General features: G+C 54.2%; 60 protein-coding genes and 1 other RNA gene (2 of these 61 running past the window's edge). 27 read left to right on the top strand and 34 right to left on the bottom strand.

Annotated features, from left to right (window positions below):
* The 4 genes from ACR0CW_RS07680 to ACR0CW_RS07665 form a co-directional block, all read left to right on the top strand.
* Positions 1-415, top strand: partial view of an ABC transporter ATP-binding protein gene (locus ACR0CW_RS07680; RefSeq protein ID WP_480787343.1) — the 3' portion only. 359 nt of this gene lie to the left of the window's left edge; 415 of the gene's 774 nt are visible here — the last part of the coding sequence; the start codon falls outside the window, past its left edge; its stop codon occupies positions 413-415.
* 5 nt (positions 416-420) lie between these two features.
* Entirely contained in the window at positions 421-2,307 is a 1,887-nt protein-coding gene (locus tag ACR0CW_RS07675; RefSeq protein WP_480787342.1) for an AMP-dependent synthetase/ligase, read from the top strand.
* A 29-nt stretch (positions 2,308-2,336) separates the two neighbouring features.
* Complete coding sequence (locus ACR0CW_RS07670; protein ID WP_480787341.1) at positions 2,337-3,497, top strand: ABC transporter substrate-binding protein; 1,161 nt, start codon at positions 2,337-2,339, stop codon at positions 3,495-3,497.
* A gap of 228 nt (positions 3,498-3,725) precedes the next feature.
* Positions 3,726-4,811: an SGNH/GDSL hydrolase family protein gene (locus tag ACR0CW_RS07665; protein ID WP_480787340.1), complete on the top strand. Its 1,086-nt coding sequence runs from the start codon at positions 3,726-3,728 to the stop codon at positions 4,809-4,811.
* An 83-nt stretch (positions 4,812-4,894) separates the two neighbouring features.
* Here the strand turns inward: ACR0CW_RS07665 and rpsI are convergent, their stop codons facing one another.
* From rpsI to ACR0CW_RS07650, 3 genes are all read right to left on the bottom strand, one after another.
* Positions 4,895-5,380: a 30S ribosomal protein S9 gene (gene rpsI / locus ACR0CW_RS07660; protein WP_039535473.1), complete on the bottom strand. Its 486-nt coding sequence runs from the start codon at positions 5,378-5,380 to the stop codon at positions 4,895-4,897.
* Positions 5,381-5,386: 6 nt separating this feature from the next.
* A complete protein-coding gene (gene rplM, locus ACR0CW_RS07655; RefSeq protein WP_039536983.1) occupies positions 5,387-5,845 on the bottom strand; it encodes a 50S ribosomal protein L13 in 459 nt (152 codons plus the stop codon).
* A gap of 164 nt (positions 5,846-6,009) precedes the next feature.
* Positions 6,010-7,413 (bottom strand): aminotransferase-like domain-containing protein, encoded by a 1,404-nt coding sequence (locus ACR0CW_RS07650; protein WP_480787339.1) that lies wholly within the window; start codon positions 7,411-7,413, stop codon positions 6,010-6,012.
* 98 nt (positions 7,414-7,511) lie between these two features.
* Between ACR0CW_RS07650 and ACR0CW_RS07645 the strand changes: the two genes are divergently transcribed.
* Positions 7,512-7,739 carry a DUF1127 domain-containing protein gene (locus tag ACR0CW_RS07645; RefSeq protein WP_480787338.1) on the top strand — a complete coding sequence of 76 codons (228 nt, stop codon included), beginning with the start codon at positions 7,512-7,514 and terminating at the stop codon, positions 7,737-7,739.
* Between the two features lie 59 nt (positions 7,740-7,798).
* Here ACR0CW_RS07645 and ACR0CW_RS07640 read toward each other — a convergent pair whose 3' ends face one another.
* Complete coding sequence (locus ACR0CW_RS07640; protein ID WP_170330444.1) at positions 7,799-8,242, bottom strand: PaaI family thioesterase; 444 nt, start codon at positions 8,240-8,242, stop codon at positions 7,799-7,801.
* 58 nt (positions 8,243-8,300) lie between these two features.
* On the opposite strand from ACR0CW_RS07640, the gene ACR0CW_RS07635 reads away from it, so the two are divergent.
* The 4 genes from ACR0CW_RS07635 (at position 8,301) to gluQRS (ending at position 12,224) form a co-directional block, all read left to right on the top strand.
* Complete coding sequence (locus ACR0CW_RS07635; protein ID WP_480787337.1) at positions 8,301-9,104, top strand: enoyl-CoA hydratase; 804 nt, start codon at positions 8,301-8,303, stop codon at positions 9,102-9,104.
* A gap of 234 nt (positions 9,105-9,338) precedes the next feature.
* Positions 9,339-10,679 carry a methylenetetrahydrofolate--tRNA-(uracil(54)-C(5))-methyltransferase (FADH(2)-oxidizing) TrmFO gene (trmFO, locus tag ACR0CW_RS07630; RefSeq protein WP_480787336.1) on the top strand — a complete coding sequence of 447 codons (1,341 nt, stop codon included), beginning with the start codon at positions 9,339-9,341 and terminating at the stop codon, positions 10,677-10,679.
* A 37-nt stretch (positions 10,680-10,716) separates the two neighbouring features.
* Complete coding sequence (locus ACR0CW_RS07625) at positions 10,717-11,331, top strand: class I SAM-dependent DNA methyltransferase (RefSeq protein WP_480787335.1); 615 nt, start codon at positions 10,717-10,719, stop codon at positions 11,329-11,331.
* Positions 11,328-12,224 carry a tRNA glutamyl-Q(34) synthetase GluQRS gene (gluQRS, locus tag ACR0CW_RS07620; protein WP_480787334.1) on the top strand — a complete coding sequence of 299 codons (897 nt, stop codon included), beginning with the start codon at positions 11,328-11,330 and terminating at the stop codon, positions 12,222-12,224. The genes ACR0CW_RS07625 and gluQRS overlap by 4 nt, the downstream gene beginning before the upstream one ends.
* 19 nt (positions 12,225-12,243) lie before the next feature.
* Here the strand turns inward: gluQRS and hisI are convergent, their stop codons facing one another.
* A complete protein-coding gene (gene hisI, locus ACR0CW_RS07615; protein ID WP_480787333.1) occupies positions 12,244-12,633 on the bottom strand; it encodes a phosphoribosyl-AMP cyclohydrolase in 390 nt (129 codons plus the stop codon).
* Between the two features lie 48 nt (positions 12,634-12,681).
* Here hisI and ACR0CW_RS07610 point away from each other — a divergent pair, with 48 nt between their 5' ends.
* Together ACR0CW_RS07610 and ACR0CW_RS07605 are read left to right on the top strand one after the other, a co-directional pair.
* Complete coding sequence (locus ACR0CW_RS07610; RefSeq protein WP_480740865.1) at positions 12,682-13,134, top strand: iron-sulfur cluster assembly scaffold protein; 453 nt, start codon at positions 12,682-12,684, stop codon at positions 13,132-13,134.
* Positions 13,135-13,192: 58 nt separating this feature from the next.
* Positions 13,193-13,831: a MarC family protein gene (locus tag ACR0CW_RS07605; protein ID WP_170330458.1), complete on the top strand. Its 639-nt coding sequence runs from the start codon at positions 13,193-13,195 to the stop codon at positions 13,829-13,831.
* Between the two features lie 184 nt (positions 13,832-14,015).
* Here the strand turns inward: ACR0CW_RS07605 and ACR0CW_RS07600 are convergent, their stop codons facing one another.
* The 5 genes from ACR0CW_RS07600 to sciP form a co-directional block, all read right to left on the bottom strand.
* On the bottom strand, positions 14,016-14,138 hold the full coding sequence (locus ACR0CW_RS07600; protein ID WP_480787332.1) for a hypothetical protein: 123 nt from the start codon (positions 14,136-14,138) through the stop codon (positions 14,016-14,018).
* Positions 14,139-14,250: 112 nt separating this feature from the next.
* Positions 14,251-16,341 (bottom strand): ATP-dependent DNA helicase RecG, encoded by a 2,091-nt coding sequence (recG, locus tag ACR0CW_RS07595; protein ID WP_480787331.1) that lies wholly within the window; start codon positions 16,339-16,341, stop codon positions 14,251-14,253.
* On the bottom strand, positions 16,338-18,590 hold the full coding sequence (ligA, locus tag ACR0CW_RS07590; RefSeq protein WP_480787330.1) for an NAD-dependent DNA ligase LigA: 2,253 nt from the start codon (positions 18,588-18,590) through the stop codon (positions 16,338-16,340). The genes recG and ligA overlap by 4 nt, the downstream gene beginning before the upstream one ends.
* 127 nt (positions 18,591-18,717) lie before the next feature.
* Positions 18,718-19,434, bottom strand: a complete 717-nt coding sequence (gene ctrA, locus ACR0CW_RS07585) for a response regulator transcription factor CtrA (RefSeq protein ID WP_155139115.1) — start codon at positions 19,432-19,434, stop codon at positions 18,718-18,720.
* Positions 19,435-19,519: 85 nt separating this feature from the next.
* Entirely contained in the window at positions 19,520-19,813 is a 294-nt protein-coding gene (gene sciP / locus ACR0CW_RS07580) for a CtrA inhibitor SciP (RefSeq protein WP_155139117.1), read from the bottom strand.
* Positions 19,814-19,943: 130 nt separating this feature from the next.
* On the opposite strand from sciP, the gene mnmA reads away from it, so the two are divergent.
* On the top strand, positions 19,944-21,089 hold the full coding sequence (gene mnmA, locus ACR0CW_RS07575; protein WP_155139119.1) for a tRNA 2-thiouridine(34) synthase MnmA: 1,146 nt from the start codon (positions 19,944-19,946) through the stop codon (positions 21,087-21,089).
* Here mnmA and ACR0CW_RS07570 read toward each other — a convergent pair.
* The 18 genes from ACR0CW_RS07570 to ACR0CW_RS07485 all read right to left on the bottom strand — a co-directional run bounded on the left by ACR0CW_RS07570 (position 21,086) and on the right by ACR0CW_RS07485 (position 37,235).
* Positions 21,086-21,667, bottom strand: coding sequence for a hypothetical protein (locus ACR0CW_RS07570; protein ID WP_480787329.1), 582 nt, complete (start codon positions 21,665-21,667; stop codon positions 21,086-21,088). The genes mnmA and ACR0CW_RS07570 overlap by 4 nt on opposite strands.
* Complete coding sequence (lpxB, locus tag ACR0CW_RS07565) at positions 21,667-22,824, bottom strand: lipid-A-disaccharide synthase (protein WP_480787328.1); 1,158 nt, start codon at positions 22,822-22,824, stop codon at positions 21,667-21,669. Before lpxB ends, ACR0CW_RS07570 begins: the two co-directional genes overlap by 1 nt.
* A complete protein-coding gene (locus ACR0CW_RS07560) occupies positions 22,824-23,618 on the bottom strand; it encodes an LpxI family protein (RefSeq protein ID WP_480787327.1) in 795 nt (264 codons plus the stop codon). The genes lpxB and ACR0CW_RS07560 overlap by 1 nt, the downstream gene beginning before the upstream one ends.
* A 4-nt stretch (positions 23,619-23,622) precedes the next feature.
* Positions 23,623-24,405, bottom strand: coding sequence for an acyl-ACP--UDP-N-acetylglucosamine O-acyltransferase (lpxA, locus tag ACR0CW_RS07555; RefSeq protein WP_155139127.1), 783 nt, complete (start codon positions 24,403-24,405; stop codon positions 23,623-23,625).
* Positions 24,402-24,875 carry a 3-hydroxyacyl-ACP dehydratase FabZ gene (gene fabZ / locus ACR0CW_RS07550; RefSeq protein ID WP_155139129.1) on the bottom strand — a complete coding sequence of 158 codons (474 nt, stop codon included), beginning with the start codon at positions 24,873-24,875 and terminating at the stop codon, positions 24,402-24,404. Before fabZ ends, lpxA begins: the two co-directional genes overlap by 4 nt.
* Positions 24,876-24,947: 72 nt before the next feature.
* Positions 24,948-25,532, bottom strand: coding sequence for an OmpH/Skp family outer membrane protein (locus ACR0CW_RS07545; protein WP_480787326.1), 585 nt, complete (start codon positions 25,530-25,532; stop codon positions 24,948-24,950).
* 5 nt (positions 25,533-25,537) lie between these two features.
* A complete protein-coding gene (gene bamA / locus ACR0CW_RS07540; protein WP_170330471.1) occupies positions 25,538-27,898 on the bottom strand; it encodes an outer membrane protein assembly factor BamA in 2,361 nt (786 codons plus the stop codon).
* Positions 27,899-28,027: 129 nt separating this feature from the next.
* A complete protein-coding gene (locus tag ACR0CW_RS07535) occupies positions 28,028-28,174 on the bottom strand; it encodes a hypothetical protein (protein ID WP_170330473.1) in 147 nt (48 codons plus the stop codon).
* Between the two features lie 91 nt (positions 28,175-28,265).
* The gene (gene rseP, locus ACR0CW_RS07530) at positions 28,266-29,618 is read right to left on the bottom strand and encodes an RIP metalloprotease RseP (RefSeq protein WP_155139136.1); all 1,353 of its coding nucleotides are present in this window, start codon (positions 29,616-29,618) and stop codon (positions 28,266-28,268) included.
* Between the two features lie 5 nt (positions 29,619-29,623).
* The gene (dxr, locus tag ACR0CW_RS07525) at positions 29,624-30,796 is read right to left on the bottom strand and encodes a 1-deoxy-D-xylulose-5-phosphate reductoisomerase (RefSeq protein ID WP_480787325.1); all 1,173 of its coding nucleotides are present in this window, start codon (positions 30,794-30,796) and stop codon (positions 29,624-29,626) included.
* Positions 30,796-31,578 carry a phosphatidate cytidylyltransferase gene (locus ACR0CW_RS07520; RefSeq protein ID WP_480787324.1) on the bottom strand — a complete coding sequence of 261 codons (783 nt, stop codon included), beginning with the start codon at positions 31,576-31,578 and terminating at the stop codon, positions 30,796-30,798. Before ACR0CW_RS07520 ends, dxr begins: the two co-directional genes overlap by 1 nt.
* Complete coding sequence (locus ACR0CW_RS07515) at positions 31,575-32,306, bottom strand: isoprenyl transferase (RefSeq protein ID WP_170330481.1); 732 nt, start codon at positions 32,304-32,306, stop codon at positions 31,575-31,577. Before ACR0CW_RS07515 ends, ACR0CW_RS07520 begins: the two co-directional genes overlap by 4 nt.
* Before the next feature lie 9 nt (positions 32,307-32,315).
* Positions 32,316-32,879 (bottom strand): ribosome recycling factor, encoded by a 564-nt coding sequence (frr, locus tag ACR0CW_RS07510; RefSeq protein ID WP_155146946.1) that lies wholly within the window; start codon positions 32,877-32,879, stop codon positions 32,316-32,318.
* Between the two features lie 185 nt (positions 32,880-33,064).
* Positions 33,065-34,060, bottom strand: coding sequence for an acryloyl-CoA reductase (gene acuI / locus ACR0CW_RS07505; protein WP_155146948.1), 996 nt, complete (start codon positions 34,058-34,060; stop codon positions 33,065-33,067).
* Between the two features lie 54 nt (positions 34,061-34,114).
* Positions 34,115-35,209 carry a dimethylsulfoniopropionate demethylase gene (locus tag ACR0CW_RS07500; RefSeq protein ID WP_480787323.1) on the bottom strand — a complete coding sequence of 365 codons (1,095 nt, stop codon included), beginning with the start codon at positions 35,207-35,209 and terminating at the stop codon, positions 34,115-34,117.
* 1 nt (position 35,210) lies between these two features.
* Complete coding sequence (locus ACR0CW_RS07495) at positions 35,211-35,717, bottom strand: DinB family protein (protein ID WP_480787322.1); 507 nt, start codon at positions 35,715-35,717, stop codon at positions 35,211-35,213.
* Entirely contained in the window at positions 35,717-36,421 is a 705-nt protein-coding gene (locus tag ACR0CW_RS07490; RefSeq protein WP_155146951.1) for a DUF1326 domain-containing protein, read from the bottom strand. The genes ACR0CW_RS07495 and ACR0CW_RS07490 overlap by 1 nt, the downstream gene beginning before the upstream one ends.
* 4 nt (positions 36,422-36,425) lie before the next feature.
* Positions 36,426-37,235 (bottom strand): DUF2182 domain-containing protein, encoded by an 810-nt coding sequence (locus tag ACR0CW_RS07485; protein ID WP_480787321.1) that lies wholly within the window; start codon positions 37,233-37,235, stop codon positions 36,426-36,428.
* A 67-nt stretch (positions 37,236-37,302) separates the two neighbouring features.
* Between ACR0CW_RS07485 and ACR0CW_RS07480 the strand changes: the two genes are divergently transcribed.
* The 9 genes from ACR0CW_RS07480 to ACR0CW_RS07440 all read left to right on the top strand — a co-directional run bounded on the left by ACR0CW_RS07480 (position 37,303) and on the right by ACR0CW_RS07440 (position 44,320).
* The gene (locus ACR0CW_RS07480) at positions 37,303-38,034 is read left to right on the top strand and encodes a FadR/GntR family transcriptional regulator (RefSeq protein WP_480787320.1); all 732 of its coding nucleotides are present in this window, start codon (positions 37,303-37,305) and stop codon (positions 38,032-38,034) included.
* Between the two features lie 128 nt (positions 38,035-38,162).
* Entirely contained in the window at positions 38,163-39,563 is a 1,401-nt protein-coding gene (locus ACR0CW_RS07475) for a selenium-binding protein SBP56-related protein (protein ID WP_480787319.1), read from the top strand.
* 13 nt (positions 39,564-39,576) lie between these two features.
* Entirely contained in the window at positions 39,577-40,227 is a 651-nt protein-coding gene (locus ACR0CW_RS07470; RefSeq protein WP_170330495.1) for a hypothetical protein, read from the top strand.
* Positions 40,228-40,293: 66 nt separating this feature from the next.
* On the top strand, positions 40,294-40,656 hold the full coding sequence (locus ACR0CW_RS07465; RefSeq protein WP_155146960.1) for a DUF4345 family protein: 363 nt from the start codon (positions 40,294-40,296) through the stop codon (positions 40,654-40,656).
* Positions 40,657-40,692: 36 nt separating this feature from the next.
* Positions 40,693-41,039: a transfer-messenger RNA gene (ssrA, locus tag ACR0CW_RS07460) on the top strand.
* Positions 41,040-41,141: 102 nt separating this feature from the next.
* Complete coding sequence (locus tag ACR0CW_RS07455) at positions 41,142-41,573, top strand: ester cyclase (RefSeq protein ID WP_480787318.1); 432 nt, start codon at positions 41,142-41,144, stop codon at positions 41,571-41,573.
* A 131-nt stretch (positions 41,574-41,704) separates the two neighbouring features.
* Positions 41,705-42,520, top strand: a complete 816-nt coding sequence (locus tag ACR0CW_RS07450) for a chromate resistance protein ChrB domain-containing protein (protein ID WP_480787317.1) — start codon at positions 41,705-41,707, stop codon at positions 42,518-42,520.
* A complete protein-coding gene (chrA, locus tag ACR0CW_RS07445; RefSeq protein WP_480787316.1) occupies positions 42,517-43,770 on the top strand; it encodes a chromate efflux transporter in 1,254 nt (417 codons plus the stop codon). Before ACR0CW_RS07450 ends, chrA begins: the two co-directional genes overlap by 4 nt.
* Positions 43,771-43,846: 76 nt before the next feature.
* Positions 43,847-44,320: an SspB family protein gene (locus ACR0CW_RS07440; RefSeq protein ID WP_480787315.1), complete on the top strand. Its 474-nt coding sequence runs from the start codon at positions 43,847-43,849 to the stop codon at positions 44,318-44,320.
* Between the two features lie 42 nt (positions 44,321-44,362).
* Here ACR0CW_RS07440 and ACR0CW_RS07435 read toward each other — a convergent pair whose 3' ends face one another.
* Positions 44,363-44,926, bottom strand: a complete 564-nt coding sequence (locus ACR0CW_RS07435; RefSeq protein WP_480787314.1) for a hypothetical protein — start codon at positions 44,924-44,926, stop codon at positions 44,363-44,365.
* A 206-nt stretch (positions 44,927-45,132) separates the two neighbouring features.
* Here ACR0CW_RS07435 and fumC point away from each other — a divergent pair, with 206 nt between their 5' ends.
* The 5 genes from fumC to ACR0CW_RS07410 are packed head-to-tail and all read left to right on the top strand — an operon-like array spanning position 45,133 to position 48,096.
* Complete coding sequence (fumC, locus tag ACR0CW_RS07430; protein ID WP_480787313.1) at positions 45,133-46,524, top strand: class II fumarate hydratase; 1,392 nt, start codon at positions 45,133-45,135, stop codon at positions 46,522-46,524.
* Positions 46,521-47,045, top strand: coding sequence for a gamma subclass chorismate mutase AroQ (aroQ, locus tag ACR0CW_RS07425; RefSeq protein WP_480740650.1), 525 nt, complete (start codon positions 46,521-46,523; stop codon positions 47,043-47,045). Before fumC ends, aroQ begins: the two co-directional genes overlap by 4 nt.
* Entirely contained in the window at positions 47,042-47,218 is a 177-nt protein-coding gene (locus ACR0CW_RS07420; RefSeq protein ID WP_480740647.1) for a DUF4169 family protein, read from the top strand. Before aroQ ends, ACR0CW_RS07420 begins: the two co-directional genes overlap by 4 nt.
* Positions 47,215-47,436, top strand: a complete 222-nt coding sequence (locus ACR0CW_RS07415; protein ID WP_480740645.1) for a ribbon-helix-helix domain-containing protein — start codon at positions 47,215-47,217, stop codon at positions 47,434-47,436. The genes ACR0CW_RS07420 and ACR0CW_RS07415 overlap by 4 nt, the downstream gene beginning before the upstream one ends.
* A 57-nt stretch (positions 47,437-47,493) precedes the next feature.
* On the top strand, positions 47,494-48,096 hold the full coding sequence (locus ACR0CW_RS07410) for a DNA-3-methyladenine glycosylase I (protein ID WP_480787312.1): 603 nt from the start codon (positions 47,494-47,496) through the stop codon (positions 48,094-48,096).
* A gap of 25 nt (positions 48,097-48,121) precedes the next feature.
* On the opposite strand, the gene ACR0CW_RS07405 is transcribed toward ACR0CW_RS07410, so the two are convergent.
* The 4 genes from ACR0CW_RS07405 to ACR0CW_RS07390 form a co-directional block, all read right to left on the bottom strand.
* Positions 48,122-49,003 (bottom strand): fructose bisphosphate aldolase, encoded by an 882-nt coding sequence (locus ACR0CW_RS07405; protein ID WP_480787311.1) that lies wholly within the window; start codon positions 49,001-49,003, stop codon positions 48,122-48,124.
* Between the two features lie 74 nt (positions 49,004-49,077).
* Complete coding sequence (locus tag ACR0CW_RS07400; protein WP_480787310.1) at positions 49,078-50,427, bottom strand: cytochrome P450; 1,350 nt, start codon at positions 50,425-50,427, stop codon at positions 49,078-49,080.
* The gene (locus ACR0CW_RS07395; RefSeq protein WP_480787309.1) at positions 50,424-51,638 is read right to left on the bottom strand and encodes a hypothetical protein; all 1,215 of its coding nucleotides are present in this window, start codon (positions 51,636-51,638) and stop codon (positions 50,424-50,426) included. The genes ACR0CW_RS07400 and ACR0CW_RS07395 overlap by 4 nt, the downstream gene beginning before the upstream one ends.
* Positions 51,639-51,715: 77 nt before the next feature.
* Positions 51,716-52,468 (bottom strand): cytochrome c biogenesis CcdA family protein, encoded by a 753-nt coding sequence (locus tag ACR0CW_RS07390; protein ID WP_155146987.1) that lies wholly within the window; start codon positions 52,466-52,468, stop codon positions 51,716-51,718.
* A gap of 105 nt (positions 52,469-52,573) precedes the next feature.
* Here ACR0CW_RS07390 and ACR0CW_RS07385 point away from each other — a divergent pair, with 105 nt between their 5' ends.
* Positions 52,574-52,804 carry a sulfurtransferase TusA family protein gene (locus ACR0CW_RS07385; RefSeq protein WP_155147226.1) on the top strand — a complete coding sequence of 77 codons (231 nt, stop codon included), beginning with the start codon at positions 52,574-52,576 and terminating at the stop codon, positions 52,802-52,804.
* A gap of 58 nt (positions 52,805-52,862) precedes the next feature.
* Here ACR0CW_RS07385 and ACR0CW_RS07380 read toward each other — a convergent pair whose 3' ends face one another.
* On the bottom strand, positions 52,863-55,394 hold the 3' portion of the coding sequence (locus tag ACR0CW_RS07380) for an Rne/Rng family ribonuclease (RefSeq protein WP_480787308.1). The gene runs 366 nt beyond the window's last position; 2,532 of the gene's 2,898 nt are visible here — the last part of the coding sequence; the start codon falls outside the window, past its right edge; it ends in the stop codon at positions 52,863-52,865.

Genomic DNA, 55,394 nt, shown 5'->3' with positions numbered 1-55,394 from the left:
GGTCTTCAGCTATTTCCCCATCCTCAAAGAACGCCGCCATCAAGAGGCCGGTACGCTGTCAGGCGGACAGCAACAGATGCTGGCCATTGGTCGCGGCCTGATGGCAAACCCGCGGATCATGTTGCTGGACGAACCATCGCTTGGTTTGTCTCCCCTGCTAGTGCAGGAAATATTCGGCATTCTCAGTCGCCTGAATCATGAGCAAAACATGACGATGATGCTTGTTGAACAGAATGCAAATGCAGCGCTGGCACTGGCTCATCATGGTTATGTGATGGAAGTCGGTCGCATCGTCATGGATGGGGCTGCGGATATCTTGATGCGATCCGAAGACATCCAGAACTTTTATCTCGGTGTTCAAGAAGAAGGCTCGAGAGAAAACCGCCGCTGGAAGCGAAAAAAGACGTGGAGGTGAGCACAATGAACATGGCAGCCCTGCCCGCCCAAACCGTCATCAATGGTGTTGAATTCAATACCACGCCGGGTCAACGACCGCTGCACGTTGACGGCTGCACAACGATCAGTGGTCTGTTTCAAAAACGCTGCGCAGAACTTGGTGATCGCACCGCCCACCGTGAGAAAGACTTCGGGATTTGGAAATCCTACTCGTGGGCCGACTATTGGCATCATGCCAAGTGGATCGGGCTTGCGTTACGGAAAATGGGATTGCAGCGCGGGGAAGTCGTCTCGATCCTTTCCGAAGATCGCAAGGAATGGGCCTGGTTTGATATGGGCATTCAATGCGTCGGCGGGATCGCATCGGGTGTCTACACGACTGATTCAGCCAATCAGCTTCAGTATCTGATCAATGACAGCGACAGCCGGTTTCTGATCGTTGAAGACGAAGAGCAACTGGACAAGTTTCTTGAGATTGAAAACGAGGTCCCTGACCTTATCAAGGTGATCATTCTCGAAGATGAAGGTCTGCATGACCTTGATCATCCCCGCTGCATGATGATCGACGATCTCTATGCTCTTGGCCAGCAGGCAGAAGCCGAACAGCCCGGGCTATTTGAAGCTGAAATAGCGCTGGCGTCGCCACAGGATACTGCGCTGCTGATTTACACATCAGGTACAACTGGCAAGCCCAAAGGCGCGATGCTGAGCAATGAGAACATCATGGCCGCAATCGAAGCGGGCGCACATTGCCTGGCAACATACGCCTCTGATGAGCAGCTTTGCTTTCTTCCGCTGTGTCATATCCTTGAGCGTGATGTCTCAATCTACTTTCCGCTCGCTGCCAGATGCACAGTGAATTTCGCAGAAAGCCCTGAGACGGTCTTTACCAATCTGCAAGAGGTTTCCCCTTCAACATTCACCGCTGTGCCGAGGGTCTGGGAAAAGATCTATTCACAGGTATTGATCCTGGCGCAAGAAGCCACTCCGGCAGGTCGTGCAGCGTTTGGAATGGCGCTCAGGGCTGGTATGAAACGTGCGGAATACATTCTGGAAAACAAACCCGTTCCCGCCACCGTTTCAGCCCAATTCTGGCTCTGGGATCGGTTAGTTCTACGCAACCTCAGACGAATGCTGGGAATGGATAAACTCCGCCGCGGCGGGACTGGCGCAGCTCCGATCTCACCTGAATTGCTGAAATGGTACTGGGCGATTGGTGTGCCATTGATCGAAGGTTTCGGGATGACGGAAACCGCTGGGATCGCAACGATTAACACCACCAAAAACAATAAGATCGGCACAATTGGCCGACCTGTGGTTGGCAACGACCTGCGTATTTCTGACGAGGGTGAAATCCAGGTCAAAGGCCTGAATGTGTTTCAGGGCTATTGGCGCAACAACGCCAAGACAGCGGATACATTTACCGCAGATGGATGGTTGCGAACCGGAGATATGGGGCACGTCGACCACGATGGGTTCGTCACAATTACCGGACGACTAAAAGACATCATCATCACAGCTGGTGGTAAGAACATCACGCCTGCCGAAATCGAAAGCCGACTGAAATTCAGTCACTACATCTCAGATGCAGTCATCATAGGTGATCGTCGTAAGTACCTTACCGCATTGATTATGATCGATCAGGAAAACGTCGAAAAATTTGCTCAGGACCGAAAGGTCCCCTTCTCCAACTTTGCTTCTTTGTGTGCCGCGCAGGAGATCAAAAACCTTGTAGAGCAAGAAGTTAAGGCCGTGAACAAAGAGTTCGCCCGGGTCGAGCAGATCAAGGACTTCCGTCTGATCGATGTATTGCTGACGGCAGAAGATGACGAACTAACCGCGACCATGAAACTGAAACGCAGCTTCGTTGAAAAGAAGCACGGACATCTCATCGAGGAGATGTACAACTAGATAAGGGATGACCCAAAGGGAGGAATAACATGAAGAACGTCTTCAAAATACTGGCGACTGCGACCGCTTTGACCGCAACAGCAGGGCTAGCAATGGCAGAAAGCCAAGGCGTCACCGACGATGAAATCGTCATCGGTTCTGTCAATGATCTGAGTGGCATTTTCGCGGCGGTCGGTGTTCCGGCGATCAAGGGCGCGAATGTCGTTTTCGATCGGGTTAATGCCAATGGCGGCGTACACGGTCGTACGATCCGCTATGTGGTCGAAGACAATGGTTATCAGATGCCGCGCGCGATGCAGGGCTATAACAAGCTTCTGAATCGCGACAAGGTTTTCGCCATGCTGCAATCGCTTGGAACTCCGATGAACGTGGCCGGCTTCAAGCTGTTGGATCCAAAGGGTATTCCCAATGTCGCCCCCCTTTCCGCAGCGCGTCAGATGCTGCAGGAACCGATGGACAACAAGTTTACGTCGTTCTCCAGCTACTACGACCAGGCCCGTGTCGGGGTGAAGTATCTCGCTGCCGAATTCGGCGGCCAAAATGTATGTACAATGTATCTGCCGACAGATTTTGGAAAAGAGATTCTGGAAGGTAGTCATGCAGGTGCCGAAGAGGCCGGAATTACCTTTGCAGCAGAGACGACGCACAAACCGGACGAGACTGATTTTGTCGGCTCTCTCAGTAAGCTAAAAGAGGAAGGCTGCAATATCGTCACGATAGCCCTTGGTGTTCGTCAGGCGATCACAGTCGTCGGAACCGCCAAGAAGATGGGACTGGAAGACATGAAGTTCCTCGGAACTTCCGCCAGCTTCCTGACAGTTGTGGCGCAAGTCCCCGGGGGTGTCACGGACGGCTTCTATGCTGCCGCCTCGTGGCAGGATCTCTGGGCGCGTGCAGATGAACCCGCCCCGGCAGCGTTCATCGAAGAATACAAAGCGGCGACCGGAGAAGATCCTGTTGGTTTCTCGATGCTCGGATATGCGGCCGCTGAAATGATGGTCAAAGCCCTTGAGGCAGCAGGACCGGATCTGACGCAAGAGAGCTTTATCGCCGCAATGGAGACATTGGACTATCAGGATGATCTGGTTGGCAATTACATGACGTTCGGTCCAGACGACCATCAGGGTGCCGATTCAGTCTATGTAAGCGTCGTGGATAACGGTGCTTGGAAGATGGTTTACGAAGAGTGAGCTTTTCTGGGTGCCCTGTTTATCCTGCAGGGCGCTCATCCTCCTCCGCGGTTTTATTCGGTGGGCAAGCATCCTACGCACTTGACGAGGCGTCGCTCACGCCCCAAGAATCTCTACAGGAGCATTCAGTTCACGCTTCACCCGATGAACTCGGGCAAGTGATACCAAGTGTGTCCGTAGATATGATAAAGTCAAAGTCCTGTTGTTTTTTCCAGGTTGCGAGTTCAAATGGTTAAGTTTTTGAAGAACACCGTTTTGGTGCTAATTTTTTCCGCGGTTCTATTCGCTCTTATTGAGGTGATTGTCCGCCAGTTCTTTCCACAAACGGTCAGAACCACCTATCTGGTAGGTGAAACTCTGGGCATCAAAGACCCCGTTACAGGTCACCTGAACCGGCCAAACACCCATGCCGCAGTTACCGCCCCTGAATTCAGCGTTGAATACATCGTGGACGAACGTGGATTCAGAAATGCGTCTTTAGACAGTCGGCCGAGCTCAGAAACCCCTGCAACCAAAGTACTTTTGGTCGGGGACTCCTTTGTTTTTGGGGCGGCAAATCACTTCGACGACATATGGCCAGAGCTGCTTGCAAACCGTTTCAAACAGGAAGGCTTGGACGTCGAAGTGATCAATGCCGGCGTGCCGGGATTCGATACATCTCAACAGGTTCTGTATCTGGAGCGCCTGTTTGAGACCTATCAACCAGATATCGTCCTACTCACATTCCTGCCAAATGACTTGTTTGCTAATCGACCTATTCAGAATGTCGATGGTCAGGATCAGGCGCGTGGTGATGCCCGTGCAGTCGTCCAGACCGGCGGTAGTAAGAAGTCTTCTTTCCAGTCCGTCACTTTATTGAAGCGGATGATGATGGGGACCGACGCCGCCTATCGCCGTCTCTATCTTATGACTCCGAGAAAGGCATTCTTTGAGAATCCACCTTCGGAGAAAATGGAGACAAAAGCGGAAACAACAAAAGATATACTAATGAGAGCGAAACAATTCACCTCGCAACACGGTGCTGATTTCGTTGTGCTGTCTGTGCCGCAATTGTTTCAGGTCTTGCAAAAGGCAAGTGGTGAAGTTGTTCCAGATGTAAATCCAGATCTGCCCGATCAGATGTTCGAAGAATTTTCATCGGAGAATGAGATCGATTGGATTGCTACCCTGCCTGTGCTTGCGCAAAACTATGCGGAGAACAAGGCTGAACTCTATTACAGATTTGATGGGCATCTAAATGCAGAAGGCAATCGCGTCATCGCCGATATAGCCTATGATGCTCTGGAGCCATTGGTTTCGAACTACTCGAACTAAAGGCGAGCACTTTCCGAAACATTCAACAAAAAAAGCGGCCGCGCCATTGCGCGACCGCCAATGTAAATTTGTTTCGGAGCGAATTAACGCTTCGAGAACTGGAACGAACGACGCGCTTTGCGCTTACCGTATTTCTTACGTTCAACAACACGGCTGTCGCGTGTCAGGAAGCCAGCGGCTTTCAGTGCGCCACGCAGCGACGGATCGTACAGCTGCAGAGCTTTTGAGATGCCGTGCTTGACCGCACCGGCCTGACCGGTCAGGCCACCGCCTTTAACGGTTGCAACAACGTCGAATTCGCCTTCAACACCAGCAACCTGGAACGGTTGGCGCAGGATCAGCTGCAGAACGGGACGAGCGAAGTACTTGTCCTGGTCTTTGCCGTTTACGGTGACCTTGCCGGAACCCGGCTTGATCCAAACGCGGGCAACAGCGTCTTTACGCTTGCCGGTGGCGTACGAACGACCCAATTCGTCACGTACGGGCTCACGCACGATGACTTCTTCGGCCACGGTTTCAACGCCTGCGACGGCGCTCAGCTCTTCGAGAGTATTGATCTGATCAGCCATCGGTCATTAGCTCCGGGTGTTTTTCTTGTTCATGGACTTAACGTCCAGAACTTCGGGGGCCTGGGCTTCGTGCGGGTGCTCGGCACCGGCGTAAACGCGCAGGTTGGTCATTTGCTGACGCGCCAGACGGTTGCCCGGCAGCATGCGCTTGACCGCTTGGGTCACGACGCGCTCGGGGTGTGCACCCTCGAGGATCTGCTGCTTGGTGCGCGACTTGATGCCGCCCGGGTGGCCAGTGTGCCAGTAGAAGTTCTCTTCGCGCTTCTTGCCGGTCATCTGGATTTTGTCAGCGTTGATCACGATGACATTGTCGCCCATATCCATGTTCGGGGTGAACGACGCTTTGTGCTTGCCACGCAGGCGCATGGCGACGATCGACGCAAGACGGCCCAGAACAACGCCCTCGGCGTCGATCAGGATCCATTTCTTGTCGATGTCTGCAGGTGTTGCAGAAAAGGTTTTCATGGCAGGATAGTCCTGTTTGATGTGAAAGACCGGCCTGAATGCAGACCGGTCCGAATTCGATGGGGCGTATTTAGTGTGTGCCGCTGCGCACGTCAAGCGCATCAATATTGATATTATTAAGCATAAACAATGACTTACAAATTAGGTATTATTTTACCCCATATTCAAACGCTGATTTGCTCAGGTGGATTATCCAACAGGGCACGCAAACGAAGCATTGCATCTTCAAACTGATCTAGAGTGACGTGACCATTCATTGCGATGCGCACGGCATTTGGGGCACGACCGTCACGCAAAGCAAACTCATCCGCTGATCTAAGTTGAATGCCCTCTCTCTCTGCTGCCCGGCTAAATGCTGCTGACCTCCAGCCGGATGGTAAGTTCAGCCAGACGAAGGGTATTTCGGAATCCCAGTTCAGATCAAACCCGCCCAAAGCATTAACTGTGACTCGTACATACTCGCCCATTTTTGTACGGACATCCTGAGCTAGCTGCCTAGCCCGAGGATCACTGAGTAACAGCCGGGTCAATTCGGCTAATGGCTGTGCCAGTCCGAAATAGCCATATTCCGCTGAGCGACGCAGGTCGCCGCTTCGCTCTTTTGGCGCAATCGCGAACCCAACACGTAAAGCAGGCGTGAGTGTTTTCGAGATCGACGAGACATGCCAACCCCTTTCCGGAGCAAGCGCCCGATAACTTGGAGCCCGCGCATCACCCATACGATAACAGTCGTCTTCAATGATCTGTACGTCATGGCGCCGCGCAACTTCGATCACTTCTTTCCGACGTTCCAGCGGAGTGTGACCGCCAGTGGGATTCTGCACTTCAGGTGAGACACAGATTGCTTGAGCGGGGGTCTGGCGAAGCACATGATCCAGCGCCTCGGCACTGATGCCCCACTTGTCCATTCTGACGCCGACGACCTCTGCCCTCATTAACTCCCCTGCGCGCCGGAATCCTGCGTAAGACAGGTCTTCGACCAGTACGATGGGTTTCGGCCCCTTCAGGACTGTTTGGAAAACGACGCAGATACCGCTTTGTCCCCCATGTGTCAGAACAATGTCATCAGCGGTCACCACCCCCAAAGGCAAATCAGACAGCCAGTCGGCTACGACCTGACGAACGGGCTGATAGGCATCTCGCGTTGGGTAGTTCATGAACATGCGCGGATCGCCCTGCGAAACCTTTGCCATGCACTCTCGGATCAGTGACACCTGCCCTGCATCAGGCAATCGAGGGCTGAACAAGCTTACATTCGCATCATACTTGTCATCGCGCAGATGCAATTGGCGCGACCACACATCATCCAGGATCGGGGATTTTGGTGGCGCCACAAATGTACCACGCCCGACCTCGGCTTGTAGCAAACCCTCGTCTGTCAGAATCGTATAGGCCCGCGCGACTGTCCCGGGAGTTATCTTCAGTCGATACGCAAGTTCCCGCACCGGAGGTAGCTTAACCCCTACCTCCAGTGTTTTGTTTTCGATAGCTTTTCGTATGGTATCTGCAACCAAAGTGTACTTTGGGCCCTTTGCTTTGGGTAACGCCTCGGGCCAAATTGTATCCATTACAATTCTTCCTTTGATTTCGACACAATTCCGAATGTATCAATCATATGTACCGAGCATTTATACTTTGTGTCAATACAATTTGAAAGGACTATGACATGACACGCGCAATGCACAACCCCGCCCTCATGCTGCTGAACGACAGTCCCCGGCTGCCGATTATCGCCGCACTGGCCGTGCGGTTTGCGGCGACTGTCACACAATGGGAACGCCGGCGCCGCAGCCGCGTAAACCTTGGCCAACTGGACGACAGGCTGCTGCGTGACGTCGGACTGACACGTTATCAGGCCGATCGCGAGAAGCGCCGTTACTTTTGGCTAGCTTGATTAATCCCCAGTCCCATTTCGGGACCTCTTCCTGGGCCGGGGCTTGTCCCCGGCCATTTTTATCCGAACGCTGCTGCCGCTGATCCCGCAGGTGGAAGTGAGTAGGTCATGGTCGCCCTTGCGACTGGCTTGTCTGACCCATCCGAATACATCAGCACGTCCCCCACAGCCAGAGTTCGGCCGAGCTTCAGCAATCTACATTTCGCGATCATATCAACGCCCCCGTCAGGTTTTCTCAGGAAATCCAAAGAGCTATTGGTCGTTACGGCCAGCGACTGACGACCCATTCGGGCAAGAACCATGGCATAGACGCTTACATCAGCCAGTGAAAATGTCGAAGGACCAGATACGGTGCCACCGGGACGCAAATGGCGTTCTTGCACCACTAGCCGAATTGTAATCGTGTCATCGGTTAACTCTTCGACGACAAAGTCTTCGCGCACTTGCGGAAAAACCTGCGCAAGATATTCCGACAATTCCTGTTTGTTCATTGCCAACGACATGCTTTCCCTCATCGATTTGCCGACCTAGAGTTGGCCCGACAGCCAGCGGGAGGGCAAGATGGCAATTCTGGAACGTAACGACACAGGCGCGGTCGCTCAGCTAAAAATGAACACTCCGGAGCGCCTGAATGCCCTGAGTGACGAAATGCTTGCAGCACTTCAAAGCGAATTCGACACATTGCGGGACGACCCATCGATCCGAGCAGTAATCCTTTCGGGTGAGGGCAAGGCCTTTTGTGCCGGTCATGATCTCAAGCAAATGACTGCGGGACGCCAGAGTGAAGACGGTGGGCTTGCTTATTTTCAGGACCTTTTCAGCCGCTGCGCAAAAATGATGATGTCCATACAGTCCCTGCCCCAGCCTGTGATTGCTCAGGTTCATGGCATCGCCACAGCCGCTGGATGCCAATTGGTTGCGACCTGTGATCTGGCGGTGGCTGCCGAAGGTACGCGATTTGGCGTAAATGGCGTAAACATCGGATTGTTTTGCTCAACGCCAATGGTCGCGCTGAGCCGCAACATTCCACGTAAACAAGCATTTGAGATGCTGACGACAGGCGATTTTATCTCAGCCAAGCGTGCAGCCGAATTGGGCCTGATCAATCGCGTCGTGCCCGAAATGCTGCTGGAACATGAAACGGTCTCGTTGGCAGAACAGCTCGCGACGAAATTAGGGTCGGCCGTCAAGGTCGGAAAACAAGCGTTTTATCAGCAACTTCAGATGCCAATAGACCAGGCTTATGCCTATACCGGAGACGTAATGGCCGAGAATATGCTGCATCGGGATACCGAAGAAGGAATTTCTGCATTTATTGAGAAACGATCACCAAATTGGTCTCAATTGCGAAAAGATGATACATAATTTTATCAAGTGTTCGCATTTTTGCACTTTTCAAAAGGGCGACACTGTGGCAATGCTGAGACAGGGCTGAGGCTCTGAAACACTTTTGGGTCGCCGTGGGCGGAAGGTCCCTCCAGGCTGGTCTCTCTCACCGGCACAGACATCCCCGCAGCGGCGACCCCAAGATTTCATGACAAATATGGTTCTTGCACTGCATCATTGCGCATGCCTGCACTCTGCCCTATGTGGCAGCTTATGACACAGAAATTGCATATCGTGGGCGGCGGCATGGCCGGGTCCGAGGCTGCTTGGCAAGCCGCAGAAATGGGCGTGGATGTCGTCATCCATGAAATGCGGCCTAAGGTTGAAACATTCGCACACCAAACAGGAAACTTGGCCGAGATGGTGTGCTCGAACTCCTTCCGTTCAGATGATGACGAGCAAAACGCTGTCGGGCTGCTGCATTGGGAGATGCGTGCAGCCAATGGTCTGATCATGACTACCGCAGATGCGCATCGTCTGCCTGCTGGCGGCGCATTGGCGGTTGACCGCGATCCATTTGCTGAGACAGTGACAGCCAAATTGCATGATCACCCCCGGGTCAGCGTCACGAATGAGGAAGTCGATGCGCTTCCCGGTGAAGGTCACTGGATTTTTGCCACCGGTCCGCTGACCTCCCCCTCTTTGGGCGAGGCCATCCGCACCGAAACCGGCGCCGAGTCACTGGCATTCTTCGATGCGATTGCACCCATTGTGTATGCCGAGAGCATCGACATGAGCCAGGCGTGGATGCAATCGCGGTACGACAAGGGTGAAACCGAAGAAGAGCGAACGGCTTATCTGAATTGCCCCATGGACCGTGATCAGTACGAAGCGTTCATAGATGCATTGCTTGCGGCAGACAAAACCGAGTTTCATGAAGGCGAAACTGCTGGTTACTTTGATGGCTGCCTGCCAATCGAAGTCATGGCAGAGCGAGGCAGGGAAACCCTTCGGCACGGCCCGATGAAGCCTGTAGGTCTGACCAATCCGCATCTGCCCGATGTCAAACCGTATGCGGTTGTTCAATTGCGGCGCGATAATGCCCTGGGCACCTTGTTCAATATTGTCGGCTTCCAGACCAAGATGAAATACGGGGCGCAGACCGAAGTGTTCCGCATGATTCCGGGGCTGGAAAACGCAAGCTTTGCCCGGTTAGGTGGTATCCACCGCAATACGTTCATCAACTCACCGACCTTGCTGGACTCAGAAATGCGTCTGAAATCCAAGCCAAACATTCGCTTTGCCGGTCAGATTACTGGTGTTGAGGGATATGTGGAAAGTGCTGCGATGGGGCTTTTGGCTGGCCGGATGGCTGCAGCGGAGATACTGGGGCGCACCCTGCCTTCGGTTCCGCAGGACAGCGCAATGGGCGCTTTGATCCATCACATAACCGGTGGGGCCGAAGCGAAGACCTTTCAGCCTATGAACGTGAACTTCGGACTGTTCCAACCTGTTGATGGCCTGAAAGGTGGGCGTCGCGGCCGCAAGGATCGCTATAAGGCATATACAGATCGCGCCAAAGCCGCATGGACCGACTGGCTGGCGCATTGCTGACTGGACGAGGCCAGCGGCAAACGCCTAACATAGCTGTATGAGCGAGAAGTTTCTGAAAGACACCTATAACCTGAACACGCCTCAGGAAACCTGCGAACACTATCAGAAATGGGCAGGTTCCTACGACGACGAGGTTGGCGAACATGGCTATGCCACGCCGGGCCGCGTCGCCGAAGCATTATGGTTAAAAATGCCTGAGGCGCAGACGCCAATCCTAGATTATGGCTGTGGAACCGGGCTTTCGGGTGTTGCGCTGAACGCTGCAGGTTTCCAGATCATCGACGGTGTCGATCCTACGTCTCAAATGCTTAAAGGTGCTGCGGCCAAGGGTGTCTATCGAAACCTTTCCACTTTTGAGATCACGGATCCTGACCCGCTTGAGCAGGATGCATACAAGGCGATAACCGCAATCGGAGTGATTGGGGTCGGAGCCGCACCGCCAGAGACATTCGATCTGTTGATGAATGCATTGCCCAAAGGCGGCCTTTTGGCTTTTTCTTTCAACGATCATGCCCTTGCTGATCGCGCTTACTCTGGTCGCCTGAACGACTGGCTGGATATGGGTTCCGCCCGGCTGTTGTTTCGGGAATATGGCCCCCACCTACCCGGGCTTGACCTTAAGTCTGACGTATATGTTGTTGAGAAGACTTGACCTTTATCACTCGCTTTGCGCCATCACCAACCGGGCCACTGCATCTGGGACATGCCTATTCGGCAATATTGGCCCACGATATCGCAACCGCTCAGGGTGGCGAATTTTTGCTGCGGATAGAAGATATTGACCAGTCTCGCTCGCGCACGCACTGGAAAGAACAGATTTATGATGACCTCAATTGGTTAGGTCTCATTTGGCCTGAACCGGTTATGCGTCAGTCAGAGCGATTGGATGTATATGAAAGGGCCCTTGATCAGCTTTGGGAACAAGGTCTGCTCTACCCCTGTACATGTAATCGGAAAGACATTGCAGCCGCCGCAAGCGCACCGCAAGAAGGTGCCCCGCTTCATGGACCTGACGGGATCATCTATCCGGGAACTTGCCGACAAGACTGGGCGACCACTGATCTGCCCGAACGGCCAAAAGAGGTTCCCTTAAGGCTCAACATGGCTGAGGCAACGCGCCAGGCAGCGAACTTGTTCCGATCCCGCGCGACGTTCACCGAACTTGGCCTAGGCCCGAGTGGCGAAACCGGATTGATCGAATTCACTCCCGACGAGTTGGAAAAGACCATCGGTGATGTGGTTCTTTCGCGGCGTGGGATGGGAACGTCCTACCATCTTTCAGTCGTTTTGGATGATGCTGAGCAAGGTATCACGCGGGTTATTCGCGGGCAGGATCTGTTCGAGGCGACCCGGATTCATGTGTTGTTACAAACCCTTCTGGGCCTGCCTACACCAGAATACTATCATCATAACCTGATCCGTGATGATGCAGGCAAACGACTTGCGAAACGCGACGATGCGCGTGCCATTTCGAAGTATCGTCAGGAAGGCGCGACGCCACAGGACATCCGACGTTTGGTCGGACTAGACGCCGCCCTAGTGTAATTTGGGCGACGTCTTCTGGTCATTCCATCGGCGACATCAGCTCAACTTCTTCACCATCTCGTACTGCAGTGTAAAAACAACTGCGCCGATTGGTGTGACAAGCCGGGCCTGTCTGGTTGACTACGACCAGCAGGCAATCCCGGTCACAATCGACGCGGAAATCCACCAGTTCCTGAACATGGCCCGAGCTTTCGCCCTTGATCCAGAATGCCTGTCGAGACCTCGACCAATACGTGACCCGTCCCGTTTCCAACGTCTGGGCGATGGATTCGGCATTCATCCATGCCATCATCAGCACCTCGCCCGTATGATCATCCTGAGCAATCGCAGGGACCAAACCGGCCTCGTTGAATTTCAGGGTCGATGGGTCAAACAAGACGGTGTGTGACATGGTAAAAACCTTTTGCATCCCGGGTCATGGCCACTATGTATGAGGAACAGCAAACGAGGGAAAGCCATGTCGGGCGAAACCGATCTGATCAAGCTCTATTCCGGTCGAATTCTGGCCCTTGCTGCGGACATTCCGCATCTCGACCGGCTTGAAAACCCCGATGCCAGCGTCAAGAAGCGCTCGCCCCTTTGCGGGTCGACCGTAACCGTTGATGTCAAACTGAATGACGGTCAAATCTCTGAATTTGGCCAGGATGTCAAAGCCTGCGCTCTGGGACAGGCCTCAGCTGCGGTCGTCGGTGCAGCCATTCTTGGCGCAACCCGCGCTCAGGTCGAAGCTGCACGGGATCAGCTCTCTGATATGCTTAAGAAGGATGGCCCGGCACCGGATGCGCCGTTCGACGGTCTCGAAGTTCTAATGCCAGCTCGTGATTATAAAAACCGCCATGCGTCAATCCTGTTGGCTCTGGACGCTACGGCAGAAGCTATGGCTCAGGCCGAGCAAGCTAATTGCGCGTAAACATGGTATTTGCGGTTAAACGCGTCTAGTCTCACGACAATTTTAGGGGAGAGATGCGTTGAACAATTTACTGGAACACTTTGTAACGCTTTGGGTAGTTATCGATCCCATCGGTACAATCCCTGTCTTCATCGCAGTAACTGCAGGTCTTGGAACGGCTGCGCGCCGTCGCACAGCACTGATGGCCGCGCTGATCAGCGCAGGTATCCTGCTCTTCTTCCTTGTTTTTGGACAGCTTCTGATCGAAGCGCTGGATATCGGGTTGAACTCATTCCAGGTCGCAGGCGGTATCATCCTATTCCTTTTCGCCCTGACAATGATTTTCGGTGAAAGCAAACAGGATATCGAACAACGACAAGCCGAAGAAGATAAAGAAGACACGATACATCAGCACAATCCGGCCATCTTTCCGCTGGCGGTTCCATCTCTGGCCTCACCCGGTGCTATGCTGGCGATCGTCATTTTGACCGACAATCATCGCTACAGCGCTGCGGATCAGGGGATCACCGCTCTGGTAATGTTGTCGGTTCTTGCCATTGCCTTTGTGCTCATGTTGCTTGCAGAACCCATCATTCGACTGATTGGCCATTCCGGTGCGGCCATCATCAGCCGCGTCATGGGCATGATCCTTGCTTCGGTCGCGGTAAACTCGGTTCTCTCTGCAATGCTCGAAATATTGAAAACCGGTCAGCTATAAAAAAACCGCCGCACCTTCCGGGCGGAAAGGGCGGCGGCAAGACATGCGTTTCTCGTGTGGGGTCCGGATAGCCACGCGGGGCCGAGGCTGGCCCCTTCAAGGGAATTGGGACAGGCAGGTCACCCTTGATCGCTATGGGGATGACAGCGCGGTTTGATCGGCACGAGATCGCAGGCAGAAAGGCTCAGAACCCTACCGGCAGGTAAAGGGCAACGACCAGCATAACCACCAATGACATCACACCCGCAGCATCTTGCAGAATGGTAGCCTGCGAACGGCTGAAAGCGGTCTTGATCTGGGTCAGCATGGTCTCACCTCCGGTCAGAGCTTTAATCCTTTGTTGACCTTTTGTTCTCATATTTTTGCGAGTCGGTAAAGAACTTTTTGAGAACATTTGTGAACTTACCGGAACATTCCGCTTAACCCACTGAAATCAAACGAATTGCCTGATCCTGTTTCATGAGCCACAAAAGAACGCGTGCCGCCTGCCCGCGCTCTGAGGTTAGTTTTGGGTCCGCATTCAGCAATGCGCGCGCATCAGATTGCGCCACCGCCATCAGACCCGCCTGCCGCTCAAGATCAGCTATCCGAAATTTCGGCAGTCCTGATTGCGCGGTTCCAATGAGGTCTCCCGCGCCTCGCATCTGCAAATCTGTCTCAGCTATCCGGAAACCATCTTCGGTTTCGCGCAGCACTTCCAACCTCTTGCGCCCACCTTCGCTGAGCGGTGGCTGATACATCAGCAAACAGGTTGAAGCATCTTCGCCCCGCCCTACGCGACCACGCAACTGGTGCAATTGTGCCAGCCCAAAGATCTCGGCGCGTTCGATCACCATGATCGTGGCATTGGGAACATTTACCCCGACTTCAATCACAGTCGTCGCGACAAGAACCTTGGTTTGGCCCGACTGGAACGCGGCCATGGCCGCGTCCTTATCCGTTGGTGGCATCTGGCCGTGGACCAGGCCCACCGTTTCGTCGCCCAGCAAAGCACGCAGTCGTTTGAACCTCTCTTCCGCAGCTGTCAGATCGGAAACCTCGGACTCATCGACGAGAGGGCAAACCCAGTAGCATTGCTTGCCCTCATCGATTGCGCGACGCAAGTGCGACACGACTTCATCCATGCGCTGCGTGCTTACAATGGCCGTTTTGATCGGCTTCCGCCCGGGCGGTTTTTCGTCCAATACAGAAACGTCCATGTCTCCGTATTGCGCAAGGGCGAGACTACGAGGAATCGGGGTCGCAGTCATAACCAGCACATCTGCACCCTGCCCTTTCTCGGACAGTTCCATCCGTTGGCGTACGCCGAAACGGTGCTGTTCATCTACGATAGCAAGGCGCAGATCGCGAAACTCAACGTCGCTTTGGAACACCGCATGCGTGCCGACAAGGATTTGAATATCGCCCTTTTTCAAAGCCGCCAGTTTTGCCCGCCGCTCGGCACCTTTGTCGCGTCCCGTCAAAATTTCCAGAACCACGCCGGCTTCTTCGGCCAAAGGCCGCAGTCCTTCAAGGTGTTGGCGTGCCAAGATTTCTGTTGGGGCCATCATGACACCCTGTGCACCCGCCTCGACGGCAATCAACAATGACATGAAAGCAACCAGCGTCTTCCCTGCGCCCACATCTCCCTGCAGCAACCGGTTCATCCGCGCATCTGATCCCATATCAGCAGCAATCTCATCGATTGCACGGGACTGCGCATTGGTCGGTCGATACGGAAGACTGGCCAGTACCTTGGCCTGAAGCGTGCCCGTGCCCTTGCTAACTATCCCGCGCGCCTTTTTCTCACGTTGTCGGGCCAGCGCCAATGTCAGCTGGTGAGCAAGAAGCTCGTCATATGCCAGGCGTTCTCTTGCTGGCGCGAATGCAGCGACATCATCCGCCCCCTGTGGATGGTGTGCCGCCTCGATCGCCATGCTCCAGGACGGCCATTGCTTTTGTTCGACCTGTGCGGGGTCTATCCATTCAGCAAGATCCGGTGCCTTTGATAGTGCGCTTTGGGCCGCCTTGTACGCTGTCTTTTGCGTGACGCCTTGCGTCAGATGGTAGACGGGTTCGAACTCGGGAATATCATTCGCTTCCTGGGGGGCGGCGATGTGGTCAGGGTGGACCATCTGGGCCATCCCATCAAACAGTTCCAGCTTTCCAGACACAACACGGCGCGAACATTCAGGCAGGACTTTCTTCAAATAGTCCCCTCGCGCATGGAAAAAGACCAACTGGAAATCAGCTTGAGTATCCTCGACATGAATACGATAGGCGCCACCTTTGTTGCGGGGTGGCCTGTGCGCTCCGACAGTGACTTCAACAGTAAGGGTTGTTGGAAGATCGGCGCCCTGAATTGTGTCACGTCGCCTGCGGTCAATGACAGCATATGGCAGACCAAACAGCACATCACGAGGTGACTCGACTCCAATCTGAGCCAGCAATTGCGCTGTTTTAGGACCCACCCCATCCAGGGTTTCAAGCTTTGCAAACAGCGGGAAAAGTAGTTCAGGGCGACCGCTCATGCATCCCCGATCAGCTGCAGCCAGCCGTCTTCATCCAGTGTCTCGATCCCAAGATCCGCCGCTTTCTTGGCCTTAGACCCGGCTCCGGGCCCCGCAACCAGCAGGTCAGTTTTAGCACTTACCGAACCAGAAACCTTTGCCCCAAGCGCCTCGGCTCTGGCTTTCGCTTCTGCTCTCGTCATCTTTTCCAAAGTTCCGGTAAAGACGACGGTTTTGCCTGCCACAGGGCTATCCGAACTTGGGGCATCTGGTGGTGTGATCTCCAGATGTGCACGCAAATCGTCGAAAGCCTTGCGCTCATCTTTGTTCGCAAATGCATCTGACAGAGACAGACCAAGCGTTGCCCCAATTCCATCAATGCTGATCAAATCAGACCACGCCGTTGCAGCCTCGGTGGGTACATCATGCGAGGCAATGGCGGCATCACGGACATCTTTGAGCCTTGCCCGTCGCCCTTCAGCCTGCGCTGCAATACGTTCGGCCTCTTCTGCTTCATCCGCTGCGCGTTGCGCCAGCGCAGCAGGGCGCGCCAAATCTACGGCTCGCGCCATTGCATCCCAGTCTCGGTAGTAAAGCGCCAGATCCCTCGCGCCAACCTCACCCACATGACGAATGCCAAGTGCAAAGAGCAGGCGAACCAAAGGAATGGTCCGCTTTTCCTGTATTGCCGCGAACAAATTGTTGGCAGAGGTATCGCCCCACCCGTCCCGGTTTTTCAGTCGGGAAACACTTCCGGCGTCTCGGTCCTGCAGGGTAAAAATATCTGCCGGAGTTTTAATTGGCAAAACCGGATCATCGTAGAACATCTCGATTTGTTTTGCCCCAAGACCTTCGATGTCAAAGGCTTTGCGCGATACAAAGTGTTTGAGCTTTTCTACAGCCTGCGCCGGGCAGATCAAACCACCGGTGCAGCGTCGCACAGCATCACCATCCTCACGGATCGCGTCGCTATCGCATTCCGGACATTTGGTGGGAAACTCGTAAGGTACTGCGTCCTCCGGGCGCTTCGACAAGTCCACGTCTGCAAGCTTTGGGATCACATCCCCTGCCCGATAAACTTGAACCCAATCCCCGATACGAAAATCCTTACCACCACGAATTTCACCACCTTTAGCATCCCGACCGGCAATGTAATCCTCGTTATGCAGCGTCGCATTCGATACGACTACACCGCCAACCGTCACCGGATGCAGACGTGCCACGGGGCTCAGCGCGCCTGTGCGCCCGACCTGGATGTCGATTGCCTCTAATCGTGTCCATGCCAGCTCAGCAGGAAACTTATGGGCAATTGCCCATCTCGGCGTCGTCGACCGAAACCCAAGCCGCGCCTGCAACGCCAGATCATCCACTTTGTAGACCACGCCATCGATGTCATATCCCAGTGTCGAACGCTGGGCTTCGATATCGCGATAATGCTCCAACATCTGCGATGTTGTTTCGCAAAGGCGTGTTAACTCATTAGTTTGAAATCCAAAGGCTTTCAGACGCTGGATTGCACCCATCTGGGTTTCTGCTAACGGCTCCGACAACTCCCCCCAGGCATAAGCAAAGAATCTGAGAGGTCGTGCCCGGGTAATTTCGGAATCCAGTTGCCGCAAGGAACCAGCAGCTGCATTTCGTGGATTGGCAAACGTTTTGCCTCCGGCCTCGAGCTGTCGTTCATTCAGCTTGTCGAAATCTTCGTGCGACATATAAACTTCGCCCCGAACCTCCAAAATGTCGGGAGCATTTTTGATCCGTCTGGGAATGTCAGCGACGGTCAGCGAATTCGCCGTGACGTTCTCGCCCACCTCGCCGTCACCGCGAGTTGCAGCCTGAACCAATTCACCATTTTCGTAACGTAGTGAGAGTGAAAGGCCATCGATCTTCGGCTCGGCGGTAAAGGCCAGTGGTGCCTCATTTGACAGGCCCAGATATTTCCGGATCGACCGGTCAAAATCAGCCACGTCCTCATCATCGAACGCATTGCCCAGTGACATCATCCGAACGGCATGAGAGACTTTGGCAAACCCATCGGCCGTGCGTGCACCTACATGTTCGGACGGGCTGTCTTCCCGCTTGAGCTTGGGGAATCGTGCCTCAATCTCAGTATTTCGCCGCTTCAGGGAATCGTATTCGGCATCCGAAATCTCTGGGGCGTCTTTGGTGTGATAAAGATCGTTTGCCCGCAGCAACAATGTGGCAAGGCGCGCCAGTTCTTCCCGCGCCTGATCCTCAGTCAGCTCTTGTACCGAAATTGTGTTGCTCATGCCCACGTCCTGTCACGAATTCTTGGAACCAGTGATAAGACGGGGGCATGGTCAGGTCCAGTGGCGTACTGCGCCGTGAGTGTGGGAACTGCCATCCCGAACCATTAACGGCAGCCCCCTGTTCAAGTCAGGCGCCGACGGCCATTCTGGTCTCATCGACCGTATTGTTCTGAGGATCGCGCAGCACGTAACCCCGGCCCCATACCGTCTCGATATAGTTGTCGCCGCCCGTTGCATTACTGAGTTTCTTTCTCAGTTTGCAGATAAACACATCGATGATTTTCAGTTCAGGCTCGTCCATACCGCCGTAGAGGTGGTTCAGGAACATTTCCTTAGTCAAAGTGGTGCCCTTGCGAAGGCTCAGAAGCTCCAGCATCTGGTATTCCTTACCGGTCAGATGAACGGTTTTACCCTCCACCTCAACGGTTTTGGCATCCAGATTCACTGCCACCCGACCTGTCTGAATGATCGATTGAGAATGTCCCTTGGACCGGCGAATGATAGCGTGAATCCTTGCAACAAGTTCTTCGCGATGGAACGGCTTGGTCAGATAGTCATCCGCCCCGAATCCGAAGCCTTTGATTTTGCTTTCCGTGTCATCCGCTCCAGACAGGATCAGGATTGGTGTTTCGACACGAGAGATCCTGAGTTGGCGCAGAACCTCATGACCGTTCATGTCAGGCAGGTTGAGATCCAAAAGGATGAGGTCATAGTCATAGAGTTTGGCCAGATCTATGCCTTCTTCACCGAGGTCCGTCGCATAAACGTTCAGGTTGGCATGCGTCAGCATCAGCTCGATGCTTTTCGACGTGGTCGGATCATCCTCGACAAGAAGTATGCGCATAATCACTGCTCCAATTCGGGTCAAATATTCCAGTTCAAATTGAACCTGAACAAAAATGGTTAATCTGACGTTACCGTTGAATCTGTTATTCACTTTCTACCTTAGGTTGTCGATATTTTTTTATGGCCGTCACTTTCAACGCATCCACACCATGCTCTGCGACGGCGGAAACCCATGAATTAAACTCCTCTTCGCTGATACCATATCGCTTTTTGGCATCGGACAGCGTTATTAACCCATACAAAACACCGCGTACGACCACCACTTTTCGCGAGGCAACCCAGCGTCGCGTGTCTGCAGGTGGCAGATCAGCACGCGTTAAAATCGTTCCATCAGGCAGGGTTACCGACCGTGGTCCTTCAACTTTGTGCAAATACATCATCTCGACCCTTTTCTTGCTGCGACAAAGCTGAACCCAGCCTACTTAATGCTGAGTGAAACCGCCCCTTGAGAGTGTGTAGAATTTTCCTATATTCTGCCGGTCTTTCTTAACCCTGACTGGAACCGCCATGGCCCTCGATACCGAGACCCCGCTGAACTCACTTGGCTTTGCCAAACCGCCTTCGGAAACGCGGGTGGTTGTTGCCATGTCCGGTGGCGTGGACAGTTCGGTCGTTGCGGCCTACCTCGCAGATCAGGGGTATGACGTCGTGGGTGTAACTCTGCAGCTTTACGATCACGGCGCTGCATTGGCCAAAAAAGGTGCATGCTGCGCAGGGATCGATATTCACGATGCACGTCGCGTCGCCGAAGAGCGCGGGTTCCCGCACTACGTTCTGGACTATGAGAACATCTTTAAAGATGCGGTCATTGATGAATTCGCAGATAGCTATCTGGCTGGCGCGACACCGGTACCGTGTATCCGCTGCAATGAGCGTGTGAAGTTCAAGGATCTGCTGGAAACGGCAAAGGACCTAGATGCCGACTGCATGGCAACCGGCCACTACATTCAGCGCAAGATGGGAGAGAACGGGCCCGAGCTGCACAGCGCAGAGGATGCGAACAGGGATCAATCCTATTTCCTGTTCTCGACCACGCCAGAGCAGTTGGACTTCCTTCGCTTTCCGCTTGGCCACCTGCCCTCAAAGGACGCAACGCGTGAAATGGCTGCGCAGTATGGATTGGCGGTCGCAGATAAGCCTGACAGCCAGGACATCTGTTTTGTACCGAACGGCAATTATGCCAGCGTGATTGAAAAATTGCGTCCAGGTGCAGCAGAACCGGGTGAGATCGTTCACGCGGATGGTCGTGTTCTGGCGCAACATAACGGTGTCATTCACTACACGATCGGCCAGCGTCGCGGTCTTGGCATCGGCGGCCTGAGCGAGCCTTTGTATGTGGTAAAGCTCGACGTCGACAAAAAGCAGGTTGTGGTTGGTCCAAAAGAGATGCTGGCCACCCGCACGGTTCCTGTGCGTGAGATTAACTGGCTGGGCGATGCGCCATTCATGTCTCAGAAAGAATGGCACGTTTCGGTCAAGGTGCGTTCGACCCGGCCGCCACGCGAAGCAATCATTCGACCACTGTCGGACACTACTGCCGAAGTAGAGCTGTTCACGGCAGAAGAAGGCATTTCGCCCGGTCAGGCCTGTGTATTCTATGAATCAGAGGGCAGCCGCATCTTTGGCGGCGGTTGGATCTGGCGCGGTTACTAGATCGCGTCAGTCCATGAGTTGCTGAGGATATAGATCCCGGCGCAGATCATCACATAGGGCACCAGTTTCTCCAGCCGGCGGGCCAATCCGCCGGTCATGACCGGTGTTCGCGCACCGAGAAAACCCAAAAAAGCCAATCCAAAAGCTGCCAAGGACGCGCCAATCACGCCCGCCACCCGGAAACTCGGGGCGGAATCGGCGAGCAAAGGCGCAAGAACGGCGAATGTATCCATCGACAGGCTGATGAAAAGCATCATAGTCACCAGCGTTGATGCGCTGGGTGATATGTGCGGGTCGGTTTCGGAGCCGGTGCCCCTGTACTGCCGCACTACTCCAAACAGCCCGAGGGTCAGAGGAAACACGCCCAGATATCCGGCCCAGTGAGGCACGACATCATCTACGCCCAATGCAAGCAGCAATGCGGCGCTGATCACGATCATCTGTGCCAGAAGAAATCCCGTGACAGCCCGACGCGGCCCGGATACCAACATCAGGGCGAGCAAGGCCGCCAGATTGTCCAGATTGGTCAATATCTGAGCCATGAAAGCGGATGCAGCAAAGACCACGTGATCCAGCATCAGGCCCTCATTCGCTCAAGAACTGCCCGGGCTGCCCGCAGACCCGGGGCCTCCCCGCCTCTTCCCAAGCGCTCCATTGTGACTGACATGGCATCGTATTGTTCGGTCGGGTTCTCAGAAACGTGTTTCAATGCCGATGCGATCTTATCGGGTTGGCAATCATCCAGCAGACATTCCGGAACCGCACGTGTGTCTGATACGAGGTTGACCAGTGTCACGGTATCCAACTTGACCATGCGCTCGGCCATTTTTTGTGTCAGCCAGTTCAGCTTGTATGCAATCACCATTGGTGTGTTCTGTGCTGCCAATTCCAACGAAACTGTGCCCGACGCTGCAAGTGCCAGATCAGCCGCGCCGAAGGCCGCCCGTTTATGGGCCGTAGCCTGCGACGCGCTTACTTTTCGAGGGTCCAATACCAGCGGGTTTCCAGGCCAGTTTGGCACGATCGAATTGATCAGATCTGTGGCTGGCCCGACAGTTGGAACAACAACCCGAAAATCTGGTCGCTCAGCGAGGAAAATCTGCAGCGCCTCGCCGAAACACGGGGCCAGCCTTTCAATCTCGCCTTTACGAGAGCCCGGCAAGGCCAGCAAAATCGGTGCATCCCCCAAATCAAATGTCTGACGGAATGCCGAGATGTCCTGAGGGGTCGCTATTGGTTCGCTGGCGACGGGGTGACCAACAAAGTCGCATTCCATCCCAGCGCGTTCCATATAGGGCGGTTCGAACGGCAGCAGCGCTAGAACGTGATCAATGATCTTCGCCATCTTATCCGCCCGTCCGGGCCTCCATGCCCAAACACTGGGCGCCACATAGTGAACTGTGCGGATATTACTGCCAGCCTTGACGATTTTAGCCACGCGTAATGAAAAATCAGGGCTATCGATCGTGATCAGTACATCTGGTTTCGTGTCCAATACAGCCTGTGCTGTCTCGGAAATGCGCCGTTTCAGGTGAAAGAACTTCGGCAATACCTCAACCAGCCCCATGACGCTGAGTTCCGACATGGGAAACCGGCTGACCAGTCCTTGCTCCTGCATCACAGGACCGCCAACGCCGTCAAACTGAACTTCAGGGACTAGGGCTTTCAAACCCTCCATCAATGCGCCACCCAACCGATCGCCTGAAGGTTCTCCGGCGACCAGAAAAACACGCATCAGACCGCCCGCTCGCGGACGAACAGGAACAGTCCCAGCCGGTCACATTCCTCGATGACACGCTCGCGTTCGAGAACAATGACGCCGCCCTTTTCGATGACGATACCTGTCAGGCCAGCCGCTACGGCCGCTGCCACGGTGTCTGGCCCAATCGCGGGCAGATCAGCACGTCTGTCCTGATCCGGCTTTGGGCCTTTGAACAGGATCCCTCCGCCCGCATCTGGTCGCTGGGTCAAAGATTGCAGCATCCACGCAGTGCCAAAGATACCTTCAACGGCCAGTGCCTGACCTTTGAGAACCGCACAGGCCTGTCCGATGTCAGCAGCGCCCATACTACGAAGAATACCAGCGCCCCGATCGGCATCTGCAAGATCAGCGTCCGATGGCTGCGCCTGTGTCAGGCACCCGAGCGGAGGCAGGATGTCCGGTGCAATCTCGTGGGCTGCGCGCACATTCATGCCAGCATCCTCAAAAATGCCGATCACTGCGCGCAATGCGCCATCATCCCCTGACATCATGGCTTTCTGCAATATTGGCACCAGTGGCATCGTAGCAGCGTCGATGCGCTTTGGATCAATTGCAGGGCGTCGTACGGCGCCTGCCATGCAGATTTCAGTCACTCCTCGGCTCTTCAACTCTGAAACGAAACTGCCCAACTGCTCGAGAGGAAATTCAATCTCAGGAGCCAGATTGTCGGGCAAAAACCCTTCCATGGAACAGATCAATGGGCGCTCGGCCAACCGAGCAATCAGTTCATCCGGCAACGCACCTGTTCCTGCGATCAGAGCCAGCATTTGCTTACTTCCTTGGTGTCAGGAAAGAGCGGTCGGATTCGCCGGTCACAAAATCGACGATCCTCCGAACATATTCGCTGTCAGAATCGCCCAGTCGCTTGGCCCGGTCCATGAATGTACCATCGCCTTCTGACAACTCACGAAAGGCTGCACGCAGAGCCGAGATATCTTCTCGGGAAACACCGCGTCGTTTCAGCCCTACAAGGTTTAGACCATCAAGCTCACCACGAGGTGCCTGTACCAGGCCGTAGGGAATGACGTCATTGGCGACCATCGTCAGGGCACCAATGATCGCGCCACGACCAACACGAACCCATTGATGCAGACCTGAAATGCCGCCTACGATCACGTCGTCTTCAACGACGCAATGCCCTGCTGCGCCAGCATGGTTCACCATGATGACCCGATTGCCGATCTGTACATCATGCGCAACGTGAACACCCGCCATCAGCAGGCAGTCATCGCCAATACGGGTTACACCACCACCACCTTCGGTACCGGTGTTGATCGTCACATGTTCGCGGATGCGGTTTCGTTTGCCGATCTCAAGACGTGTATCTTCGCCGCCAAACTTCAAATCCTGGGGGATCTCTCCAATGACCGAGAAGTTAAAGATCACAGTATCTTCACCGACCGAAGTGTCTCCGGTGACAACCACATGTGACTTCAACTCGACCCGGTCACCCAGACTAACCTGCGCACCGACATAGCAAAACGGCCCGATTACACAGTCCTGGCCGATCCGCGCGCCGTCTTCGATGATTGCGCTGGGATGAATACCGCTCATGTCGTCTTTTCCATGTCCCAGTCTACGTAGGCTGAGAACTCGGCCTCGGCCGCCACTTCACCGTCTACGGTCGCCCGGCCACTGAATTTAAAGATCTTGCCGCCGATTTTACCACGAACGGTTTCCACATGCATTTCAAGTATATCGCCGGGCACAACCTTGCGACGGAACTTACACTTGTCGATGTTCATGAAGTAGATCAGCAACTCGCTGTCGATGACGTCCATGCCGACACCCAGCATGACACCTGCAGTCTGAGCCATTGCCTCGACAATGGTGACACCCGGCATGATTGGCGTGCCTGGAAAATGACCCTGAAAATGGGGTTCATTCATGGTGACGTTCTTAATGCCAACCGCAGACTTGTAGCCCGAGATATCCACCACCTTGTCGACCAGCAGAAACGGGTAGCGATGCGGCAGAATGCGCTGAATCAACTGAATGTCGGCACTCTTGGTTTCTGTGGTCATTGTGCAGATTTCCTGTTCTGGATTTCTCGTTTTCGAGTGGTTAGCAATACCGCTGGGTAAGAGCAAGACAGCCTATTGGCTGTCATTGTCTTCCAAACCGGTCCCGTCACCAATCGCGCTATTTATCCTAGCGATAGCGGCATCCGTTATATCAGAAGCGTCCGAGCTGAGAAAAACATTGGAACGCTCGATGATCATCGACGCACCGTATTCACGCAGAAGATCAATGAGAACCGGTTGGACCAACTCAAAAAATCTGCCACGCGCTTCCTCGCTGCGTCGGGCCAATGCGTCCAGTTTTGCGCGCTGGCTATCTCTGTGTTGTTGCACTTTCCGGTCGAATGCTTCGGCCAATGGGCGAAACTCAGACGCTTCGATTTGTGCCCTTTTTTCGGTGAGTTCTTTTTCCTCATTGCTCAGCTCAGATACGATCCGTTCGTTTTCGGCAGCAAGCGATGCGCTTTCGGCTTCGATTTCTCCGAATACACGCTGTCCGAATGCGGATTCGGCGAACAGCCTTTCGCTAGAGATCGTCAGTACTCCGGATTCAGGAACACCCAATTGTTGAGCGAATGCCGCATTGGCAATTAACATCAGAAAAAAGACAAACAGGGCTCTGAGCGAGCCCTGTAATATTTCCATCGGAACTTTGATCATGGAAATCAGAACTGTGCCTGAATGGTCAGGTCAAAGTTCTGCTCCTTGTCGAAATCTTCCTTCTTGAGAGCTTTGGAAAAGTTGAACCGCAAAGGCCCAAACGGTGTTTCCCAGAGTACCGATACCCCCACTACGTGTCGTATGGATCCGTTGGCACCAACAATCGTAGCACCAGCTGTGTTCACGTTGTCGATATTATAGAGGTTACCAACATCATAGAAAACACCACCGCGCAGACCCAGCTCTTCAGGCAGACCCAATGGGAAATCTGTCTCGAACCTTGCAACCCAGTAGTAGTTACCGCCAATCGCGTCATCCTGCCCGTTGGACAAATCTCGCGGACCAAGACCAGCTGGCTCAAAACCACGGAATGTACTGGGACCAAGCACGTAACGATCAATTGTCCGGCTGAAGTCATTTCCTCTCCAGTGCAATGCGCCCAGCTCCAGGCTCGCACGTAAGGTCATTTCTTCGTTCAAAACCCTGGTCTGTGCTATCGTTCGTGCAGATGTCTTGAAGTACTGGTTGTCACCTCCAAGCCCTGCGGCATCCACGCCGACTTCGAACAGAACACCCGCATTTGGATTCAGACCACCCAAGCGGCTGTCATATACGTAGGTAAGCCCCAACGAACTGCTTACACGTTCACCTTGTGCAATTTCAGAAGTAATAACCGCTCCGTTTACTTCACCACTTTGCTGGGACATCTCACTGCGATCCCAGCCATAGCGAAGCCTCAATGCGGACAACTCGCCAATTGCATAGCTAAGCTGCGGCCTGAAGAATACCGATTTAGTATCATAGCTGGCGAAGCTTGAGTTGGTGCTGGTCAATCCCAGTCCCAAATCAAAGCGCAGCTTACGACCCAGCAGATATGGTTCGGTGAAGTTCAGGCTATACTCTTCAGCATCCTGTGCGGTCGAAAGATTGATACCAAGCGTTTGACCACGACCCAAGAAGTTAGATTCCTGCAATCCGATCGCAATACCAAAACCGTCCGAGACCGAATAGCTACCGCCAAGGCTCAATGAGCCGGTTGGCTGTTCTTCGACATCGACATCGACGATGACCTGACTTGGTGTTGTACCTTCGCGTGGTTCCACATCAGCGACCGCGAAGAAACCCAATGCCCGAATGCGTTCAGCACTCTGTCGTATCTCACGAGGATTGAATGGGTCACCTTCAACCGTATCGAACTGGCGTCGAATTACACGATCGAGTGTGGTTGTGTTACCTTCAATATCAATGCGCTCAACAAAGATGCGAGGCCCCTTGGTAAGAACGAATTGGACATCCAGCGTGAGATCGCGTTCGTTGCGTGTCACCCGGGGCTCGACGCGAAGGAAATCCACGCCTTGCTTGATTGCCAATCGTTCTTGCCGCGCGATTGAGTTCTCAACCAGGGTTGGAGAATACGTAACGCCCGGCTTGATCTTGAGCGCCGCTTGATATGCCGCAGCGTCCACGCCTGGGATTTCACTGACAGTACTGATTTTGCCGAACTTGAATTTCTGCCCTTCGGTGATGTTCATAACCAGGAAGAAAGCATCTCGCTCACGTGTGAACTCGACATTCGCGCTGTTCACTCGGAAGTCGACATAGCCACGAGACAAGTAAAAATCACGCAAGACCTGCTTATCAAACTCGATCCTATCCGCAATGAAGGTATCACCGCGCAAAAAGGTTCGAAGAATGTTTGCCTGCTTGGTCTCAAGTACGCGGCGCAGACGACGGTCAGAATAAGCACGGTTTCCAACAAAACTGACGCGCTCAATCTCGATAGTGGTACCTTCGGAAACTTCGAAAACGAGGTCGACGCGGTTTTCGCTACGCCGAATGATCCGCGGTATCACGGTGGCCGAAACACGGCCTTGGGCCGAGTAGATTTCAGCGATCAGGTCAGCATCTGTTTCCGCAACCTGAGGCGTAAAGACACGCCTTGGTTCGGAGGATATGGCATCAAGCAGCAAATCGTCCTTTACGCGACGGTTACCTTCGATGCTGATCTGGTTGATTGTCGGGTATTCCTGCACATTGATAACCAATGTGCTCCCACGAGGTGTCAGCTCGACTGTTTCAAAAACGCCACTGTCAAGCAAACGCTGGTAAGCGTCGTTCAACTGGCCCGCTGTTACAGATTGACCAGGTGCGATTCCCGTTCTGGCAATGATTGTCGAACTTTCGATCCGCTGATTTCCATCAACCTGAAATGAACTGAAGCTATAGTTTTGCGCCTGTGCGGCTTGTGGCAAAACCAGTAAACTCATTGCTGCAAAGAGGAAAAAAATCGTTAGTGTCTGCCACAAAATGTTGCCTTGCGGCTTTTGCATACCGCAGGATGTGCCCGCGCCTCTCCTGTAAGCCATATTTTTCTCTACCTAGAATTTTCGGACTTTAGAAGTTGAGTAACGGCATTGGCGCGCGTTGTCAAAAGACCAAACACAAACGCGACCCAATGGGCCGCGCAATGTAAATTTTCGATAGCGTGTGAAGAATCAGAAACCCAAGACGATGGCGACCGTGGCAAGATACGCGCCAACCGTCAGAGCGAGCGCAGTGACCCCAAAGCTTAGTAAAACATCCCAATTCAGGACGAATAGGAAGCGAAATCCCTGATAAGATTTTTGCAGTGCCTTGGTCATGATGCCGGTTCCGGACATAGAAAAATTACCCCAATTCTATGAACTCGAATTAGGGCAATTTTACGACTTTAAGGTGCCGCAGGTGTCACATTTAGCAGAACAGATCGTTGCTGACCGCAAATAGCATCAACGACAGAATCAGGGTAATACCTACAGTCATCAGCACCCGTAATGCCTTGTCGCTTGGCGGCTTACCCGCCACGGCCTCATAGGCGTAGAATACCAGATGACCTCCATCAAGCGCTGGGATTGGAAACAGGTTCAACAACCCGACCGCCGTAGACAGGACAGCAATGAAAAAGATGAAGTTCTGCGCGCCCTGGCTTGCCATTGCGCCCGATGTTTCGGCGATACCGATTGGGCCAGACATGTTGCACGTGCTGATAGCACCGGTAACCATGTGCCAGATACCCGACAAAGACCCTTCGATAATGCGGACAGTCTGACGGACCCCCCCGGACAAGGAATCAACAATACCGGCCGGTTCCGTCGCAGGCTCCAACATCATGCCGCCCACGATGCCGATACGCCAATGCGTAACAAAGCCACCATCCGTTTGCGGTTCATCCGTTCTTCGTGGGGCAAGTGCGAACTCCAGCTCTGCCCCATCACGCCAGACATCCAGCAACAGAACCTTACCATCAGAGCTTTCCACGTGCTCTTTCAACTGTGAAAAGGCAAAGATCGGATCACCATTGACGGCGGTGATGACATCGCCTTGTTCAAGCTGGATGTCCATCGCCGCACTGCGCGGCGCAACCTGCTGAATCAGCGGAGGGAAAAGCCATGGCGCAGTCACATCGAACGTCTCGCCATCGCGAATGATCGTGTAATCAAGCGCCGGTTCCACCGGCAACGAGCGGGTAAAATTGCGCCACCCGCCTTCTTCATCAAAATCGGGTACTGGTATGCCTGCGATGGCTACGATTTCATCACCATCCTGCAATTCCTGAGCCGTTCCCGGCAGTGGGTGCAGTGATCCGACTGTCAACGGCTCTCGGGATACTCCATCCGACCAGAAAATCAGGCCAAACACCAGGATCGACATTACGAAGTTGAATATCGGACCTGCTGCCACAGTTGCAGCACGAGCCCACAAGGGCGCGCCGTGCATCGTACGGCGCAGCTCTTCAGGGCTTTGTTCGACGATTTCGGCCATCGCCTCTTCATCCTTGCCCGAAGCAGCGTTGGCGTCCCCCAGAAACTTGACGTAGCCACCAAAGGGCAGCAATGCGATCTGCCACTTCGTTCCCCGCTTGTCTACGCGGCTCCATAGAACCGGGCCGAATCCGATTGAGAACACCTCAGCATGGATGCCCGACCAGCGCCCTACGATGTAGTGACCATATTCATGCACCGCGACGATGACTGACAGCGCGATGACAAAAGCCAGTATAGTATAGAGCAAATTGCCGAATTGAGGGATCAGAGAAAGTATATCCAAAGTTTTTATCCTGCTCTTTGCAATACGGCGTCATCCACCCATTGCCGTGCCAGATGGTCCGTTTGATGCACGTTATCAAGGGTCAGAGTGGCATCAAGAAGATGGGACTCGCTTTCAAACCGATCCAGAACTGCAGCCACCGCATCGGCCATGTCCAGAAACCGGATACGTCGATCTATGAAAAGATCGAGTGCCCGTTCTTTTGCGGCGTTGAATACGGCGCCGGACAAACCTCCCCGCTCCATCACCTCACGCGCAAGGCGCAATGCCGGATAGCGAGCTTCATCAGGTTCCTGAAAGCGCAATTGCCCGAGTTTCGCCAGATCCAGCCGGTTTACCGGCAGCTCGCGCCGCTCTGGCCAGTGCAGCGCATAACCGATTGCATGCCGCATATCTGGCGCTCCAAGATGGGCCATAACCGCGCCATCGTTAAACCCAACCAGCGAATGAACTATTGACTCCGGATGAACCAAAACTTCGATCTTTGTTGGGGCGATCCCAAAGAACTCTTTTGTTTCAATCAACTCGAGCGCCTTGTTGAACATCGATGCGCTGTCGATAGTGATACGCTGCCCCATGTCCCAGTTGGGATGGCTCGAGGCTTGTTCGACGGTCGCATTCGCAAGATCGCCAATCGGCCAGTCGCGAAAAGCCCCACCGCTTGCGGTGATAATTATGCGTTCAACAGCCGCCATATCTTCACCAACAAGCGCCTGAAACACAGCCGAATGTTCGCTATCTACCGGCAATAGCCGCGCATCATGTTGTTGCGCGGTCTCTAGGACCAATTGTCCAGCGCAGACCAGCGTCTCTTTATTTGCAAGTGCGAGCGTTGCGCCCTGTTTCAACGCCTCAATTCCCGGCGCAAGACCTGCTGATCCGACGATTGCTGACATCACCCAATCGGCGGGACGTGCGGCTGCTTCTTTAATTGCGGCCTGACCAGCCGCGGCCTCCACACCACTGCCGGACAGTGCCGCCCGCAAGTCATCAAGACGATCATCATAAGCCGTTACAGCCAAATCTGCGCCCAGCCGAATTGCGTCATCGGCAAGTTGTTTGGTATTTGCACCACCGGTCAATGCGACAACATCATATGCATCGCGATCGCGCGCAATCAGATCAATCGTATTTTGTCCGACTGATCCGGTCGCACCCAGGATTGTTATCTTGCGCATTACATGCCTCCGGGCGCGTAGAATAACCCAGCGATCAGCACAAACAGCGATGCTCCCATCATCCCGTCAAAGCGATCCAGAAATCCTCCGTGCCCGGGGATCAGGTTTGAACTGTCTTTTACGCCAAATTTCCGTTTTGTTGCGCTTTCCACGATGTCGCCCGCCTGACTGGCCATCGAAGCCAGCACTGAAATCAACACGAACATGATGCCGAAACCGGCCTGCATTGCGAAGATGCCGCCAACGATTGCTGCGGCAGCCCAACCACCGGCAGTTCCCGACCAGGTTTTTTTGGGGCTCACCTTTGGCCAGAATTTAGGGCCACCGATAGTTTTGCCCACAAAATACCCGGCAACGTCGGTGGCAACGACCACCGAGATCAACCAAACCATCCAGCCGAAACCCATATTTTCTCGGATCGAAATGAACCCCAGGCCCGAAGCCGCGATCCAGATCGCAAACAAAGCGTAAATTCCGCGCGCCTTTTGCACCTGCCCGGCACCGACAAGTGCAGGAGCCAACAGGAAGGGAAGCTTGTAGAGCGGTGGGAGATGATAGCTGAGAACAACTGCAAATCCAGTCAGGATACCCAGCTGGATAGCAACACCGCTCCGCTCTGGATCAACCATTCGGACCAGTTCCCAGGTCATCAGACCACAGGCAGCTGCTATGAACGCCTCGAACCACAGACCACCAAGCCAAACTTCGATTGCACCGATTGCAATCAAAACAACTGCGGACAATATGCGGGCAGTCAGATCAGACCATCGGCCATCACTCATGCTGGAACCGCTCCAAAGCGCCGCTCTCGGGAACCAAAGCTCTTGCAAAGGCGTTCCAACTCGGCCGCAGTAAAGTCAGGCCAAAGTGTATCGATAAATTCGTATTCGGAATACGCCGACTGCCAGAGTAGGAAATTTGAAATCCGTGCTTCGCCGCTGGTACGGATCACCAGATCCGGATCCGGTAGTACCCTAGTATCCAGATATCTGGGCAGCGTTTCTTCGTCGACATCGTCAGGCAGCAGTTTTCCGTCAGCGACATCGCGTGCCAACCGCTGGGTTGCACGCGCGACTTCATCCCGACCGCCATAGTTCAACGCAACGGTCAGGTGGACAAGGTCATTATCCTGCGTTTCCCGCTCAAGTGTATCCATCAAATCGGTCAGCTTTGAATCCAGCCTCACCCGATCACCGATAAATCTCACGCGGATACCATTCTCTTTCAGCGTCCGCGTTTCTTTCACGATGTAGCGTCGAAACAGGCTCATAAGCCCGGCGACTTCGACCTGAGTTCGTTTCCAGTTCTCAGTCGAAAACGCGAACACTGTCAGATACTTAATCCCCAGTCCCGGGCATGCCTCTACAACTTCGCGCACGCGACGGGCACCGGCATGATGACCAAACAAACGTGGCCTTCCCCTCGCCTGAGCCCAGCGGCCATTTCCGTCCATAATGATGGCAACATGGCGCGGCCCCTGGACCGGCGGTGTTTGGGGATCCTTGGGCATGATCGTGACTCAGACCTGCATGATCTCGGCTTGCTTGGTCTCAAGAGCGGTATCGACCGCTTTGATCATCTCGTCGGTCAGATCCTGAACTTCAGCTTCCCAAAGTTTCTGATCATCTTCGGACATGCCATCGGCCTTGGCCTTCTTGATCTGATCCATACCATCACGACGGACGTTGCGGATCGAAACACGCGCGTGTTCAGCGTACTGGCCTGCAACCTTGCCCAATTCGCGACGGCGCTCTTCGTTCAACTCCGGGATGGGCAGCATGATGATCGTGCCGTTCAACTGTGGATTAATACCCAGTCCGCTTTCACGGATTGCCTTTTCGACCTTACCAACAAGACCTTTGTCCCAGACATTTACCGTAACCATGCGAGGCTCGGGTACGTTGACGGTACCGACCTGGTTAATCGGGGTCATTGAACCGTAGGCATCCACCATCACAGGCTCGAGCATCGAAGCAGAAGCGCGCCCCGTGCGCAGCGAGGCAAATTCGGTTTTCAGGTTGGACATAGCGCCGTCCATGCGGCGTTTAAGATCATCGGTGTCCAGAATAAAATCATCAGACATGCTGCTCACTCCCCGTATTCAGGTGCTGTTCGGATGGGTCTTAAGCCATCGCAAATGGGATGTATAGCAATCATGATCAGGAATTGTACCAATGGCCAGAGTTGTTTCTGCCATTTTGTACCATTTTCCAGAATAGAAGACCGGCCAGCACGATGACTGACCGGTCAAAGGAGTTTCGGTAATGATCAGCTGTTTACATCAACAACGACGCGACCCTTTACCTGTCCCTGAAGGATATCAGCGCCCAATTGCGGCAAATCGGACAATGTCGCGGGATGCACCATGGCTTCCAGCTTGTCCATCGGCAGATCGGTCGCGACGCGTTGCCAGGCCCTCACACGGTTATCATAAGGCTGCATTACGCTGTCGATGCCAAGCAGGTTCACGCCACGCAAAAGAAATGGGATCACGGAAGCAGGCAGAGCAGCACCACCTGCCAGGCCAACAGCCGCAACGGAACAGCCATACTTCATCTGCCCCAGCACGCGGGCAAGCATTGCGCCACCTACGGCGTCAACGCACCCTGCCCACATCTCGCTTTCCAATGGGCGTTTGGTTGTCTCATTGAGCTCATCCCGCGGCACAATAGTCGTCGCACCCAGAGATTTCAGATAGTCTTCGGTCTCAGGGCGGCCAGTAACTGCCGCAACTTCATATCCCAGATTGGCCAGAATTGCCGTGGCGACCGACCCTACGCCACCCGCTGCGCCGGTGACCAATACCGGACCATGATCAGGTGTCAGCCCATGATCTTCCAATGCCATTACTGCAAGCATTGCGGTAAAACCTGCCGTCCCGACAGCCATCGCCTGACGTGCGTTCAAGCCCTCGGGCAGAGGGACAAGCCAATCAGCTAGAGCATTTGCTTTTTGGGAATACCCGCCCCAATGCGCCTCGCCCACGCGCCAACCAGTCAGTACGACCTTGTCGCCAGGCTTGTAACGATCATCCGAAGATGCCTCGACCGTGCCCGCATAGTCGACGCCTGGAATATGTGGATAGCTGCGCACAAGGCCGCCACCCTTGGGCGACATACACAGTCCATCTTTATAGTTGACGGTCGAATACTCAACGGCAACTGTCACTTCTCCGTGCGGCAGCATATCCTCAGATACCTGCTTGACCGACGCGCTTGCCAATCCACTTTCTTCATCTTTTTCAACGAGTAACGCATTAAACATCATCTTGCTCCTAGCGACGGGTCTGTTGACCCTTGTTTTTTTGGTCTGGCTTGATCAGCGCCAGAATTTCTCCTGCACTTCAGCCCAACGCATTCCATGCTCGGTCAATACCTCGACCCGTGTTCCCGAGCCCCAATGGGACCTGTCGACCATACCGATTGCGACATTCACCCCAAACTCAGGTGAGAAAACCGCCGACGCCACCTGCCCGACCTGACCTCCATCGGCCATCAATGGCCACGCTTCAGTGCAGGGTCCGATCTCTCCTTCAATGATAAGCGGTCGAATTTGGCGTGGAGGGCCGTTTTCCGCCTGATCAGCCAAAGCTGTCTTGCCGATGTAGACTTCTGGTGAATTGCAAAACCGTCCCAGCCCACATTCATAAGGCGTGTTTTCGCGCCGCATATCCGAGCCAAAGCTCAGCAAACCGCTTTCGATCCGCTCAATATTGTTCGGACACCCCGCCCGCACATGCAGGTCACGACCTTGGGCAAACAGCGCATTCCACAATGGCATACCGTAGTCGGAACCTTCGACATAGATCTCGAACCCGCCCTGTTTCGACCAGCCAGAGCGAGCCACAACAAACTCGGTGTCCTCAAATGCCAGACGTTTGTAGCGGAAGAACTTGATATTACGGACTTCTTCGCCAAAAACGCGCGCCATCAAATCGTCTGCTTTTGGTCCCTGAACCGCCAGTGGCGAGACATCCGGTTCGGCGATTTGAACATCCAGATTCAGCGCAACGGCTATCCCCAGTGCAAATTGCCAGAAATCCCCATCAGCCACCGACAGCCAATAGTGATCATCGGCAAGCTTGATTGCTACCGGATCATTCAGCATGCCTCCATTCTGGTCAACAACGGGAACATAGTAGCACTGATCAGCCTGCATCCGATCCATATCGCGAGGGCTGAGCATCTTCATCAGACGCAGCGCGTCTGGCCCTTTGATCTGAACCTGACGCTCACAGGAGACATCCCAGACCTGCACATGTTGCTTGAGATGCGCCGCATCCGCTTCGACGCTTTCAAAAAAAGTCGGCAACAGCATATGGTTATACACTGTGTACCCGCTTACGCCCTCGGCTTCGACACCAGGTGAAAACGGTGTTTTTCTAACGCGGCGGCTGGGTGTGATGACTGCCATCTCAAAAATCCTCGGGCAGAAAAACAAGGTCGCTGACCGGAGCGTCTGAGCCTGCTTCGGTCAACATTTTGTGCAACTGACCCCTATGGTGGGTCTGATGATTGAACATGTGGATCACACATTGCGCGTAAGGCTTTGTAACATCGTCCTCTTTTGCAGCTGAGAACCATGTGAAAGACCCCTCGATCGGATCATCCCCTAGGGTCTGAGCCCAGTCAGTGATACGCGCGTCAATGGTTTCGCGCAGCGGCAGCCACTCCGCCAGATCAGCACAAATTGACGTGCTTTCCGGAATGCCACCATCAGGGGCAGCGCCTTTGTCAAAGCGTGACATCCAGATCCAGTCGCCCCACAGAAGATGGTTTGCTGTACCCATGATGGATCCGAAAAAAGCACCACGATCACGGGTTAGTTCGGTAGGCGAAATCTCCTGAAGAAAAGCAGCCAACTGGCTGTTTTCCCAATGATTATATCGGGCCATTTCCCGGGCAAACGCTCCGGTAATCATCACTTGGGCCCGTGCCAGTCGATTGGGCAAATCTCGGCTGATTTGCCACCGAAATCCCAAACCCGGCCATAGTCACGCACCTTGGACTTGGTGCCGCGAGCAACGATAATGTCCGGGCCCATCCAATATTTTGAGTTCGACACCATGACAGGATGCTCGGGGTCTTTACCCGCCAGCATCTCAATCTCACCCTGAATTTTTCGCCCGATTACGATCCGGCGCTTGTTGCCATCGCGTTCGATCTGAACCGGCGCACGCTCAGCACCGATAATCTCGCTGACCAACATGGTGAACAAACCGGTGGTTCCACCTGCTTGACCACTGAATATCTGCAGCAATCCATTATAGGCCTTACCGCTTGCACGCTCATCCATATAAGCGGCGACTTTCCATTGCCCTTCGCCCATGCGTCCCGGAATATCGACCAGCAGGCCCACATTCAGGCCCGAGAGGTCCTCGCCCTCGTAATGTCCTTCGTCGATGATCACGCCCATCCAAGCGTGACAATGCCCTTCGGTCGGAGGATGCGCGCCCAGCGAAACCACGCAAGGACAGAACACGTCACAGGAACAGTTCAGGATCAATTCGCCCTTGATGGCCCATTCAGTCGGGCTCATCTCGCGACGTTTTGGGTTTGGCATACGGCTGTCGATGCGTTGACTGATCGGCAGCCTGTCGGATTCCGGTTTTCTGTTCTTTGCCATAGACTTATCCTCCGAATGCAACAGGGTAGATGAGCAGAGCCAAGCCGCCCGCGATCAATAGGAACCCCATTGGACGGGTCAGGATGTGCCCGATCTGGGGGAGTTTCTCCAAAACCATGAACAGCGTCGCGAGACCCATCCACAAGAGGCTCATTACGCCGCCGACGAAGCCAAGCGCCATAAAGCCCCAACAACAACCGACGCAGAATGCGCCGAGACCAAGGCCCATCCGCAGACCACCGGTAAAGCCCGTTTTCCAATGACCCAGGAAATACGTCATCGGTGCATGACAGACTCCATGGCAGACTTCTTTGACGCGGGTAAACTGAAACGCACCGACTGCGATAAGCAAACCACCAGCCACCAAATGTGATTTAGCAATCCCGAGCATATCCACGACCCCGCCAAACAACAGGGCCAGCTGCACGCTGGTAATCAGCGCTGCAAATCCAACCCAGACAACGAAGTAACCAGCCAATACTCCAATCCATCCTGCGCGGGTGCCGTTGGCGCTGCGGATCAGGTCTTCATAGCTGCGCAGTGTCGGTATCAGCGTCGGCAGCATCATCGCGGCCATCATGATGGCCCACATCCAGAACAGCGGCCCGAACTCGGCCATGGGCATGTACATGTCCATCCGGGGATCCATGGCCCTCATGGCTTCGCCCATTGGTCCGGGGCGCCCGATCCAATCGAGATCCATATCACGGCTCATCGAGTACATCATCCACCACGACCACAGGATCATGATGTAGAAACCCAGCCATAACCCGCTGCGTATCAATGCGCGATGCAAGTGTCCCTCCCGACTCATCCCTTGCTTTTCAAATGTCAGACTTTTAAATGTCAGACAAATAAAAATTTACATTGGCCGCCAGAACATGAAACTCAAACCTTCGAAACCTACGGATCTGTCGGCGCATATTGCTCAGGCTATTCGCGATGCGATTGTATCAGGCGAACTGATCGTAGACGAACGGTTGCCTTCGGAAGCCGAACTTTCAGATCAGTTTCAGGTGTCGCGCCCCACTGTTCGCGAGGCTTTGAAAAGGCTGGCAGCTCAGTCGCTTATCCGGACACAGCGTGGCGCATCCGGTGGGGCTTTTGTTAACAAACTGAGCTTCGAGGACGCCTATTCTCAGCAAGTCACGACCTCGACTTTGTTGCTGTCGATGAATGCCGTAAGCTTCGATACAGCCTGTGAGGCGCGTTATTCTCTGGAACGAGCCTGTGCGGCTCTGTCTGCCGAAAGACGCACAGCCGATCAACTGGCCACGATGCGGGCCGAGATTTTTCGGCAGTCACAACCCGGACTTACGGATGAGGCGTTTTGTGCATCAGATGTTTCGTTCCACCGGGCGTTGGTGGATGGTGCTGCCAATCCGGTTCTGTCCTATCAGTTGGCCGGTGCGGTCGAGGCGATGCAGCCCCTGATGAACATGATCACCTTCACCGCGCGATCCCGGGAAGAGATCATCGCCCTTCACAGCCGGATTGCAGACGCGCTTGAGGCCCGCGATGCCAAAGCGGTAGATCAGGCGTTGCTTGAGCTTGAAGCCTATACCCGCCAATTGGCGCGCGATGTCGCCGAGAAACGACGTAAACTGGACTGAGATCCGATCAGAGAAAGCTTGACCCAAGACACAGACGAAAAGGACACTCGAGCAGGCACCATGACACCCGGCATTAAGACCGGAACTCTCAATAAAAATTGAATTTCAATTGCTTACGGGAGGACGTTATGAACCAAAGACCGGACCCAACCTTTTATCCATCAGCCAAGCTTGCGATGGAGGGGCCTACTGAAACTCTGGCTTTTACGCTGATGCTCAGTCCTGATTTTTCTCAACCGGATGGATTGGCTGTTGTGAACGTCGATCCAACTTCGGATGATTTCGGGAAAATCGTTCATCAGGTGATCATGCCAGAAAAAGGCGACGAGTTTCACCATTTCGGATGGAATGCTTGCTCTTCATCCTTATCACCGCTCAGTGGTCATGCATTTCTGGAACGTCGCTATCTGATTATCCCGGGTATTCGATCCAGCCGGATCTACATCATTGATGTGAAAAGCCCGCTGGAAGCCAAGATCCACAAGATTATTGAACCCGAAGAAGTCTTTGCAAAGACTGGGTATTCCCGCCCTCACACGATCCATTGCGGACCGGAGGGCATCTATGTCAGCACGCTTGGCGGCGGTGGCAAAGATGGCACTGATGGCCCTCCGGGTATCTTCATCATGGATTGCGAGAGTTTTGAAATCATTGGCCGTTATGAGATCGAGCGCGGCGTGCAAGACAAACACTATGATTTCTGGTGGAATCTACCACGGGATTACATGGTCAGTTCTGAATGGGGCCTGCCTCCGCAATTCGAAAACGGGATCGTCGCCGAAGATCTGCTATCGAACAAATATGGTCATCGCATCCATTTCTGGAACTTGCGTAATCGGACCAACATCCAGACTATCGATTTGGGTGAGAACCACCAAATGGCGTTAGAAATTCGCCCTGCCCATGATCCGGTCAAACAGCACGGTTTCTGCGGTGTCGTGGTCGACACGACCAACCTGCAAGGCGCGATATTCACGTGGTGGCGCAACGATGATGGAACGTTTGAGGCCAAAAAGACCATAACCATCGATCCGCAGCCCGCTGATCCGGACGATCTGCCAGACTTGCTAAAGGGCTTTTCTGCCGTACCACCACTGGTCACGGATATCGATCTGAGCCTGGACGACAAGTACCTCTATGTGTCCTGCTGGGGAACCGGAGAGATGCATCAGTATGACGTATCAGATCCAATGAACCCGAAATTGGCCGGTAAAGTCGAAATCGGCGGTATCGTCAAAAAGACCAAGCATCCCAACGGGCAAGAATTTGGTTATGGCCCGCAAATGGTCGAAATCAGTCGGGACGGTAAGCGTGTCTACTGGACCAACTCACTGTACTCGACCTGGGACGATCAGTTTTACCCTGGCGATCGGGGTGCGGCGATGGTCAAAGCTGATGTAGGTGAAAACGGTGGCCTGACGCTGGATCCGAATTTCTGGGTCGACTTCCCAGATGGTTATCGCAGCCACCAAATCCGATTGGAGGGCGGCGACTGTTCGACGGACAGCTTCTGCTACCCCTCCGTTTGATTTGGAGTTTCTGATGACATCAACGGCCGGCCTCTGGCTGGCCGTTGTTCTGAGCGGCGCCTATCACGGCTTAAATCCCGGCATGGGATGGCCGCTGGCCGTATCTGCAGCACTGATGGAACAGCGTCAGTCCGCGCTCTGGCGGGCTTTGGCTGCTCTGGCCGGTGGGCATTTTCTGGCCATGCTAGGAGTGCTGTTGCCCTTTGCGCTTATGGCGGTTCTGGTGGATTACCAGCGCGAAATCAGAATTGGTGCGGCGCTGATCGTCATCGCGATGGGACTTTACATCGCCATTGTCCGAAGACATCCCCGCGCCCTGTCCCGCATCCCGCCAGGCAAATTGGCTTTGTGGTCGTTTCTTGTGGCCCTCGCGCATGGCGCGGCTTTGATGTTGGTGCCAATCTATCTGGGCCTCTGCGGTTTGGACGAACTAGACGCAGGCCATCGAGCGGTTTCTGAAATTATGACAACCAACGGCCTTTTGGTTTTGACCGTTGCTGCCGTTCATACCATCGCGATGGTACTTGGAGGCGGAGTTCTTGCGTATGCGGTTTATCGATGGCTTGGTCTGCAATTTCTCTCACGCAGCTGGTTCAATCTCGAGCTTATTTGGGCACTAAGCCTGATCTTGGTTGGCGTGCTTGGGCTCTGGTCAGCGATTTAGGTGCTTTTCTTTGCTTTCAGTCGGATTACTCTTTCCGGTCAGATACTAAGAACACATGAGGCTAAAATGATAACGACCGTCAATGTGATTGCCGCATTGCTTACAATTGGCTTTGGGCTGTTCGGGTTTCTGGCACCCGCATGGACTGCTACCTCGCTAGACCTGGCCCCAACTAACAGCAATATGGGACTGAGCGAGATGCGCGCGTCGGTCGGAGGTCTGTTTGTCGTGACCGGAATCGCAGTCCTTTGGCTCAACAACCCGATGGCCTACGCCATGCTGGGTGTTGTCTATGCCGGTGCGGCATTGGGCCGGTTTGTATCACTTGCGCTGGATAATCCGCCACTTGTCAAAGCAGCGACCTTTGGTGGAATCGAACTGGCGCTCGCGGCCTGGCTGATTTTCGCAAACATCAGCAAAACCTCATAACCACTTGATAATGCTTGTGTCAGGGTAACCCATTCTGGATTTGCATCCGACCGGAACGTCACCTATATAGGGATTGTCCTTCGGGACTATGGACATAAACGCGCTCGTAATAAGCGGATCGGACCCGGGGGCGGTACCCGGCGGCTCCACCAACATCCTTCGTTTGAGGATCATGGGGCCGAAATAGGATCGACGAACGTCTAAAGGGGTTAGCTTTGTCTCGGCTGTCTGCCACCGTTACCGGCGAAAATAGTACAATTGCAAACGACAATCGTGCTCCGGTTGCAGTTGCTGCGTAAGCAGTAACAAGACCGAAACTTAAGCCCTTGCGCCTAGCCGCGTAAGGCGGGGTTCGCAGGTACCTGGCAACAGAAACCTGCATTTAGCTACATAATGTCTGAGTTTTTTGCCTCTGAATTCCATTCCGGTTCAGAGTTTATTCACTCTTGTTCTTCAATCTCCGCTCAAAAGACAGGAGATCCGGGATGACGAATTCAGAGAGATTACGGACGTGGTATTCCGAAGTCTGGGAAAAAGGAAACACCGACGCGATTGATCAGTTCTTTTCACCTGACACCATGGCCGAAGGGTTGATTCCTGAAATGCAGGTCGGCGCAGATGATTTTCGCGATCTTGTCACGGCCTTCCGGCACATTCTTGGTGAAATAACCGTGGATCTGCCTAAGATCATTGAGGATGGTGATTGGGTCTCGGGCGTTTTGCACGTCAGAACATTCAGGGCCGACAACGGTGCTCCGCTGGAGGTTACTGGGCAGGTCATGGCGCGGTTTAAGGGTGACAAGATGGTTGAAGCCTACAACCAGTTCGACTTTATCTCGCTCTTTGAACAGTTGGGCCAGTTTCCCCTCGATACGCTCCCTGTTTGCATGACCGGGCAAAGGCTCGACTGGGCATAGCCACAAACCACGCAATCTTGACCCTATCTGCGGTTACGCTGTAGCAAGACCCCATGGGGTCAGCTTGCGAACACCCCGTGAGGCGGCAGCCCAAGTTTCGCATGTATCGGAAATGACCGAGGAAACATGCTATGGCTGCCCCAAACGCAATTACGCCCCGACAACTCATGCGACTGGTCGGAACACCGCAAGTTCCGGTGCTGGTCGACATCCGAACCGATCCGGACTTTGAGGATGATCCCTGCCTTATTCCCGGTTCTGTGCGTCACCCCTACTCAGACATCGAAGGCATCATAGAACTGGTTGGCGATAACCCATGCGTCATCATTTGCCAAAAGGGTAAGAAACTCAGTCAGGGCCTGGTGTCCTGGTTGATGAGCGAGGGCCACGCCGCAGAGTACCTGGAAGGTGGTATGTTCGCATGGAGGGACACTCCTGAGGCGCTGTCGGTTCCGGTTTCCGCAGTACCCGCCCCCGTCGGAGAGAATACACTTTGGGTGACACGGCATCGTCCGAAAATCGACCGCATAGCCTGCCCTTGGCTGATCCGACGTTTCATCGATCCAAAGGCCAAGTTCTTGTTTGTGTCTCCAACCGAGGTTCAGGGCGTCGTAGATCAGTTCGGGGCAACTCCGTTTGATATGGAAGGTGTGTTTTGGAGTCACCGGGGCGAACACTGCACCTTTGATACGATGCTGGATGAGTATGACCTGCGCTCACCCGCATTGGATCGGCTATCAACCGTCGTTCGCGCAGCAGACACCAATCGACATGAATTGTCAGCCGAAGCTGCTGGCTTGCTTGCCATATCGGTCGGGTTATCTCGCCAATATCGGAACGACCATCAGCAATTGGAAGCCGGTTTGGCGTTCTATGATGCGCTTTACCGCTGGGCGCGCGATGGTTTCGAGGAAAGCCACGACTGGCCTACGGATCGCAAAAAATGACCCCGACCACCAAAGAGCTTGTTCAGGTGTTTGGCCGCATCGGGCTTTTGTCCTTTGGCGGCCCGGCGGCCCAGATTTCATTGATGCATCAGGAACTGGTGGAACGGCGCCCCTGGCTGGATGAGCAGACTTATTTGCGCGCTCTGTCGCTGTGTATGCTGCTACCGGGGCCTGAAGCGATGCAACTGGCCACCTACGCGGGCTGGCGATTGCGAGGGGTTGCAGGGGGATTGATCGCCGGCAGCCTGTTTGTCCTGCCCGGCGCCTTGATCATCGCGATATTGGTAGGGCTTTATGCGGCCTATGGTGATCTACCATTGGTTCAGGCAGCGTTTCTGGGCGTCAAAGCCACTGTTATCGTTATCGTTGTGCAGGCACTAAGAAATCTCTCACGCAAGGCGCTGACCGATACCGAACATCGTGTGATTGCAATATTGGGTTTTGTGGCAATTTTTGCGCTGAATCTGCCGTTCCCCTTGATCATTCTGGCGGCTGCGATCTGGGGCTATGTCACGTCTAGAAATTCAGTTGCCGAGGCTACATCATCCCCCTCCCCGGCACTCACCAGTCACATTCGCACAGCTGCGATCTGGCTGACACTTTGGCTGGGGCCGCTCATACTACTCACTTTGACCGGGCAAACACTTCTAAGCGATCTGGGTTGGTTCTTTGCCCGATTGGCGGTGGTCACATTCGGCGGTGCCTATGCGGTTCTCGCGTATATGACCCAAACCGTTGTTGATACCTACCAGTGGATCAGTACCGATCAAATGATTGACGCGCTGGGCCTGGCTGAAACAACCCCAGGCCCGCTTATTCTGGTCACCCAGTTTGTGGCTATGCTGAGCGGTCAGATCGCCGGAGGTGCCTCGCTGGCTATTGCAGCGGGAATCGTGGCTCTTTGGGCGACGTTTGTACCATGCTTTTTGTGGATATTCCTTGCGGCCCCGTATCTGGACCGTATTGCCACACGTCCGCGGCTGGCAAACGCAATGCGCGGCATCACAGCTGCGGTGGTCGGAGTGATTCTCAACCTCTCAGTGTGGTTCGGATTAAACGTGCTGTTCGGATCAGCCCCGGACTTAACATGGGGTCCGGTCTCCCTGCCCGTTCCTGAGCTTGCTACGTTGGATGTTTCGGCCCTTGTCCTGACAGTCGCCGCTGCAGTGTTGATTTTCCGGCTGAAATCCGGTTTAGCCACCACTTTGGTCGTAATGGTTCTGTCCGGAATGGCTCTGCATTTAATCTGAACAATCAGGCACAACCCGGTCTTTCGTTTCCGTCCAAATCCCCTATGCTGAGGATAACCACTTTCGAGGATGACACATGTCGCAAGACATTGATTATGGGAACTTGATGCACACGGCCATGCGTGGCCTGATCAAGACTGTTCTGAGCAGCGTTGCAGAAACCGGCCTGCCCGGTGCGCATCATTTCTTCATTACTTTCGACACCCGGCAGGAGGGCGTTGATATCGCGGATTGGCTGCGGCAGCGCTATCCGGACGAGATGACCATCGTCATGCAGCACTGGTTTGAGAATCTCGAAGTTGGTGATGGCGGTTTCTCGATCACGCTGAATTTCGGTGATGCACCTGAGCCGCTCTATATTCCGTATTCTGCGATCAAGACATTCGTAGACCCTTCGGTAGAATTCGGCCTGCGCTTTGAAAGCCCGGACGATACGGAAGAAGATGAAGAGCTTGATCACATCGTCGAGCAAACGATTGAAGTGATGCCTGACGAGCCGGAAGAGCATCACGACGCAGATGTCGTATCGCTGGATAGCTTCCGCAAGTAATTGACTGATTAAGTCGTCTGTAAGCCCCGTCCTGTGCGGGGTTTATTGTTTTTGAAGGAACGTATCAACCGACCGCGATTTCACACCGTTACGGAACCGTGTGAAAGACAGATCAAGGCCACCATCAGCCAGTGTACGGTCAAACTGCTGCAGTTCGTATCCGCCATCCTCGTCGATAAACAATGAGAACACGGTCAAAGTATCCCCTACGATGCGGCCCCAGACGAAAGGTTCACCTTTCATCGGGTCCAGGGGAACTTCGTGGCCAAAAACATTTCGCTTCATTGCCGCCGAATAAACATCCGGCCGATCCGAGGGACGAAAATCCACCGAGAATTTTTGTTCCTTCACCCGCCCGTCATGCTTGTACGTCGTCGTATGCCAGCTGACATTGAAGCCGCTGCTGGTTTCATGGATCGAAACGCTCATGTCACGGGGTGTAGTCGTACCATCTACATCAACGACATTGGCTGAACCAACATAGTCTCCGATAAACGGCCCAATACCGGTTGCATGTGCCTGTCCGACAAACAGCGTCGCCCAAAGCGTGAACATCGCCGCCAGGGCGGTCAAAAACGAAGGACGGGTCCTAACTGAAACGCGCATGTAACCTCCACCGCGGCGATATGTTTATTGTAGCTCAGCAGTCAGCGCGCACAATGGTGCTGTTTCCGATGTTAACAAGAAAAATGACGCTTCCGCCTGCCTATACCTTTGGTCCCCTTGGGTTTATGGTGCGCGCAACTGGCCGATTGCGCCTTGGCTCTGCTATGGCTAAACGGCATACGACTGCATACCAGACGGAGTGACCGATGTCTCAGACCCGCACCGAATCCGACAGCTTTGGACCGCTTGAGGTTCCCGCCGACAAGTATTGGGGCGCGCAAACACAGCGTTCGATCATGAACTTCCCCATCGGCTGGGAAAAGCAGCCCGTCGCCATCGTGCGTGCGCTGGGCGTGATCAAGAAAGCCTGTGCCATGCAAAACAAGGCGACAGGCGAGTTGGACGCGAAAATCGCCGACGCGATCATTGAGGCAGCGGGTGAAGTTATTGAGGGCAAGTTCGACGACAACTTCCCTCTGGTCGTTTGGCAGACTGGTTCCGGCACCCAATCGAACATGAACTCGAACGAGGTAATTGCTAATCGCGCGATCGAGATTCTGGGCGGTGTAATCGGTTCCAAAAAGCCGGTCCACCCCAACGATCACTGCAACATGGGACAATCGTCCAACGATACGTTCCCAACCGCGATGCACATTGCTGCGGCCATGAGTGTTCGTGACGTTCTGATGCCCGGGCTGGAAAAGCTGGCTTCGGGTCTGGAACAGAAATCGGAAGAATTCAAAGACATCATCAAAATCGGTCGTACTCATACACAGGATGCGACGCCTTTGACTCTGGGCCAGGAATTCAGCGGCTATGCACATCAGATTCGTCAGGGAATCGCGCGTGTAGAAGCTGCGATGCCCGCAATCTATGAGCTTGCTCAGGGCGGCACCGCCGTTGGCACCGGTCTGAACACTCAAAAAGGCTGGGGCGAAGCTGTTGCTGCAAACATGGCCGACATCACCGGCTTGCCCTTTGTCACGGCCCCCAACAAGTTCGAAGCACTGGCCGCCCACGACGCCATGGTATTTCTGTCGGGTGCTTTGGCGACCGTCGCAGGATCCTGCTACAAAATCGCCAACGACATTCGTTTTCTGGGTTCGGGCCCGCGCTCGGGACTGGGTGAACTGATCCTGCCCGAGAATGAGCCCGGATCGTCGATCATGCCGGGCAAAGTGAACCCGACACAGGCTGAGGCACTGACCCAAGTGGCAGCTCATGTGATGGGCAACGACGCCGCGATCAAGTTCGCAGGCAGCCAGGGGCATTTTGAACTGAACGTCTACAACCCGATGATGTCCTACAATCTGCTGCAGTCGATCCAGTTGTTGGGCGATGCAACCGACAGCTTCACCGAACGGATGCTGATGGGCACCAAAGCCAACGAACCGCGCATCGAAAAGCTGATGAAGGAATCACTGATGCTGGTTACTGCCCTGGCTCCGACCATCGGCTATGACAACGCCACCAAGGTAGCCAAAACAGCGCATAAAAACGGCACCACTCTGAAAGAAGAGGCCATCGCGCTCGGTTTTGTCGATGAAGAAACCTTTGATGCTGTTGTACGTCCCGAACAAATGATTGGTCCCAAGTGATCCGTCTGCGTAACGCTCTGCCGGTGTGCCTGATCCTGTCGGGCACTCCGGCTTTGGCGGACGCCCAGCTTTTTGGGCTGATTGACGAGCGGTTGGAGTGGATGCGCGACGTTGCCGCCTTCAAATACGCAAATGACAAACCCGTCGAAGATATCGAGCGCGAAAAGGTCGTGTTGGCTAAGACCGTCGAAGAAGCTCAAGGCGCAGGTATTGATCCCGTCAGCGCCCGTAAGTTCTTTGAGGCGCAAATTGAAGCAGCCAAAGAGATCCAGACCTGCTGGATAGCGCGCTGGACGGATGGAGAGGCAGAGGCTCCGACGGAGTTTCGCGACCTTGCTGACGAAGTACGCCCCGCCTTGATCAGCCTTGGCGGTGAAATCATCCAGCAGATATCCCAACACACGCCAGTCCCCGAAACATCAGGCCCTGAATTTGATGCGCAGGTACAGGTCGATTGCCTGTCGGATGCCACGCGTGGTGAGCTGTTTGTGCAGTTACAAAACATACCGCCCCGAAAATGAGTAAGCTGATCAACCTCAACCAAGTTCGCAAGCAAAGGGCCAAGGCCCAAAAAAAGAAACGCGCGGATGAAAATGCGGTACGTTTCGGTCGGAGCAAAGCTGAAAAAGATCTTGATCGAACACATCAACAAAAATCTGACCGCAATCTGGACGGCCACGAGATCGAAGAATGAGCGGCCGTCCTGTCAAACGCTCTCTGACCCTGAAAGGTCATCGGACTTCCGTCTCTCTGGAGGATGAGTTCTGGCAGGCATTTCGCGAGATTGCGAAAACCAAAGAAATTCCAATCAATGTGTTAGCGGCTGAAATTGATGTTTCTCGTGATCCTGAAACCGGTCTCGCCTCAGCCATTCGTGTTTTCATTCTGAACTGGTATCAGCAACAGAATTGAACCCTTGCCGATCTTCCTTTTTCCTGACTAAACTGACGGGAACAAAAAGGGTACATTATGAGCAAAACAGTTATCGGCCCAGATGGTGAACAGCGCTGCGCGTGGTGTCAGGCAGCACCTGAGTTCTTTGAGTATCACGACAATGAATGGGGATATCCGGTCGCAGATGATCAGCGCCTGTTTGAAAAGCTCTGCCTCGAGAGTTTTCAGTCCGGGCTGAGCTGGCGCACAATTCTGGCCAAGCGAGAGAACTTTCACAAAGCATTTTGTGGATTTGATTTCAATAAAGTAGCAGGTTTTACTGATGCTGATATCGAACGGCTTTTGCAGGACGAAGGCATTGTGCGCCATCGCGGAAAGATCGAAGCGGTCATCAACAACGCACAGCGTGCTCAGGAACTGATCGCCTCTGAGGGATCAATCGCGGGGTATGTCTGGCGGTACGAGGCCGAAAACCCGCCAGAACCGCAAACCGCATCCACATCACCTGAATCAGTCGCCATGTCGAAAGATCTCAAAAAACGTGGATGGAAGTTCGTCGGCCCCACAACCGTTTTTGCATTTATGCAGGCCATGGGGTTGATCAATGACCACGCAACAGGCTGCGCACAAAGAGAAAAAGCGACGCAGTTGCGACGCTCCTTCCAAAAACCAACGTAATAAGGCTCCCCTTGAGGGGGCTTTATTAGACTGAAGCGCGGTAGATCTTATCGATGTTACCACCCAGCGCGGTATTGAATTCGCTGTCCGACTGCTGCTTGGACAGACCTTCAGTCAATGCGCGCGAGAATGACGCAATCATTTTGCCATTCTGATTCAGCAGATCGCATGCTTCTTCGGTCGTGTATCCACCAGACAGCGCGACAACGCGCAGAACACGCGGGTGATCTGCCAGTGCATCATAGAGGTTTGCTTTGTTTGGAATGGTCAGTTTCAGCATCACATCCTGCCCATTGGCCAACTGATCGAGGTTCTTCAGGATTTCTGCTTTCAGAATATCCTCAGCCTCAGCCTTGGTCTCGGAATGGATGTTTACTTCGGGCTCAACGATCGGAACCATGCCTGCGCCGATAACCTCGCGCGCTACATCGAATTGCTGGGCGACCACAGCAGCGATACCTTCTGCATTTGCCTCGTGAATCACCGAGCGTTCCTTGGTACCAAACACACCCTCAGCCTTAGCCAGCGTTTCCGCCAGTCCCGGGATCGGTTTCATCATCTGAACACCGTTAGCCTGCTCTTCCAGGCCTTTGTCGATTTTCAGAAACGGTACGATGTTCTTTACCGACCACAGATAGTCGGCAACACCACGACCGTCGATTGTCTCGCCTAGTGTGCGTTCGAACAGGATCGCGCCGATCACTTTGTCCTTGGTGAAATCGTCCGCCAGAATGATACGCGCGCGCATTTTCTGGATTTCGCCAAACATCTCTTCGTCATTGTTGTAGTCGGATGCTTCAACGCCATACAGCGCAAGCGCCTTAGGGGTTGAACCGCCGCTTTGATCCAAGGCCGCAATGAAACCTGCACCGTTGGACATTTGCTCGCGCTGTTCTGCCTTGGACATAACTCTTTTCCCGTTCAATAATGATTCCGCTTTTTTCAACCGCATACAGCAAGGCGTTGGGCGATGGTAGTTTGTTAGCGCTCAACCAGCCGTAACCAAATTCCGTCTTTCGAACGCACAGTCAGATGTGCGACTGGAACCGGTGTCCGACCTTCGATCAACTCGAACCGAAAGTGGCGCAAGAGCATGGACAGGATTAGAGGTCCCTCCACCATCGCAAAGCCAGCACCTGTGCAGACACGTGGCCCTGCCGAAAAGGGGATGTAGGCTTCTCTTTGACATTTCTTGCCATTCTCGGTTCCCCATCTGGTCGGGTCGAACTCATCCGGCTTGTCCCACAGGCGTTCCTGACGGTGCAGGTGCCACGGGCTCAGGACAATCTGCGAGCCCTGGGGCACATCCCGGTCTCGAAAGCGTTCGGGACACGTTGTTTCGCGCACCATCATTGGAACCGGAGGATACAGCCTCAGCGCCTCGCGAAAGACATCCCGGCTGAGTCTGAGTTTTGAGACAGTGGCAAATGAAGGTTCCTCTAGTATCTGCGCCTCGGCCGCCAGTTTCTCCTGCCACTCCGGATAAAGCGCCATCAGATACAGTGTCCACGCCAGAGCAGACGCACTGGTCTCGTGACCTGCCAGAAAGAATATGGCCACCTGATCGATCATTTCGTCCGTATTGAAACGGTGTCCGGTCTGCGGATCCGGGGTTGTCATGATCTTGGTGGCAAGATCATCCGGTGCCTGACCCGCCGATATAGCGGCTGCCCTTTCGGTCGTTAGACGTCCAATGAGTGCTCGGATTTCTTTGGCGTTCCTGCGGGTTTTAGCCGAATGAAACCGTGGCACCCAACGCGGCAGAGGTATGAACGCTGCGAGGTTCAGAAGCGGTTGTTCCCTCTGGTATGCGCGAAACTTCTCAAAAACCTGCGCCGCGATCTCATGCTCAATCGGAACCGAAAACAGAGTGCGAAAGATAACATCTGCAGCTGCATGGCTTGTGACTTCCTCACATTCGATCTCACTGCCGCTTTGCGAGCGCAGACGATCGACGCAAGCTTGCGCCGCAGCCAGCATGGCCGGGAATGTGTCCTTCAAGCGACCGCCTTCAAACGCGGGATCGATGATACGGCGCTGGCGCTTCCAGGTATCGCCATTGGTCAGAAAAACCGAGTCACCAAGCAGCGGACGCAACCCCTCACTGATGCGGTTTGATTTGGGAAAGTCGTCTGGTCGCTGCTTAAGTACCGTGTTGATCAGTTCAGGCTGGTTGATCATGTATGACCGAAAAAACGGCGTACGAAACTCGGCCATCCAGGCCCGATACAGTCGCTGGGGTTGCGCGGAAAGCAAATCCTGACGAAAGAGCTTCAAGTAGCGCCAGAGCGATACCTTATCTGGGCGAGCCTGAGGCTTTGGGGGCGTCATGCAGCCACCGATGTGTATTTGGACACAGAGACATCGATACGTGACTTGGATGGCGCTCTGCCGTCGAACCTCTGAGACAAGGCTTCAGGGCCAGCGGTTATCCGAAAGTAATCATAGTCGCCCGGTCGGTCGAACGCGCAAAGGTACTGGAAATGAAGCCGAAAGAACCTCCACCGCAGTTCCTGCCAGCGCTCAGGAGACAGGGTTTGAGTGAACGCAGCGGATAACACCAGCGGCCAACGCTTTTCAGGACCAGCAACGCCACTGACCGACACAGGATCACATAAAGCGAAGGCACACCCATCACCGGGTGCTGATACATCAATCCAGGTCAGGTCTGTGCGGGTCGACAGAAAGCTCAGATCAGATCGCAACTGATCGGCTTTGGGCAGGAACGAAACCATCGGCACCACCTGCCCCAGTGTAAGGAATGACAGTGTCGGGCCCTGCCCCTTGTTTTTCTGATCACGCAGCAAATCCGCCAACACGGAAACACCCAGATGGGCACCAGAGCTATGACCGACAACCAGCACTTCATCTGCATCAGAACTCAGGGCTTGCGCAATCAGAGATTTAAACTCGGCCAGGCGCGCACGCATCTCGGGAGACGTTTCCCCCCAATGGCGCGCAGAATGGGCATAGTCATGCATCAGGTAGTAGGCAAACAAGCGATTATCTATTTTGCGAAACCAGTTCAGTAGCGCGTAGGCTGCAATCAGTGCAGGTAATAAGGCGATCCAACCTACAAACATCGTCAGCACCGCGAAAACACCCCACGCAGCGAGGACAGCGATCAAAAGCTGGAACAAGAGCATCCCAACAGGATAAAGCGCGGCAATGACAGGACCCTTGCGCAGTCTCATCAAGCGCCACAAAACACCAGTTGAGATATAAATCCAGGCTGTTTGAGCCAGTTGCAGATATGTGGCCCCAATGGAACGCGCCATACTGTCCCGCACGATATCCGACCAGACCAGAACCTCGACATCCGTCTCTGTATCAACGCCGTCCTGCCGCGATGTCACGTGCCAACCATACGGCCCATCGCCGGATCTGGCAGAAACTGCAATCTCGTATCCTGAGATTTTAGACTGCAGATGCCCTTCTTTGCGGTAAAGCTCGCGATAGCGGCGAGGATGAATCGGGTCATAGCCAGGTATGTAAAATACCCTGCGTTTGCGCACCTTTTGCTGCGTTTTCTGACTGCTCATTGCTTTGACCTCTGCCGCGCAGATTAGCCTAGCAATGCGGCCAAGGTAAGACCCGCATATCGTCCTGTTTCAGGATGTTAGCCCAAGGTTGCAAGCGCCGGGAATGTCTCGAGCAGCCACCAGCTGAACTCGGTGAACAGGCCCGTGATCAGCATGATACCGACGAACAGCAACAGCGCGCCCATAACCTTTTCGATGGTGCCCATATAGGGCTTGATGCGGTTCATTACGGCCATGGAGCGGTTCAGGAACATCGCAGCAAGCAGGAACGGGATACCAAGCCCTGCCGCATAGACACCGAGCAAAAGCGTTCCACGGGCAACCGACGCCTCTGACGCAGCCAATGACAGGATCGCACCCAGCTGAGGTCCAATGCAGGGTGTCCAGCCAAATGCAAAGGCCAGCCCCAGAATATAGGCGCCAAAGACTGATCCGCCGGAATCTCCGGTCTCTACCCGGGCTTCTCGATCCAGTAGCGGAATGCGGAATACGTTCAGAAAGTGCAGGCCAAACACGATGACCACAGCGCCGGAAAGCTTAGCGAAAAGCACCTGATTTTGCAGGACAAATGCCCCAAACGCCGAAGCTGTGAACCCAAGCAAGAGGAATACGGTCGACAATCCAAGCACGAAAAACAACGCCGACAAAGTCGCCTTACGCCGTGCGCGCGCCTCGTCCTGCATCTCGTTGATCGTGACCCCGCTCATATACGCCAGATAAGGTGGCACAATGGGCAACACGCATGGCGACAGAAAGCTGATCAGCCCCCCGATCATCGCAATGAACATGGCGGGTAGCAGCCCCGCGTCGATGATATCAATTCCGAACATGTTTCAGCACATATGGTATCGCATCGCCAACGTCACGGGGCCAATAGGTCACATCCTCGTGGTTGCATGCTGGACACCATCCTCAAGTGGAAATATCTGACTCGCATGACAAGTGATATTGAAACACTGGATGCATTGGGCCTGCTGTGTCCGCTGCCCGTCCTGAAGGCCCGGAAACGGCTGAAATCCATGCCGGTTGGCGGCTTGCTACGCATCCTGGCGGATGACCCGGCTGCAGTGATCGACGTTCCACATTATTGCACCGAGTCTGGTAACAAGCTGATTAGTCAGGAAGATACTGGCAATCATCAGATTTACGTGATCCAAAAGAGCTGACTGATAAAACTGACGTATCAGAAAGAAAAAGGCGGGCCTGTTAGCCCGCCTTCTTTGGTTACTGACCCAGAGACCACCATCCCCGACGCTTGGGTTTGGCAGGAGCTGGTTCTTCTGGCACCGGCTCTTCTGCCACGACCTCTAAGACAGGCTCTGGCGCTTCAGGTGCGACCTGCTCAGGTTCTTCTGGCTCAGACGCTTGTTCCTCTGCCACCGCAACCTCTTCTTCGACGGTCGCTGCGGTTTCCTCTGCAGGCTCTTCCGTCGCAGCAGATGCTTCTACTTCAGTCTCTACAACTTCAGCTTCCACTTCGATCTGCTCAGAGACCGCCGTTTCGACGACCTCCGCCTCGGCCGCGATCACAACGCCTTCCTCCGCAGGTGCCTCCTCAGCGTTCTGCTCAGCTTCGGCATTCGCGACCTCTGCAGGTTCCTCGGCTTTCTCAGCGTCTGCATCTTTTTTGCGGCGGCGTGGTGCACGACGCTTCTTTGGCTTGGCAGGTTTCTCTGCCTCTGGCGCTTCTTCCGCAGGTGTAGCATCGGCTTCTACGGTATCTGCTGCGTCAGTCTTCTCTTCAGTGGCAGCATCACCACCATCGGCGTCTTCGGCCTCGGTCGGCTTGTCGCCTTCTTCTGACGCGGCCTCGGACCCTTCTCCGTTTCCACCGCCCTTCTTCCGGCGACGACGACGACGCTTGCGCTTGGGCTTGGTCTCCTCTTCAGCCTGAACTGTTTCTTCTTCTTCCTCGTCCTCCGAAGCATCCACCAGATCCATCAGCGATGCGTCTACGGATACCACGGGCGCAGTGGCCTCTGGCACTATCCGGCTGGCGGTCTTGAATTTCTCCATCGAGAAATCGGGGCTGACCAGATGGATATCGCCTTCAATGCGCACTGAAAGGCCATAGCGCCCTTCGATCTGAGCGATATGCTCGCGTTTCTGGTTCATCAGGAAGTTGGCAATGCTGACCGGGCAGCGCACAAGAACCTCGCGAGAACGGCGACGTGTGCCTTCCTCTTCGATCTGACGCAAGATCGACAGTGCCATGTTGTCGTCCGAGCGGATCAGACCGGTGCCGTGGCAGGCCGGGCAAGGCTGCGTTGTCGCCTCGATCATACCGGGGCGCAGACGCTGGCGGCTCATCTCCAGCAGACCAAAGCCCGAAATACGACCGACCTGAATACGGGCTCGATCCGTTTTCAGCTTGTCTTTAAGGCGCTTTTCGACGGCCGAGTTATTCTTGCGCTCGTCCATATCGATGAAGTCGATGACGATCAGACCTGCGAGGTCGCGCAGACGCAGCTGGCGCGCCACTTCGTCGGCGGCCTCAAGGTTGGTCTTGAGCGCGGTTTCCTCGATCGAACCTTCTTTGGTAGCCCGGCCAGAGTTCACGTCGATCGCAACCAGCGCCTCGGTCACACCGATCACAATATAGCCGCCGGATTTCAGCTGCACCGTCGGGTTGAACATTCCCGCCAGATAGCTTTCGACCTGATAGCGCGCGAACAGAGGCAGCGCATCCTCATACCGCTTCACGTTCTTGGCGTGCGACGGCATGATCATCTTCATGAAATCTTTGGCGATGCGGTAGCCGCCCTCGCCCTCGACCAGAACTTCGTCGATGTCGCGATTATAGAGATCGCGGATCGAGCGTTTAATCAGGTCACCTTCTTCATAGATCTTGGAGGGTGCGATGGATTCCAGTGTCAGCGCCCGGATTTGTTCCCAAAGACGCTGCAGGTATTCATAATCGCGCTTGATCTCAGATTTGGTACGCTTCGCCCCGGCAGTCCGGATGATCAAACCAGCACCGGTCGGCACATCGATATCCGAGGCAATGTCCTTGAGCTTTTTACGGTCGGCAGCGTTAGTGATCTTACGGCTTATACCACCACCGCGGGCAGTGTTCGGCATCAGAACGCAATAGCGACCCGCCAGCGACAGATAGGTCGTCAACGCAGCACCCTTGTTGCCACGCTCTTCTTTTACGACCTGCACCAGCAGAACCTGGCGCACCTTGATGACTTCCTGAATCTTGTAACGGCGCGGACGCGGTTTGCGCGGCGGACGAATATCTTCGCTGTCGTCTTCGTCAGCGACAGATTCAATCGTCTCGTCTTTATCCGTTGCTTCTGAACGCACTTCGACCTGATCAGCTTCCGACTCAGCGGCTTCGTCACCTTCGGATTCTTCGGCGGCAGTTTCTACCTGCTCAGCTTCAGTAGTTTCAGGCTGCTCAGATCCCTCGGCTTCTTCACCGGGTTCAGATTCACCAGCTTCTTCAGTGCTTTCGGTTTCAGCCTCAGCATTGGCTTCGACTTCTTCTTCAGCAGTCTCAGCTACCGGCTCGGCTTCTTGCTCGGCAGCATCCTCTTCCTGCTGTTCACCAGATTCGGCCTGACCTTCGGTGTCAGTGACCTCTTCGGGCTCCTCAACCGGAGTTTCCGCCACCAATTCTACGGGCGATGTGCCCTCAGGAATTGAGACATCGGCGTTTTCTTCCCCCTCATCCAGATCAATGGTTTCCATCCCGGAAGGTTCCGAGGACGGATCCATGGTTTCGACCGGATCGTCGGATTTGACACCCTC

It is taken from the genome of Ruegeria sp. CH6, from assembly GCF_056537005.1.
The sequence above is the reverse complement of the archived record's forward strand: the minus strand, read 5'-3'. Positions and strand labels throughout refer to the sequence as shown.

What these genes read in the sequence shown, in the direction of transcription:
- ligA (WP_480787330.1), bottom strand. Translation starts at nt 18,590, where the DNA reads ATGAGCAACACAATTTCGGTACAAGAGCTGACTGAGGATCAGGCGCGG.
- ACR0CW_RS07400 (WP_480787310.1), bottom strand. Translation starts at nt 50,427, where the DNA reads ATGACGCCCCCAAAGCCTCAGGCTCGCCCAGATAAGGTATCGCTCTGG.
- lpxA (WP_155139127.1), bottom strand. Translation starts at nt 24,405, where the DNA reads ATGAGCGGTATTCATCCCAGCGCAATCATCGAAGACGGCGCGCGGATC.
- ACR0CW_RS07650 (WP_480787339.1), bottom strand. Translation starts at nt 7,413, where the DNA reads ATGGATACAATTTGGCCCGAGGCGTTACCCAAAGCAAAGGGCCCAAAG.
- ACR0CW_RS07435 (WP_480787314.1), bottom strand. Translation starts at nt 44,926, where the DNA reads ATGCGCGTTTCAGTTAGGACCCGTCCTTCGTTTTTGACCGCCCTGGCG.
- chrA (WP_480787316.1), top strand. Translation starts at nt 42,517, where the DNA reads ATGACCCCGACCACCAAAGAGCTTGTTCAGGTGTTTGGCCGCATCGGG.
- ACR0CW_RS07500 (WP_480787323.1), bottom strand. Translation starts at nt 35,209, where the DNA reads ATGGCAGTCATCACACCCAGCCGCCGCGTTAGAAAAACACCGTTTTCA.
- ACR0CW_RS07640 (WP_170330444.1), bottom strand. Translation starts at nt 8,242, where the DNA reads ATGTCGTTGGCAATGAACAAACAGGAATTGTCGGAATATCTTGCGCAG.
- ACR0CW_RS07385 (WP_155147226.1), top strand. Translation starts at nt 52,574, where the DNA reads ATGACAAGTGATATTGAAACACTGGATGCATTGGGCCTGCTGTGTCCG.
- ACR0CW_RS07410 (WP_480787312.1), top strand. Translation starts at nt 47,494, where the DNA reads ATGAGCAAAACAGTTATCGGCCCAGATGGTGAACAGCGCTGCGCGTGG.
- ACR0CW_RS07535 (WP_170330473.1), bottom strand. Translation starts at nt 28,174, where the DNA reads ATGACCAAGGCACTGCAAAAATCTTATCAGGGATTTCGCTTCCTATTC.
- rplM (WP_039536983.1), bottom strand. Translation starts at nt 5,845, where the DNA reads ATGAAAACCTTTTCTGCAACACCTGCAGACATCGACAAGAAATGGATC.
- ACR0CW_RS07600 (WP_480787332.1), bottom strand. Translation starts at nt 14,138, where the DNA reads ATGCTGACCCAGATCAAGACCGCTTTCAGCCGTTCGCAGGCTACCATT.
- ACR0CW_RS07455 (WP_480787318.1), top strand. Translation starts at nt 41,142, where the DNA reads ATGACGAATTCAGAGAGATTACGGACGTGGTATTCCGAAGTCTGGGAA.
- ACR0CW_RS07635 (WP_480787337.1), top strand. Translation starts at nt 8,301, where the DNA reads ATGGCAATTCTGGAACGTAACGACACAGGCGCGGTCGCTCAGCTAAAA.
- lpxB (WP_480787328.1), bottom strand. Translation starts at nt 22,824, where the DNA reads ATGCGTGTTTTTCTGGTCGCCGGAGAACCTTCAGGCGATCGGTTGGGT.
- ACR0CW_RS07560 (WP_480787327.1), bottom strand. Translation starts at nt 23,618, where the DNA reads ATGCTGGCTCTGATCGCAGGAACAGGTGCGTTGCCGGATGAACTGATT.
- ACR0CW_RS07675 (WP_480787342.1), top strand. Translation starts at nt 421, where the DNA reads ATGAACATGGCAGCCCTGCCCGCCCAAACCGTCATCAATGGTGTTGAA.
- recG (WP_480787331.1), bottom strand. Translation starts at nt 16,341, where the DNA reads ATGAGCGGTCGCCCTGAACTACTTTTCCCGCTGTTTGCAAAGCTTGAA.
- ACR0CW_RS07420 (WP_480740647.1), top strand. Translation starts at nt 47,042, where the DNA reads ATGAGTAAGCTGATCAACCTCAACCAAGTTCGCAAGCAAAGGGCCAAG.
- sciP (WP_155139117.1), bottom strand. Translation starts at nt 19,813, where the DNA reads ATGTATTTGCACAAAGTTGAAGGACCACGGTCGGTAACCCTGCCTGAT.
- ACR0CW_RS07415 (WP_480740645.1), top strand. Translation starts at nt 47,215, where the DNA reads ATGAGCGGCCGTCCTGTCAAACGCTCTCTGACCCTGAAAGGTCATCGG.
- ACR0CW_RS07545 (WP_480787326.1), bottom strand. Translation starts at nt 25,532, where the DNA reads ATGATCAAAGTTCCGATGGAAATATTACAGGGCTCGCTCAGAGCCCTG.
- ACR0CW_RS07440 (WP_480787315.1), top strand. Translation starts at nt 43,847, where the DNA reads ATGTCGCAAGACATTGATTATGGGAACTTGATGCACACGGCCATGCGT.
- ACR0CW_RS07645 (WP_480787338.1), top strand. Translation starts at nt 7,512, where the DNA reads ATGACACGCGCAATGCACAACCCCGCCCTCATGCTGCTGAACGACAGT.
- ACR0CW_RS07470 (WP_170330495.1), top strand. Translation starts at nt 39,577, where the DNA reads ATGACATCAACGGCCGGCCTCTGGCTGGCCGTTGTTCTGAGCGGCGCC.
- bamA (WP_170330471.1), bottom strand. Translation starts at nt 27,898, where the DNA reads ATGGCTTACAGGAGAGGCGCGGGCACATCCTGCGGTATGCAAAAGCCG.
- ACR0CW_RS07390 (WP_155146987.1), bottom strand. Translation starts at nt 52,468, where the DNA reads ATGTTCGGAATTGATATCATCGACGCGGGGCTGCTACCCGCCATGTTC.
- mnmA (WP_155139119.1), top strand. Translation starts at nt 19,944, where the DNA reads ATGGCCCTCGATACCGAGACCCCGCTGAACTCACTTGGCTTTGCCAAA.
- ACR0CW_RS07450 (WP_480787317.1), top strand. Translation starts at nt 41,705, where the DNA reads ATGGCTGCCCCAAACGCAATTACGCCCCGACAACTCATGCGACTGGTC.
- ACR0CW_RS07610 (WP_480740865.1), top strand. Translation starts at nt 12,682, where the DNA reads ATGTCGGGCGAAACCGATCTGATCAAGCTCTATTCCGGTCGAATTCTG.
- ACR0CW_RS07490 (WP_155146951.1), bottom strand. Translation starts at nt 36,421, where the DNA reads ATGGCAAAGAACAGAAAACCGGAATCCGACAGGCTGCCGATCAGTCAA.
- ACR0CW_RS07515 (WP_170330481.1), bottom strand. Translation starts at nt 32,306, where the DNA reads ATGCCCAAGGATCCCCAAACACCGCCGGTCCAGGGGCCGCGCCATGTT.
- ACR0CW_RS07480 (WP_480787320.1), top strand. Translation starts at nt 37,303, where the DNA reads ATGAAACTCAAACCTTCGAAACCTACGGATCTGTCGGCGCATATTGCT.
- ACR0CW_RS07405 (WP_480787311.1), bottom strand. Translation starts at nt 49,003, where the DNA reads ATGTCCAAGGCAGAACAGCGCGAGCAAATGTCCAACGGTGCAGGTTTC.
- dxr (WP_480787325.1), bottom strand. Translation starts at nt 30,796, where the DNA reads ATGCGCAAGATAACAATCCTGGGTGCGACCGGATCAGTCGGACAAAAT.
- ACR0CW_RS07395 (WP_480787309.1), bottom strand. Translation starts at nt 51,638, where the DNA reads ATGAGCAGTCAGAAAACGCAGCAAAAGGTGCGCAAACGCAGGGTATTT.
- ACR0CW_RS07495 (WP_480787322.1), bottom strand. Translation starts at nt 35,717, where the DNA reads ATGATTACCGGAGCGTTTGCCCGGGAAATGGCCCGATATAATCATTGG.
- trmFO (WP_480787336.1), top strand. Translation starts at nt 9,339, where the DNA reads ATGACACAGAAATTGCATATCGTGGGCGGCGGCATGGCCGGGTCCGAG.
- rpsI (WP_039535473.1), bottom strand. Translation starts at nt 5,380, where the DNA reads ATGGCTGATCAGATCAATACTCTCGAAGAGCTGAGCGCCGTCGCAGGC.
- acuI (WP_155146948.1), bottom strand. Translation starts at nt 34,060, where the DNA reads ATGTTTAATGCGTTACTCGTTGAAAAAGATGAAGAAAGTGGATTGGCA.
- ctrA (WP_155139115.1), bottom strand. Translation starts at nt 19,434, where the DNA reads ATGCGCATACTTCTTGTCGAGGATGATCCGACCACGTCGAAAAGCATC.
- ACR0CW_RS07485 (WP_480787321.1), bottom strand. Translation starts at nt 37,235, where the DNA reads ATGAGTCGGGAGGGACACTTGCATCGCGCATTGATACGCAGCGGGTTA.
- ACR0CW_RS07665 (WP_480787340.1), top strand. Translation starts at nt 3,726, where the DNA reads ATGGTTAAGTTTTTGAAGAACACCGTTTTGGTGCTAATTTTTTCCGCG.
- frr (WP_155146946.1), bottom strand. Translation starts at nt 32,879, where the DNA reads ATGTCTGATGATTTTATTCTGGACACCGATGATCTTAAACGCCGCATG.
- hisI (WP_480787333.1), bottom strand. Translation starts at nt 12,633, where the DNA reads ATGCAAAAGGTTTTTACCATGTCACACACCGTCTTGTTTGACCCATCG.
- ACR0CW_RS07670 (WP_480787341.1), top strand. Translation starts at nt 2,337, where the DNA reads ATGAAGAACGTCTTCAAAATACTGGCGACTGCGACCGCTTTGACCGCA.
- fabZ (WP_155139129.1), bottom strand. Translation starts at nt 24,875, where the DNA reads ATGACCACAGAAACCAAGAGTGCCGACATTCAGTTGATTCAGCGCATT.
- ACR0CW_RS07465 (WP_155146960.1), top strand. Translation starts at nt 40,294, where the DNA reads ATGATAACGACCGTCAATGTGATTGCCGCATTGCTTACAATTGGCTTT.
- ACR0CW_RS07625 (WP_480787335.1), top strand. Translation starts at nt 10,717, where the DNA reads ATGAGCGAGAAGTTTCTGAAAGACACCTATAACCTGAACACGCCTCAG.
- fumC (WP_480787313.1), top strand. Translation starts at nt 45,133, where the DNA reads ATGTCTCAGACCCGCACCGAATCCGACAGCTTTGGACCGCTTGAGGTT.
- ACR0CW_RS07570 (WP_480787329.1), bottom strand. Translation starts at nt 21,667, where the DNA reads ATGCTGGATCACGTGGTCTTTGCTGCATCCGCTTTCATGGCTCAGATA.
- ACR0CW_RS07520 (WP_480787324.1), bottom strand. Translation starts at nt 31,578, where the DNA reads ATGAGTGATGGCCGATGGTCTGATCTGACTGCCCGCATATTGTCCGCA.
- ACR0CW_RS07475 (WP_480787319.1), top strand. Translation starts at nt 38,163, where the DNA reads ATGAACCAAAGACCGGACCCAACCTTTTATCCATCAGCCAAGCTTGCG.